This is a genomic window from Stutzerimonas stutzeri (assembly GCF_024448955.1).
Lineage (GTDB): Bacteria > Pseudomonadota > Gammaproteobacteria > Pseudomonadales > Pseudomonadaceae > Stutzerimonas > Stutzerimonas stutzeri_AQ.
The window spans coordinates 115,343-172,438 of sequence record NZ_JAMOIH010000006.1; the positions used below are offsets into that span (position 1 = coordinate 115,343).

56 protein-coding genes, 2 tRNA genes and 2 riboswitches (2 of these 60 only partly in view) are annotated in these 57,096 nt (G+C 62.9%); of the genes, 29 read left to right on the forward strand and 29 right to left on the reverse strand.

Features of this window, described 5'->3' with window-relative positions:
• Both rlmB and rnr read right to left on the reverse strand, forming a co-directional pair.
• A protein-coding gene (rlmB, locus tag NA645_RS08445; protein WP_256048428.1) for a 23S rRNA (guanosine(2251)-2'-O)-methyltransferase RlmB crosses the window boundary here: on the reverse strand, positions 1–729 show its 5' portion. The gene continues 18 nt to the left of window position 1, outside the view; only the first 729 of its 747 coding nucleotides appear in the window; the start codon lies at positions 727–729; its stop codon lies beyond the left edge, outside the window.
• Positions 726–3,260, reverse strand: a complete 2,535-nt coding sequence (gene rnr, locus NA645_RS08450) for a ribonuclease R (RefSeq protein ID WP_256048429.1) — start codon at positions 3,258–3,260, stop codon at positions 726–728. Before rnr ends, rlmB begins: the two co-directional genes overlap by 4 nt.
• 203 nt (positions 3,261–3,463) lie before the next feature.
• Between rnr and NA645_RS08455 the strand changes: the two genes are divergently transcribed.
• Positions 3,464–3,550 (forward strand) — tRNA-Leu (locus NA645_RS08455).
• A 102-nt stretch (positions 3,551–3,652) separates the two neighbouring features.
• Positions 3,653–3,739: transfer RNA gene (locus NA645_RS08460), tRNA-Leu, on the forward strand.
• Between the two features lie 169 nt (positions 3,740–3,908).
• Here NA645_RS08460 and NA645_RS08465 read toward each other — a convergent pair.
• From NA645_RS08465 to NA645_RS08515, 11 genes are all read right to left on the reverse strand, one after another.
• Positions 3,909–5,204: an adenylosuccinate synthase gene (locus tag NA645_RS08465; RefSeq protein WP_256048430.1), complete on the reverse strand. Its 1,296-nt coding sequence runs from the start codon at positions 5,202–5,204 to the stop codon at positions 3,909–3,911.
• Between the two features lie 84 nt (positions 5,205–5,288).
• Positions 5,289–6,476 carry an ATP phosphoribosyltransferase regulatory subunit gene (locus tag NA645_RS08470; RefSeq protein WP_256048431.1) on the reverse strand — a complete coding sequence of 396 codons (1,188 nt, stop codon included), beginning with the start codon at positions 6,474–6,476 and terminating at the stop codon, positions 5,289–5,291.
• A gap of 281 nt (positions 6,477–6,757) precedes the next feature.
• Positions 6,758–7,630, reverse strand: coding sequence for a protease modulator HflC (hflC, locus tag NA645_RS08475; protein WP_256048432.1), 873 nt, complete (start codon positions 7,628–7,630; stop codon positions 6,758–6,760).
• Positions 7,630–8,814, reverse strand: a complete 1,185-nt coding sequence (gene hflK / locus NA645_RS08480; RefSeq protein ID WP_256048433.1) for an FtsH protease activity modulator HflK — start codon at positions 8,812–8,814, stop codon at positions 7,630–7,632. The genes hflC and hflK overlap by 1 nt, the downstream gene beginning before the upstream one ends.
• Positions 8,815–8,911: 97 nt before the next feature.
• Complete coding sequence (hflX, locus tag NA645_RS08485) at positions 8,912–10,213, reverse strand: ribosome rescue GTPase HflX (RefSeq protein WP_256048434.1); 1,302 nt, start codon at positions 10,211–10,213, stop codon at positions 8,912–8,914.
• A 12-nt stretch (positions 10,214–10,225) separates the two neighbouring features.
• Positions 10,226–10,480 carry an RNA chaperone Hfq gene (gene hfq / locus NA645_RS08490; RefSeq protein ID WP_021206763.1) on the reverse strand — a complete coding sequence of 85 codons (255 nt, stop codon included), beginning with the start codon at positions 10,478–10,480 and terminating at the stop codon, positions 10,226–10,228.
• 91 nt (positions 10,481–10,571) lie between these two features.
• Positions 10,572–11,543 carry a tRNA (adenosine(37)-N6)-dimethylallyltransferase MiaA gene (miaA, locus tag NA645_RS08495; RefSeq protein ID WP_256048435.1) on the reverse strand — a complete coding sequence of 324 codons (972 nt, stop codon included), beginning with the start codon at positions 11,541–11,543 and terminating at the stop codon, positions 10,572–10,574.
• A gap of 116 nt (positions 11,544–11,659) precedes the next feature.
• A complete protein-coding gene (gene mutL, locus NA645_RS08500) occupies positions 11,660–13,537 on the reverse strand; it encodes a DNA mismatch repair endonuclease MutL (RefSeq protein WP_256048436.1) in 1,878 nt (625 codons plus the stop codon).
• Positions 13,534–14,946 carry an N-acetylmuramoyl-L-alanine amidase gene (locus tag NA645_RS08505; protein ID WP_272892014.1) on the reverse strand — a complete coding sequence of 471 codons (1,413 nt, stop codon included), beginning with the start codon at positions 14,944–14,946 and terminating at the stop codon, positions 13,534–13,536. The genes mutL and NA645_RS08505 overlap by 4 nt, the downstream gene beginning before the upstream one ends.
• Before the next feature lie 17 nt (positions 14,947–14,963).
• Positions 14,964–15,434 (reverse strand): tRNA (adenosine(37)-N6)-threonylcarbamoyltransferase complex ATPase subunit type 1 TsaE, encoded by a 471-nt coding sequence (gene tsaE / locus NA645_RS08510; protein ID WP_256048438.1) that lies wholly within the window; start codon positions 15,432–15,434, stop codon positions 14,964–14,966.
• Complete coding sequence (locus NA645_RS08515) at positions 15,422–16,921, reverse strand: NAD(P)H-hydrate dehydratase (RefSeq protein ID WP_256048439.1); 1,500 nt, start codon at positions 16,919–16,921, stop codon at positions 15,422–15,424. Before NA645_RS08515 ends, tsaE begins: the two co-directional genes overlap by 13 nt.
• Before the next feature lie 185 nt (positions 16,922–17,106).
• Between NA645_RS08515 and queG the strand changes: the two genes are divergently transcribed.
• Entirely contained in the window at positions 17,107–18,177 is a 1,071-nt protein-coding gene (gene queG, locus NA645_RS08520) for a tRNA epoxyqueuosine(34) reductase QueG (RefSeq protein ID WP_256048440.1), read from the forward strand.
• 155 nt (positions 18,178–18,332) lie between these two features.
• Here queG and ubiX read toward each other — a convergent pair whose 3' ends face one another.
• Both ubiX and mpl read right to left on the reverse strand, forming a co-directional pair.
• Positions 18,333–18,962, reverse strand: coding sequence for a flavin prenyltransferase UbiX (gene ubiX, locus NA645_RS08525; RefSeq protein ID WP_256048441.1), 630 nt, complete (start codon positions 18,960–18,962; stop codon positions 18,333–18,335).
• A gap of 185 nt (positions 18,963–19,147) precedes the next feature.
• Positions 19,148–20,497: a UDP-N-acetylmuramate:L-alanyl-gamma-D-glutamyl-meso-diaminopimelate ligase gene (gene mpl, locus NA645_RS08530; protein ID WP_256048442.1), complete on the reverse strand. Its 1,350-nt coding sequence runs from the start codon at positions 20,495–20,497 to the stop codon at positions 19,148–19,150.
• Positions 20,498–20,709: 212 nt separating this feature from the next.
• On the opposite strand from mpl, the gene exaC reads away from it, so the two are divergent.
• The 4 genes from exaC (at position 20,710) to eutC (ending at position 26,172) form a co-directional block, all read left to right on the forward strand.
• Entirely contained in the window at positions 20,710–22,230 is a 1,521-nt protein-coding gene (gene exaC, locus NA645_RS08535) for an acetaldehyde dehydrogenase ExaC (protein WP_256048443.1), read from the forward strand.
• Positions 22,231–22,421: 191 nt separating this feature from the next.
• Complete coding sequence (gene eat / locus NA645_RS08540; RefSeq protein ID WP_256048444.1) at positions 22,422–23,870, forward strand: ethanolamine permease; 1,449 nt, start codon at positions 22,422–22,424, stop codon at positions 23,868–23,870.
• 10 nt (positions 23,871–23,880) lie between these two features.
• A complete protein-coding gene (locus NA645_RS08545; protein ID WP_256048445.1) occupies positions 23,881–25,272 on the forward strand; it encodes an ethanolamine ammonia-lyase subunit EutB in 1,392 nt (463 codons plus the stop codon).
• Between the two features lie 105 nt (positions 25,273–25,377).
• Positions 25,378–26,172: an ethanolamine ammonia-lyase subunit EutC gene (gene eutC, locus NA645_RS08550; RefSeq protein ID WP_256048446.1), complete on the forward strand. Its 795-nt coding sequence runs from the start codon at positions 25,378–25,380 to the stop codon at positions 26,170–26,172.
• A 107-nt stretch (positions 26,173–26,279) separates the two neighbouring features.
• Here the strand turns inward: eutC and NA645_RS08555 are convergent, their stop codons facing one another.
• Together NA645_RS08555 and NA645_RS08560 are read right to left on the reverse strand one after the other, a co-directional pair.
• Complete coding sequence (locus tag NA645_RS08555; protein WP_256048447.1) at positions 26,280–26,708, reverse strand: RidA family protein; 429 nt, start codon at positions 26,706–26,708, stop codon at positions 26,280–26,282.
• Positions 26,708–27,229 carry a carboxymuconolactone decarboxylase family protein gene (locus NA645_RS08560; protein WP_256048448.1) on the reverse strand — a complete coding sequence of 174 codons (522 nt, stop codon included), beginning with the start codon at positions 27,227–27,229 and terminating at the stop codon, positions 26,708–26,710. The genes NA645_RS08555 and NA645_RS08560 overlap by 1 nt, the downstream gene beginning before the upstream one ends.
• Positions 27,230–27,363: 134 nt before the next feature.
• Between NA645_RS08560 and sigJ the strand changes: the two genes are divergently transcribed.
• The 6 genes from sigJ (at position 27,364) to NA645_RS08590 (ending at position 34,231) form a co-directional block, all read left to right on the forward strand.
• Positions 27,364–28,272, forward strand: coding sequence for an RNA polymerase sigma factor SigJ (gene sigJ, locus NA645_RS08565; protein ID WP_256048449.1), 909 nt, complete (start codon positions 27,364–27,366; stop codon positions 28,270–28,272).
• Positions 28,273–28,304: 32 nt separating this feature from the next.
• Complete coding sequence (locus tag NA645_RS08570; protein WP_256048450.1) at positions 28,305–29,117, forward strand: zinc-dependent peptidase; 813 nt, start codon at positions 28,305–28,307, stop codon at positions 29,115–29,117.
• Positions 29,118–29,255: 138 nt separating this feature from the next.
• The gene (gene ppa / locus NA645_RS08575; RefSeq protein ID WP_256048451.1) at positions 29,256–29,783 is read left to right on the forward strand and encodes an inorganic diphosphatase; all 528 of its coding nucleotides are present in this window, start codon (positions 29,256–29,258) and stop codon (positions 29,781–29,783) included.
• A gap of 261 nt (positions 29,784–30,044) precedes the next feature.
• Positions 30,045–32,318: an MHYT domain-containing protein gene (locus tag NA645_RS08580; RefSeq protein WP_256048452.1), complete on the forward strand. Its 2,274-nt coding sequence runs from the start codon at positions 30,045–30,047 to the stop codon at positions 32,316–32,318.
• 137 nt (positions 32,319–32,455) lie between these two features.
• A complete protein-coding gene (locus tag NA645_RS08585; protein ID WP_423836571.1) occupies positions 32,456–32,974 on the forward strand; it encodes an ATP-dependent zinc protease in 519 nt (172 codons plus the stop codon).
• A 243-nt stretch (positions 32,975–33,217) separates the two neighbouring features.
• Positions 33,218–34,231 (forward strand): SDR family oxidoreductase, encoded by a 1,014-nt coding sequence (locus NA645_RS08590; RefSeq protein ID WP_256048454.1) that lies wholly within the window; start codon positions 33,218–33,220, stop codon positions 34,229–34,231.
• Here the strand turns inward: NA645_RS08590 and NA645_RS08595 are convergent.
• On the reverse strand, positions 34,228–34,845 hold the full coding sequence (locus tag NA645_RS08595) for a cation transporter (protein WP_256048455.1): 618 nt from the start codon (positions 34,843–34,845) through the stop codon (positions 34,228–34,230). The two genes, NA645_RS08590 and NA645_RS08595, sit on opposite strands and share 4 nt — an antisense overlap.
• 104 nt (positions 34,846–34,949) lie before the next feature.
• On the opposite strand from NA645_RS08595, the gene cadR reads away from it, so the two are divergent.
• From cadR to NA645_RS08665, 14 genes are all read left to right on the forward strand, one after another.
• Positions 34,950–35,369 (forward strand): Cd(II)/Pb(II)-responsive transcriptional regulator, encoded by a 420-nt coding sequence (gene cadR, locus NA645_RS08600; RefSeq protein ID WP_256048456.1) that lies wholly within the window; start codon positions 34,950–34,952, stop codon positions 35,367–35,369.
• 94 nt (positions 35,370–35,463) lie between these two features.
• A complete protein-coding gene (locus NA645_RS08605) occupies positions 35,464–36,234 on the forward strand; it encodes a sulfite exporter TauE/SafE family protein (RefSeq protein WP_256048457.1) in 771 nt (256 codons plus the stop codon).
• Positions 36,235–36,414: 180 nt separating this feature from the next.
• A complete protein-coding gene (locus NA645_RS08610; protein ID WP_102837024.1) occupies positions 36,415–36,657 on the forward strand; it encodes an exodeoxyribonuclease VII small subunit in 243 nt (80 codons plus the stop codon).
• Positions 36,654–37,541, forward strand: a complete 888-nt coding sequence (locus tag NA645_RS08615; protein WP_256048458.1) for a polyprenyl synthetase family protein — start codon at positions 36,654–36,656, stop codon at positions 37,539–37,541. Before NA645_RS08610 ends, NA645_RS08615 begins: the two co-directional genes overlap by 4 nt.
• 121 nt (positions 37,542–37,662) lie before the next feature.
• Complete coding sequence (gene dxs, locus NA645_RS08620) at positions 37,663–39,561, forward strand: 1-deoxy-D-xylulose-5-phosphate synthase (protein ID WP_256048459.1); 1,899 nt, start codon at positions 37,663–37,665, stop codon at positions 39,559–39,561.
• A gap of 190 nt (positions 39,562–39,751) precedes the next feature.
• Positions 39,752–40,807: a nicotinate-nucleotide--dimethylbenzimidazole phosphoribosyltransferase gene (cobT, locus tag NA645_RS08625; protein WP_256048460.1), complete on the forward strand. Its 1,056-nt coding sequence runs from the start codon at positions 39,752–39,754 to the stop codon at positions 40,805–40,807.
• The gene (locus NA645_RS08630) at positions 40,804–41,580 is read left to right on the forward strand and encodes an adenosylcobinamide-GDP ribazoletransferase (RefSeq protein ID WP_256048461.1); all 777 of its coding nucleotides are present in this window, start codon (positions 40,804–40,806) and stop codon (positions 41,578–41,580) included. The genes cobT and NA645_RS08630 overlap by 4 nt, the downstream gene beginning before the upstream one ends.
• Entirely contained in the window at positions 41,565–42,089 is a 525-nt protein-coding gene (locus NA645_RS08635) for a histidine phosphatase family protein (RefSeq protein ID WP_256048462.1), read from the forward strand. Before NA645_RS08630 ends, NA645_RS08635 begins: the two co-directional genes overlap by 16 nt.
• Positions 42,090–42,126: 37 nt before the next feature.
• Positions 42,127–42,339, forward strand: a riboswitch (cobalamin riboswitch).
• A 105-nt stretch (positions 42,340–42,444) separates the two neighbouring features.
• On the forward strand, positions 42,445–44,367 hold the full coding sequence (locus NA645_RS08640; RefSeq protein ID WP_256048463.1) for a TonB-dependent receptor plug domain-containing protein: 1,923 nt from the start codon (positions 42,445–42,447) through the stop codon (positions 44,365–44,367).
• 113 nt (positions 44,368–44,480) lie between these two features.
• Entirely contained in the window at positions 44,481–45,254 is a 774-nt protein-coding gene (locus tag NA645_RS08645; protein ID WP_256048464.1) for an ABC transporter substrate-binding protein, read from the forward strand.
• Positions 45,242–46,228, forward strand: coding sequence for a FecCD family ABC transporter permease (locus NA645_RS08650; RefSeq protein WP_256048465.1), 987 nt, complete (start codon positions 45,242–45,244; stop codon positions 46,226–46,228). Before NA645_RS08645 ends, NA645_RS08650 begins: the two co-directional genes overlap by 13 nt.
• Positions 46,219–46,947 (forward strand): ABC transporter ATP-binding protein, encoded by a 729-nt coding sequence (locus NA645_RS08655; RefSeq protein WP_256048466.1) that lies wholly within the window; start codon positions 46,219–46,221, stop codon positions 46,945–46,947. Before NA645_RS08650 ends, NA645_RS08655 begins: the two co-directional genes overlap by 10 nt.
• Before the next feature lie 4 nt (positions 46,948–46,951).
• Complete coding sequence (locus NA645_RS08660) at positions 46,952–47,128, forward strand: hypothetical protein (protein WP_256048467.1); 177 nt, start codon at positions 46,952–46,954, stop codon at positions 47,126–47,128.
• Between the two features lie 58 nt (positions 47,129–47,186).
• Positions 47,187–47,489 (forward strand): hypothetical protein, encoded by a 303-nt coding sequence (locus tag NA645_RS08665; RefSeq protein WP_256048518.1) that lies wholly within the window; start codon positions 47,187–47,189, stop codon positions 47,487–47,489.
• Positions 47,490–47,493: 4 nt separating this feature from the next.
• Here NA645_RS08665 and NA645_RS08670 read toward each other — a convergent pair whose 3' ends face one another.
• The 9 genes from NA645_RS08670 to NA645_RS08710 form a co-directional block, all read right to left on the reverse strand.
• Positions 47,494–47,898 (reverse strand): hypothetical protein, encoded by a 405-nt coding sequence (locus tag NA645_RS08670; protein ID WP_256048468.1) that lies wholly within the window; start codon positions 47,896–47,898, stop codon positions 47,494–47,496.
• On the reverse strand, positions 47,895–48,512 hold the full coding sequence (gene ribA, locus NA645_RS08675; RefSeq protein ID WP_181099868.1) for a GTP cyclohydrolase II: 618 nt from the start codon (positions 48,510–48,512) through the stop codon (positions 47,895–47,897). The genes NA645_RS08670 and ribA overlap by 4 nt, the downstream gene beginning before the upstream one ends.
• Before the next feature lie 132 nt (positions 48,513–48,644).
• Positions 48,645–49,292, reverse strand: coding sequence for a retropepsin-like aspartic protease family protein (locus NA645_RS08680; protein WP_256048469.1), 648 nt, complete (start codon positions 49,290–49,292; stop codon positions 48,645–48,647).
• A gap of 85 nt (positions 49,293–49,377) precedes the next feature.
• Positions 49,378–49,878 (reverse strand): phosphatidylglycerophosphatase A family protein, encoded by a 501-nt coding sequence (locus NA645_RS08685; RefSeq protein WP_423836568.1) that lies wholly within the window; start codon positions 49,876–49,878, stop codon positions 49,378–49,380.
• A gap of 34 nt (positions 49,879–49,912) precedes the next feature.
• Entirely contained in the window at positions 49,913–50,872 is a 960-nt protein-coding gene (gene thiL, locus NA645_RS08690; RefSeq protein ID WP_256048470.1) for a thiamine-phosphate kinase, read from the reverse strand.
• A 13-nt stretch (positions 50,873–50,885) separates the two neighbouring features.
• On the reverse strand, positions 50,886–51,368 hold the full coding sequence (gene nusB, locus NA645_RS08695) for a transcription antitermination factor NusB (RefSeq protein WP_256048471.1): 483 nt from the start codon (positions 51,366–51,368) through the stop codon (positions 50,886–50,888).
• The gene (ribE, locus tag NA645_RS08700) at positions 51,365–51,841 is read right to left on the reverse strand and encodes a 6,7-dimethyl-8-ribityllumazine synthase (protein ID WP_256048472.1); all 477 of its coding nucleotides are present in this window, start codon (positions 51,839–51,841) and stop codon (positions 51,365–51,367) included. Before ribE ends, nusB begins: the two co-directional genes overlap by 4 nt.
• Positions 51,842–51,900: 59 nt before the next feature.
• On the reverse strand, positions 51,901–52,980 hold the full coding sequence (gene ribBA / locus NA645_RS08705; RefSeq protein ID WP_256048473.1) for a bifunctional 3,4-dihydroxy-2-butanone-4-phosphate synthase/GTP cyclohydrolase II: 1,080 nt from the start codon (positions 52,978–52,980) through the stop codon (positions 51,901–51,903).
• Positions 52,981–52,993: 13 nt separating this feature from the next.
• Positions 52,994–53,656, reverse strand: a complete 663-nt coding sequence (locus NA645_RS08710; protein ID WP_256048474.1) for a riboflavin synthase — start codon at positions 53,654–53,656, stop codon at positions 52,994–52,996.
• Between the two features lie 119 nt (positions 53,657–53,775).
• Positions 53,776–53,921, reverse strand: a riboswitch (FMN riboswitch).
• A 358-nt stretch (positions 53,922–54,279) separates the two neighbouring features.
• Between NA645_RS08710 and NA645_RS08715 the strand changes: the two genes are divergently transcribed.
• Positions 54,280–55,029 (forward strand): hypothetical protein, encoded by a 750-nt coding sequence (locus tag NA645_RS08715; protein ID WP_256048475.1) that lies wholly within the window; start codon positions 54,280–54,282, stop codon positions 55,027–55,029.
• A gap of 29 nt (positions 55,030–55,058) precedes the next feature.
• Here NA645_RS08715 and ribD read toward each other — a convergent pair whose 3' ends face one another.
• On the reverse strand, positions 55,059–56,168 hold the full coding sequence (gene ribD, locus NA645_RS08720) for a bifunctional diaminohydroxyphosphoribosylaminopyrimidine deaminase/5-amino-6-(5-phosphoribosylamino)uracil reductase RibD (protein WP_256048476.1): 1,110 nt from the start codon (positions 56,166–56,168) through the stop codon (positions 55,059–55,061).
• On the reverse strand, positions 56,165–56,632 hold the full coding sequence (gene nrdR / locus NA645_RS08725; RefSeq protein ID WP_131649746.1) for a transcriptional regulator NrdR: 468 nt from the start codon (positions 56,630–56,632) through the stop codon (positions 56,165–56,167). The genes ribD and nrdR overlap by 4 nt, the downstream gene beginning before the upstream one ends.
• Before the next feature lie 113 nt (positions 56,633–56,745).
• Between nrdR and NA645_RS08730 the strand changes: the two genes are divergently transcribed.
• Positions 56,746–57,096, forward strand: partial view of a YbaY family lipoprotein gene (locus NA645_RS08730; protein ID WP_423836469.1) — the 5' portion only. It continues 78 nt past the right edge of the window; 351 of the gene's 429 nt are visible here — the first part of the coding sequence; the start codon lies at positions 56,746–56,748; the stop codon falls past the right edge of the window.

The window sequence follows — 57,096 nt, forward strand, 5'->3', positions numbered from 1 at the left end:
CTGGCGCAGTGCCTCGAACAGACAGACGCCCGTGGCGACCGACACGTTGAGACTGCTGACGCTTCCAGCCATCGGCAGCCGGACCAGGAAATCACAGTGTTCGCGTGTCAGACGGCGCATGCCCTTGCCTTCCGCGCCCATCACCAGAACGATAGGACCACGGAGATTCTGATCGTAGATCTCCTGCTCGGCTTCCCCGGCCGTACCGACCACCCACAAGCCACGTTGCTGCAATTTTTCCAGCGTTCGCGCCAGATTGGTCACAGCCACCAGCGGAATGACTTCCGCCGCACCGCAAGCCACCTTGCGCACCGTGGCGTTAAGGGTTGCGGACTTGTCCTTGGGAATGATCACCGCCAGCACGCCGGCTGCGTCGGCGGTGCGCAGGCAGGCACCGAGGTTGTGAGGGTCGGTTACACCGTCGAGCACGAGCAGCAACGGCGCGCCCTCAGCCCGGTCCAGCAACTCTTCGAGCATGGCATCGCCCCAGACCTGACTGGGGCTGACATCAGCCACCACACCCTGATGCACGCCCTCGACCCAGGCATCCATTTCACGACGCTCGCACTGACCGACGCGGACTTTCGATTGCGTAGCCAATTGAACCAGCGCCTGCACTCGAGGATCGTCACGCCCCTCGGCCAGCCAGACCTGCTTGACCCGCTTCGGATGGTGACGAAGCAAAGCCTCCACGGCGTGCAGGCCGTAAATCTTCTCAAGATCACTCATGACTTGGCCTTACGCTTTCGCGGGGCACCGCCGTCAGCTTTGGCCGACGGCTTGCTGTTAGCCTTGGACTTCGATGAGCTGCGTTTGGGCTTGCTGGCGGTCGACTTGCTTCCTTTCGCATCCGCGAGCAGCGCCTTTTTGATTTCCCGACTCTTGCGCACCTCTGCGCTGACCGACCCCCCACCTTTGGCGGAGCTTTCGGTGCCTTTTCGGCCGCGCCCTGCCTTACGGCTATCACCTTTATCACCAGCCGAGTCACGTTCGCCCGTGCCAGCTTTGCTGCCGCCGCTGATCAGTTCGAAGTCGATCTTGCGCTCATCGAGATCGACACGCATCACCCGCACTTCGACGCTATCACCCAGGCGGAAACTCCGCCCACTGCGCTCACCGGACAGCCGATGGTGCAATGGATCGAAGTGGTAGTAGTCACCCGGCATTGCGGTGACGTGAACCAGTCCTTCCACGTAAATATCAGTCAGCTCGACGAACAAGCCGAATCCGGTCACTGCGGTAATCACGCCGGGGAACGTTTCGCCGACGCGATCCTTCATGAATTCGCACTTGAGCCAATTCACCACATCCCGCGTCGCCTCGTCGGCGCGCCGTTCGGCCATCGAGCATTGCTCGCCGAGCTGCTCCAACGCTGCCTCATCATAGGGATAGATGCGCGCCTTGGGCATGCTGGTCGCGCCCTCGCGACGCACATGCCCCGTATCGCGACGCGAGCGGATCACGCTGCGGATCGCACGGTGAATCAACAGATCCGGATAGCGGCGGATAGGCGAGGTGAAGTGCGCATAGGCCTCGTAATTCAAGCCGAAGTGACCATTGTTGTCCGGGCTGTAGACCGCCTGGCTCAACGACCGCAGCATCACCGTCTGAATCACGTTGAAATCGGGCCGCCCCTGAATCCGCTCCAGCAGCGCCTGATAATCCTTGGGCGTGGGCCCTTCCTTGCCCTTGTGCAGCGTCAGCCCCAGCTCGCCGAGAAAGGCCCGCAGCTTTTCCTGACGCTCCAAGGGCGGCCCGTCGTGGACACGATACAGACCAGGAATGTCATGATCCTGGAGGAAGCGCGCCGTGGCCACGTTGGCGCATAGCATGCATTCCTCGATCAGCTTGTGCGCATCGTTGCGCTCGGTAGGGGTAATGGCCGCGATCTTGCGCTCCGCCCCGAAGACAATGCGCGTTTCCTGAGTTTCGAAATCGATCGCACCACGCGTGTGGCGCGCCTTGAGCAACACCTTGTACAGCGCGTGGAGCTGCTTGAGATGCGGCAATACTTGCGCGTATTCGCCAATCAATCGCTTGCCTTCGGCCGAGGAAGGCTGCTCAAGCATGCTGCTGACCTTGTTATATGTCAGCCGCGCATGGGAGTGGATAACCGCTTCGTAGAACTGGTAATCGGTCATTTTCCCTGATTTATTCAGGGTGATTTCGCAGACCATTGCCAGCCGATCGACGTGCGGATTCAGCGAGCAGAGACCGTTGGACAGCTCCTCCGGGAGCATCGGCACGACCCGCTCGGGAAAGTACACCGACGTACCCCGCAGCTCGGCTTCCTTGTCCAGCTCCGACCCGACTTTCACATAATGCGATACGTCTGCAATCGCGACGTACAGCCGGAAACCGCCAGAAAACAGCTTCCAGCCACTCAGCTTCTCGCAATAGACCGCATCGTCGAAGTCACGAGCGTCTTCGCCATCGATGGTGACGAAAGGCAGATGTCGCAGATCGACACGTTTCTGCTTGTCCTTTTCCTCGACTTCAGACTTGAGCTTGGCCGCTTCACGCTTCACCGCATCAGGCCAGACGTAGGGGATATCGAAACTGCGCAGCGCAACGTCGATTTCCATCCCCGGCGCCATGTAATTGCCGATTACCTCGATCACGTCGCCCTGGGGCTGGAAGCGCTGAGTCGGCCAGTGGGTGATCTTGATCTCGACGAACTGGCCCGGCTTGGCATCCATCGAGCGGCCCGGCGTTACTAGTACTTCCTGCTGGATCTTCGGGTTGTCGGCCATGACGAAACCGATGCCGCTTTCTTCTTGATAACGCCCGACGATGGTTTCATGCGCGCGACTGATCACCTCAACGATCGCGCCTTCGCGCCGCCCGCGGCGATCGAGTCCGGCAACCCGAGCCAGACAGCGGTCGCCATCGAATACCAGGCGCATTTGTGCAGGACTCAGAAACAAGTCGTCGCTTTTATCGTCGGGAATCAGAAAACCGAAACCGTCGCGATGACCACTGATGCGCCCGCAAACCAGGTCAAGCTTGTCCACCGGGGCATAAGTGCCACGCCGGGTATAGATCAACTGACCGTCACGCTCCATCGCACGCAAACGGCGGCGCAGAGCTTCGATATCGTCTTCGGAGGATAATCCGAACTCTTCCACCAGCTGCTCACGTGCCGCTGGTGAGCCGCGCTCGCTCAGGTGCTGAAGAATCAGCTCGCGGCTGGGAATGGGGTTTTCGTACTTTTCCGCTTCACGTGCGGCCTCGGGATCGAGGGATTGCCAATCGGCCATTAAGAGATGTCACCTTTCATTCATTTATAGAGGCAGAACGCCCCTATCTATTGAAGCGCGAAACGCATGCCGGCGGCAGCTTTCGAGCGAATTATTTTTCCTGGGCGGGGCTTTACAAGGCATAACCTCGCCCGTATAGTTCGCGCCCACAATGTCTGGTAGACGTTGTAACACGGAAACGATGAAGTATCATCGTTTGCAGTGCCCAGGTGGCGGAATTGGTAGACGCACTAGGTTCAGGTCCTAGCGGTGGCAACACCGTGGAAGTTCGAGTCTTCTCCTGGGCACCATTTATTCGATGAAGCTCTTGCCTTGGCGAGAATTTCATAAAAACGAGGTTTGTCGGCCTCGACCAGCAAGCGACAGAAGTCGATGAGCAATCATCGCAATGTGCCCAGGTGGCGGAATTGGTAGACGCACTAGGTTCAGGTCCTAGCGATGGCAACATCGTGGAAGTTCGAGTCTTCTCCTGGGCACCACTCTTCAGAAAAAACCGAGTCATTGGCTCGGTTTTTTCGTTTCTGCTACGGCGAATCCAATAGCGCTCCAACAACGCTGATCGCATCGCGCCAGCACCTCGAAGCCCAGCGCGGACTTAAGCAGGAATGAAAAGACCGCCCTGAGGCGGTCTTTTATCATCAGTCGCGGTCAGGCGTAAGGATGGCGCAGCACGATGGTCTCGTTGCGATCCGGCCCGGTTGAGATGATGTCGATTGGCGCCTCGACCAACTCCTCCAGACGCTTGATGTAAGCGCGGGCGTTAGCCGGCAGCGCATCGAGCGACTTGGCTCCGACAGTAGATTCGGCCCAGCCCGGCACCTCTTCATATACCGGCTGCAAGCCCTGGTAGCTATCGGCGTCGGTCGGCGCATCGACGAGCACTTCGCCGTTGCGATCCTTGTAGGCAACGCAGATACGGATGGTTTCCAGCCCGTCGAGCACATCCAGCTTGGTCAGGCAGATACCCGACACGCTGTTGATCTCGATGGCACGACGCAGCACCACGGCATCGAACCAGCCGCAGCGGCGGGCGCGCCCGGTAGTGGAACCGAACTCGTGACCACGCTCCGCCAGGCGCGCACCGGTTTCGTCGAACAGCTCCGTGGGGAACGGACCGGAACCGACACGCGTCGTGTAGGCCTTGGTGATACCCAAAATGTAGTCCAGATACAGCGGACCGAAACCGGAACCGGTGGCCGTACCACCAGCCGTAGTACTGGAGCTGGTGACGTACGGATAGGTGCCGTGGTCGATGTCCAGCAACGAGCCCTGAGCACCTTCGAACATGATGCGTGCACCCTGCTTGCGCAGCTCATGCAGGCGAGCCGACACGTCGGTCATCATCGGCTTGAGAATCTCGGCGTAACCCAGCGCCTCATCCAGCGTCTTCTGAAAGTCGACAGGCTCGACCTTGTAGAAATTCTGCAGAATGAAATTGTGGTACTCGAGCAGCTCGCGCAGCTTGACGGTAAAACGCTCAGGATTGAACAGATCGCCGATGCGCAAGCCGCGACGCGCGACTTTGTCCTCGTAGGCCGGCCCGATGCCACGACCCGTCGTACCGATCTTGCCTTCGGAACGCGCCGCCTCGCGCGCCTGATCCAGCGCCACGTGATACGGCAGGATCAGGGTACAGGCCGGACTGATGCGCAGGCGCTCACGCACCGGCACGCCCTTCTCTTCCAGCTTGGTGATCTCACGCATCAACGCGTCCGGCGCAACGACCACGCCGTTGCCGATCAGGCATTCCACGTTTTTACGCAAAATGCCGGACGGAATCAGGTGCAGCACGGTTTTTTCACCATCGATGACCAGCGTGTGACCGGCATTGTGGCCGCCCTGGAAGCGAACTACAGCCGCCGCCTGATCGGTCAGCAGATCGACGATCTTGCCCTTGCCCTCATCACCCCACTGGGTGCCCAGGACCACGACATTCTTACCCATAAACCTTTGTCCTCTTGGCGAAGCATTACCGGTCACGACCGGCGAATTCTGGAAACCAGCCTGGCGCTTACGATCCAGCCCACATCAGCGGGTCAGCGGCGTTACGGTCCAGGACCCCTCTTGCAACAGTAGCTGCCGGTCGCAGCCAACACTTAGCGCCGCATCGCCCTGCTGTCCATCCAGAGCCTGCACCACACGCTCGCCCTGTGCGCGCAGCTGACAGATCGACTTCCATAACGCCGGATCGGTGTCATAGGGCGCCCAGATACCGACGGTGGGGGACGCTAATTCGGCATTACCAAGGCTGACCAAGGTCTTCAAATCCGTCGAGAAACCAGTTGCCGGACGCGCCCGACCAAAATCCGCACCGATGTCGTCATAACGACCACCCTGTGCGATCGACTGCCCAACGCCGGGGACGAATACCGCGAACACGACGCCGGTGTGATAGTGATAGCCGCGCAGTTCGCCCAGATCGAAATACAACGGCAGATCCGGATACCGCACCGCCAGCTGTTCAGCGATCTGAATCAACCCATCGAGCGCTTCTCGCACTGCCAACGGAGCGTCAGCCAGGACAGCTTTCGCCGCATCCAGCGTCTCGCGCCCGCCACAGAGCCGTGCCAGTGCGCGCAGCATGCTCGCCAGCGACGGCTCGGCGTTGGCGGTCAAGGCCGCAATTTCGTCCATCGCCTTACGCTGCAATGCGTCGAACAAGCGTTGCTCGGCATCTCCCGACAAACCTGCCGCGCGCGCCAAGCCGCGATAAATGCCTACATGGCCGAGATCCATATGTAGGCCAGGCACGCTGGCGAGACCCAGCGTCTCCAGCATGAGGCTGATCACTTCGAGATCGCTTGAGGTGCTGCTGTCGCCATATAGCTCGGCACCCAGCTGGATCGGACTACGGGACGTCGCGAGCGCCTGAGGCTTGGCGTGCAGCACGCTACCGGCATAGCACAGGCGACTAGGGCCCTCCCGCCGCAACGTATGCGCGTCCACCCGCGCTACCTGCGGGGTGATATCCGCACGCAGGCCCATCTGTCTGCCGGACAACGGATCGATGACTTTGAATGTCTTCAGATCCAGATCCTGCCCCGCTCCGGTCAGTAGCGACTCGAGAAACTCCACGTGAGGAGTGATGACCAACTCGTAACCCCAGCACTGGAACAGATCCAGCACACGACGCCTTGCGGTTTCGATACGCGCCGCATCGGGCGGCAGCACCTCTTCGATGCCATCTGGCAGTAGCCAGCGGTCTACCGTTGCCATTTCGCCAATCACCTCTCGATACGGCAAGCCTAGTCAAGCAGACGAACACCGGGGCTCCGGCCTGAGCCACCCATCGGTCGCGTGCGATTGTGTTCGAACCATGGCGACAGCGCCACGCCTCACAAAGGAGGATCAGCATGGCTGACCATGCTTGGATCAGTCTGCTGCCACTGGAGCGCAGACGCAAAAAAGCCGGGTTTTCCCCGGCTCGCGGATCATAACAATGTTTCGCCAACGGGTCACCCGGTGGACGGCATCGTCCAGCCGGATGGCCCTTGCGGTCATTGTGCCGTAGCGGACTCCAAGTAGCGGAAGAAGTCACTTTTGGGATCAAGCACCAGCACATCTTCCTTGCTGGCGAAGCTGTCCCGGTAGGCCTGCAGACTGCGGTGGAAGGAATAGAATTCCCGGTCCTGCCCATACGCCGCCGCATAAATAGCAGCCGCCTGCGCATCACCGTCACCGCGTAGCTCCTCGGCTTCACGGAAGGCTTCAGCCAGGAGGACGCGTCGCTGACGATCGGCATCCGCGCGGATACCCTCGGCTAGCTCTTTACCTTTTGCCCTGTGCTCACGCGCTTCACGCTCCCGCTCGGAACTCATACGCTCGAACACGCTGCGATTCACTTCGCGCGGGAGGTCGATGCCCTTGACACGAACATCGACGACTTCGATTCCGAGTTCCTGCTGCGCGGCTCGGTTCAGACTATTGGTCACTACGGCCATCAGTTCGTCACGCTGACCCGAAACCGACTCGTGCAGGGTCCGCTTACCGAACTGATCTCGTAGCGAGGCCTCCAGGCGACGCGCGAGGCGCTCGTCCGCGATCTGCTTCATACCCGACGTCGCGGTATAGAAGCGCTCAGCATCATCCACACGCCACTTGGCGTAGGAATCAACCATCAGCGCCTTCTTTTCCAGCGTGAGGAAACGCGAGGTGGAACTATCGAGCGTCATCAACCGCCCGTCGAATTTGCGAACACTGTTCACGTAAGGAATCTTGAGATGCAGACCCGGCTTCACGTCGGGCTCGACGATACGACCGAAGCGCAGCATCACCGCACGCTCTGTCTGCGAGACGATGTAGAAGCTGTTCCAAAGGACGATCGCCAGCACCACGCCCACAATCAGGGCGGTCAGGGATTTATTGCTCATTAGCGGACCTCCCTTGTACGCACTTCACGCGGATCCAGTTCCGGAGGCATTCGCGTAGTCTGAGTCGAAGCGCCCGATACGGATGCCGCAGCAGAGCGCTCGGCAGAAGCGCCACGACCGTTGATCATCTTGTCCAGCGGCAGGTAAAGCAGATTGTTCTGCCCATCCTCACCCGTCACGAGAACCTTGCTGGTATTACTCAAGACTTCCTGCATGGTTTCCAGATACAGGCGCTCACGCGTCACGTCAGGTGCCTTGCGGTATTCAGCAACCAGCTTGGAGAAGCGATCCGCCTCACCCTGGGCCCGGGATATCACCGCATCGCGATAACCGCTCGCCTCTTCCAGCATGCGCTGGGCCTGACCACGCGCCTCGGGAATGACACCGTTGGCATAGGACTCGGCCTGATTCTTCTCGCGCTGCTCGTCTTCACGCGCACGAATCACGTCATCGAAGGCTTCCTGCACTTCACGCGGCGCTGCCGCACTCTGAAGGTTGACCTGGGTGACGATGATGCCGGTGCCATAGTTGTCGAGGAAGCGCTGCAGTCGCTCTTCGACCTCATTCGCCATGGCCTCACGACCCTCGGTCAATACCTGATCCATCGCTGTGGAACCTACGACATGGCGAACCGCACTATCGGTCGCATGCTGCAGCGAGGCTTCTGGATCTTCGACGTTGAGCACGAAGGCCTGAAGGTCGCTGATCTTGTATTGCACCGTTAGCGGCACTTCGATGATGTTCTCGTCCTCGGTCAACATCTGCCCTTGCTTGCTATACGAGCGCTCGCGAGTGACGTTAGCCTGGAACTTGCGATCGAACGGCGGGAAATAGATGTTCAGGCCGGGACCGACAGTTTCGTGATATTTGCCGAAGCGCAGCACCACGGCCTGCTCCTGCTCATCGACGATGTAGATCGCATTGGACAACCAGACGGCCAGCAGCACGACCAAGCCGATCCAGAGCAGCGCGAAACCGCCACGCCGACCACTGCCACCACCCGACGAGCCGCCGCTGCCGCGCTTCTTTTTGCCGAACATGCCGTTGAGGCTGTCCTGTAATTTGCGGAAAGCCTCATCCAGATCCGGCGGACCTTTCTGATCGCCACCACCGCGACGACCACCGCCACCGCTACCCCAGGGATCCTGGTTGTTCGAGTTGCCACCCGGCTCATTCCAAGCCATAGCGCTCTCCATTCAAATAAAGCTAAAGGCGCGCCAACGGCGCGCCCGCCAATGCTACCGAAAGCCCGGAACGAACGGCTTAAAAGCCCCCCGAGCTTTATTGCAAAGTGTGTTGTTCGAAGAACAGTTCCGCCTCGAGACCCGCCCGACTGATGAGACGATGCAGCTCGACACGCTGCAATCTAACGTCGAGTAGACTGCCGCCCTCATCGTCGTGGGATTCGGACTGCACTGCGCCCAAGTCAAACAGCTGCGCCCGTAGCCGCCCAAGATTCTGCGGAAGCCGAAGCGTTCCCACGAACAGATCGTCGCTCAGCAATTCGGCTACGGCCTGCTTCAGCAGGTCGAGCCCAAGCCCCTGCTGCGCCGATACCCAGACGCGCTGCGGTACACCGTCTGCGTTGCACTGGATCTGCGGCTCGATGCCCTCCAGCAGATCCACCTTGTTGTAGACCTCCAGAATCGGCAGCTCGTGAGCACCGATCTCGGTCAGCACCGCCAACACCTGCTCGATCTGCTGATCGCGCTCGGGCTCATGCGCATCGATGACATGCAGCAGCAGATCAGCATTGCTGGACTCTTCGAGCGTGGCGCGAAAGGATTCGACCAGTTTGTGCGGCAAGTGACGAATGAAACCCACCGTATCGGCGAGTACCACCGGCCCCAGATCACCCAACTCCAGACGACGCAAGGTCGGATCGAGCGTCGCGAACAACTGATTGGCTGCGTAGACGTCGGCTTCGGTCAACGCGTTGAATAACGTGGACTTGCCGGCGTTGGTGTAGCCCACCAGAGAAATCAGAGGAATGTCGGCACGGCGACGCCCCCGGCGAGCCTGCTCGCGCTGGCCCCGAACTTTCTCCAGCCGCTGCTTGATCTGACGAACCCGCACACGCAACAGCCGCCGGTCCGTTTCCAACTGGGTTTCGCCAGGGCCACGCAGGCCGATACCACCCTTCTGCCGCTCAAGGTGAGTCCAGCCACGTACCAGACGAGTACTCATGTATTCAAGCTGGGCCAGCTCGACCTGCAGCTTGCCTTCATGCGTACGCGCACGCTGAGCAAAGATATCCAGAATCAAGCCGGTTCGATCGAGCACGCGGCATTCCAGGGCACGCTCGAGATTGCGTTCCTGACTGGGCGTAAGTGTGTGATTGAAAATGACCAGCTCGACCTCGCCATCCTTGACGAGGTCACGCAGCTCTTCGACTTTGCCGCTGCCAATCAAAAACTTGGCGGAAGGCTGATGCCTTGCCACATTGACGAAGCCAACAGCTTCAGCGCCGGCTGACCGTGCCAGCTCCTGAAACTCCTGAGGGTCTTCACGCGCCGCTGGATCCTGACCATCCAGATGAACCAGGATAGCCCGCTCACCGCCACCGGGACGTTCGAAGAACAAAGAAGGCCCCCTTTAGTCGTTACCCGACTCGGACTGCTCCGCGTCGCCAGCGGCTGGCAAACGTACTGGACGCCCCGGAACGACGGTCGAAATGGCGTGCTTATAAACCATCTGGCTGACCGTATTTTTCAAGAGGATGACGAACTGGTCGAATGACTCGATCTGACCCTGGAGCTTGATGCCGTTGACCAGGTAGATAGAAACCGGAACGCGCTCCTTACGCAGTGTGTTGAGGTAAGGGTCTTGTAGCGAATGCCCTTTTGACATGTGCCGCACTCCTTAAAGGATCTTTTTCATTAGTTTTTAGAATCGAACACGGCTGGCCAGTGATGTGAGGATAGCCGGTCAAATTACAGTGTCAGCTCAATATGGTGAGCCTCTCCAAGTATTTCAATGCTCGCGGCAGATTATCGCAGGCCGAACTCTCCAGCCAATGAACGCCCTCCCAACCCCGCAACCAAGTCAACTGACGCTTGGCCAATTGCCGAGTAGCGATAACGCCGCGCTGAACCATCTCATCGCGCGAATACGAGCCGTCCAGATAATTCCAGACCTGGCGATAGCCTACGGCACGCATGGAGGGTAGCTCAGGATGCAGATCGTCACGCCTACGAAGCATTTCGACCTCTTCGACAAAGCCCTGTTCAACCATCGCGACGAAGCGTTGCTCGATACGCTGATGCAAGACCTGCCGCTGCGTAGGCGCGACGGACAACTGCGCGACAGTATAAGGCAAGACGCGGCCGTCTGGCGTGCCCGCTCCGGCTTTTTGCGACCTTTGTCGGGCACGGTGTTCGGACATGCTAATGCCGCTGACTCTGAAGACCTCCAGCGCCCTGACCAACCGCTGGGGATCGTTGGGGTGAATTCGCGCCGCGGACTCCGGGTCGACCTCGGCCAACTGCCGATGCAGCGCCGCCAGGCCCTCGAGCTGTACCTGCGCCTCCAACTCCGCACGCACAGCAGGATCGGCAGCAGGCATATCGGCGAGACCCTCGCTCAACGCCTTGAAATAGAGCATGGTCCCGCCAACCAGCAACGGAATACGCCCTGCGGCGGTACTTTCCGCCATCGCAGCCAGCGCATCACTTACGAAGTCAGCGGCCGAGTAGCTCTGCGCCGGGTCGCGGATATCGATCAGCCGATGCGGAAACTCCCGAAGCACATCGGCCGAGGGCTTCGCGGTGCCGATGTTCATCCCCCGATATACCAAGGCCGAATCGACGCTGATCAGATCGCAGGGCAGCACACGCGCAAGCTCCAGCGCCAGATCGGTCTTGCCGGCAGCTGTAGGGCCCATGAGAAAGATGGCGGGGGGTAACGGGGACATCAGTGGAATCCATTATAGAGGAAGCTGGAAGCGAATCAGTCCAGTCTGAAGGCGCGGCCAAACTATGCGGAGTTCTTACTTCAAGCTTCTGGCTTTCAGTTACAAGCTCGTATCCGCTAGCGCCCGCGCAAAAACAGCTTATCCAGCTCTCCCATGCCCAACTGCGTCCAGGTCGGCCGGCCATGATTGCATTGACCGCTGCGTTCGGTCTGCTCCATGTCACGCAGCAGGCCATTCATTTCCGGCAGCGTCAGGCGTCGATTCGCACGCACCGCACCATGACAGGCCATAGTGCCGAGGAGTTCGTTGAGATGGGCCTGGATGCGATCGCTGGTGCCATATTCGAGCAGGTCGGCGAGCACGTCCTGCACCAGCCGCGTGGCTTCGGCCTGCTTGAGCAGGGACGGGATCTGACGAATCGCCAGACTCTCGGGGCCAAGCCGCTGCAGTTCGAAACCGAGCATCTGGAACCAGTGTGCATGCTCTTCGGCGCAGTCCGCCTCACGCTGGCTGACGGCAATCGATTCAGGCACCAGCAGTGGCTGGCCTCGCAGCCCTTCGCTGGCCATCGCCGTCTTCAGCCGCTCGTACATGATCCGTTCATGGGCAGCATGCATATCCACAAGCACCAGCCCCTGAGCATTTTCCGCAAGAATGTAGATGCCCTTGAGCTGGGCCAGCGCATAGCCGAGCGGCGGGACGTCATCCTGGCTCTCCGGCAAGGGCGCCGGGCTCACATCGGCCAGTGGCGAAAAGAACTCACGATAGGCGCCCTGTGCTTCTGCGACATTGCCGATCGGCATTGGCCGAGGCGCCTGGTAGCCGGCACCCGCTCCGCGCCAGGGGGCTTGTTGAATTTGTGGCTGTTCGAGGACGCTGGCAGCGAGGCTCATCTCGTTCTGCCCGGCAAACTCACCCGCAGCGAGGCCAGTGATCTGAGTCATCGGCGTCACGCCGGCCGGCGCGGCCAGTTGATCCTCTGGTCGCACGTCCCCGAGCGCGCGGTGCAGCGTGCCGTACAGGAAGTCGTGCACCATGCGGTTATCGCGGAAGCGCACCTCGTGCTTGGTCGGGTGGACGTTGACGTCAACCACGGCCGGATCGACATCGAGGAACAGCACGAAGGTCGGATGGCGTCCATTGAACAGCACATCCCGATATGCCTGTCGCACCGCGTGGGCCACCAGCTTGTCGCGGACCATACGCCCGTTCACGTAGAAATACTGCAGATCCGCCTGGCTGCGGGAAAACGTCGGCAGACCGACCCAACCCCAGAGATGCAAGCCGTTGCGCTCGATTTCCACCGGCAGCGCCTGTTCGAGAAAAGCCGGCCCGCACACCGAGGCCACACGCCGCGCTCGCGCCGCGGCATCGCTGGCCTGATGCAGCGCGAGTACGGCCTTGCCGTTGTGCCGCAGATGAAACGCCACATCGAAGCGCGCCAGCGCCAGCCGCTTGATCACTTCCTGCAAGTGATCGAATTCGGTTTTCTCGGTGCGCAGAAACTTGCGTCGTGCCGGTGTGTTGAAGAACAAATCACGCACTTCGACCGAGGTACCGACCGGATGCGCAGCCGGCTGGACACGCGCCTCCATGTCCCGGCCTTCGGTTTCGACCTGCCAGGCTTCAGCGGCATCGGCGGTGCGCGAGGTGAGGGTCAGACGCGACACCGAACTGATCGACGCCAGCGCCTCGCCGCGAAAGCCCAGGCTCATCACGCGCTCGAGGTCTTCAAGATCGCGGATCTTGCTGGTGGCATGCCGAGCCAGGGCCAGGGGCAGATCATCGGCAGGGATACCGCAGCCATCGTCACGCACGCGCAGAAGTTTCACGCCGCCCTGCTCGACATCCACCTCGATGCGCGTGGCGCCGGAGTCGAGGCTGTTTTCCAGCAACTCCTTGATGACCGAAGCGGGGCGCTCGACCACTTCTCCAGCCGCGATCTGGTTCGCCAGCCGCGGACTGAGCAGCTGGATGCGCGCGGCCTCGGTCATGGCTGCGATGCCAGGGTTGTAGCAGGAATATTCAGGGTTTGACCGACCTTGATCAGGTCGTTTTTCAGGCTGTTGGCACTGCGCAGCGCGGGTAGCGTGACCTGATAGCGCTGCGCAAGCAGGGCCAGGCTTTCGCCGGAGCGCACCACGTGCTCGCGGGGCGCGCTGGCAATCTTGCCGGAATCACGCAGCCAGGCGACATAGGTGCCCGGCGGAGGGTTCTCGTGGAAGAACTGCCGCACACCGCTGTGAATCGAGCGAGCCAGAGACTGCTGATGGGAGGCGGTTTGCAGCTTGCGTGCTTCGGACGGGTTGGAGATGAAGCCGGTCTCTACCAGGATCGACGGGATATCCGGCGACTTCAGCACCATGAATCCGGCTTGCTCCACGCGACTCTTGTGCAGACGCGTGATCCGACCCATGTTGCTCAGCACCTTCTGCCCCACGTTCAGACTGGACGCCAGCGACGCCGTCATGGAGAGGTCCAGCAATACACCGGCAAGCATCTGGTCCTCGCCAAGGTTGACGCTGCCGGCACCGCCGATCAGGTCGGAGCGGTTCTCGCTATCGGCCAACCACCGTGCAGTTTCCGAGGTAGCGCCGCGGTCGGACAGAGCAAACACCGAGGCCCCATAAGCGGACGAGCGCGGCGCCGCGTCGGCGTGTATCGAAACGAACAGATCCGCGCCCTTCTTGCGGGCGATTTCGGTGCGTTTGCGCAATGGAATGAAGTAATCACCGGTTCGGACCAGCTCGGCGCGGAAGCCCTTTTCGGCATTGATCTGGCGCTGCAGCTCTTTTGAAATCTGCAGTACCACGTTCTTTTCGTACGCCTTGCCCGGGCCGATCGCGCCTGGGTCCTCGCCGCCATGGCCGGCATCGATGGCGATAATGATGTCACGCTTGCTACTGGGCAACGGTGGCAGTTTCAGCGCAGGCAAGGTCGGTGATACGGGCGCGGCAGGCGTGCTCGGCGTGGTCGTTGCTGGAACATCCGCCGTGGTGGACGGATCGGCACCCTCATCGTACAGATCGACCACGAGCCGATGACCGTATTGCTGATTCGGCGTCAGGGTGAAGCTCTTGGGCGTGACCTGGGCGGAGAGATCGATGACCACGCGCAACGTATCGGCATCGAACTTGGCTGCACGCAACCCGGAAATCGGCGTATTTTTCAGCGCCAGCTGCTCGAACGGCTTGGGTAGATTGCCGCCATCGACGTCGATAACGATGCGATTCGGCGCTGTCAGGGTAAACACGTTGTGCTTAACCGGACCGGACAGATCGAACACCAGACGCGTATTGTCCGGCGCGCGCCAGAGCCGCACGCTTTGTACATCAGACGCAGCCAGGGCCTGTACGGCCGCGAGCATCAATACCAAACCACTCACCAGCGCGCGCATGCGCATACCTAACCCCATGTTGTTCATTGTCCACCGATGGTCAGGATGGAACACCAGCTTTCACCACGCTCGCCTCGTGGCGTCAGGCGCAGCGACCGGCCGGCGCCCTGGGGCGTAATGGTAATGTCCAGGTCGGCCTTTGGCAAAATGCCGGCACCACGTTCTGGCCACTCTATCAGGCACAGCGCGTCCCCTTCGAAATAGTCACGAATGCCGAGAAACTCCAGCTCTTCCGGATCGACGAGCCGGTACAGATCGAAATGGAAGACCCGCGCAGCCGGTGTTTCGTAGGGCTCGACCAGGGTAAAGGTCGGACTCTTGACCTTACCTTGATGGCCAAAACCACGAATCAGCCCGCGCGATAGTGTCGTCTTGCCCGCGCCGAGGTCACCGTGCAGATAGATCACGCCCCGACCGCCGGTCATCTGGGCGATGCGTGCGCCGAGCGCCAGCATCGCCTCTTCGTCTGCAGCAAACAGCGTCACGTCCGGCATGGCGAGCATTCCTCGAGTAACTGGCGGATGGCGGGAATCAGATCGGCGGCAGCCAACCCGCGTCCTTGCTTGCCGAGACGCTCGCCGGCTACGGCATGCAGCCACACGGCGAGGCAGGCCGCATCGAACGGCGCGAGCCCCTGCGCCAACAGAGCTCCAGCGACGCCCGCCAGAACATCGCCAAGCCCCGCGCTGGCCATGGCCGGATGGCCGCGATCACACAGCGCCAGTCGACCGTCAGAGTGCGCGATCAGCGTTCCCGCCCCCTTGAGCAACACGGTGCAACCGTAGCGGCTCGCCAGCATTCGGGCCGCCGCGGGACGATCAGCCTGAACTTCGCCAACCGTGATACCCAGTAACCGCGCAGCCTCACCCGGGTGCGGCGTCAGCAGGCAATCAGCAGGCAACTCGACCGCACCGGCGGCCAGCAGATTCAGCGCATCGGCATCCCATACCTGAGGCACCCGGCACTGCGGCGCAAGCGACAGCAGACTGCGCCCCCACGGTGCCTGCCCCAGGCCCGGGCCGATCACCAGGACATCGGCGCGTTGAGTAAGCGCCGTCAATGCATAGGTGGATTCCACGCCGCTGCACATGATCTCCGGGCGCCGCACCAGCGATGCCGTCACGTGCTCGGGCCGCGTCGCCAAGGTCACCATGCCGGCACCGCAACGCAGAGCCGCTTCGGCACTGAGTAAAGCCGCGCCGCCAGTACCCAGATCGCCTCCTATCACCAGCACCTGACCAAAGCTGCCCTTGTGCGCCGTTGGCTTACGAGGCGCCAAGGTCGGAAGGTTCGTCGCGCACAGGCGTTCAAGGCTGGGCTGGACCTGATCGAGGATGATCTGATCGGCCTGCAAGTCATCGAATACCAGCTCGCCGACCCGATCCGGCCCGTCACCGGTGAACAATCCGACCTTCAGGCCGATAAACGACACCGTGAGGGCAGCAGACACCGCGTGCCCGAGCACGCGCCCGGTATCGGCACAAAGGCCGGACGGCAGGTCCACAGCGAGAACCGGCTGAGGGCTATCGTTCATTGCGCGAATGGCACTGGCGTACGGCTCGCGGACCTCACCGGAAATCCCGGTGCCCAGCAGCGCATCGACCAGCACACCGTGCAGACTTGCATCCGCCGTCCATTGCAGCACGTTGACGCCAGCCTCACGGGCCACGGCGAAAGCCTGAGCGGCATCACCCTGAAGCTGCTGCGAATCACCTACTGCGAGTACCTGAACCTGACGGCCGGCACGCTGCGCCAAGGCAGCGATCAGGTAGCCGTCACCGGCATTGTTGCCACGTCCAGCCATCACGGTGATCCGCTGCTCGTCAGGCCAACGCCGACGCAGCGCGCGCCAGGCAGCATGCGCCGCGCGCTGCATCAGTTCGAAACCGGGTGTTCCCGCGGCGATCAGACATGCGTCGATTTCCCGCACCTGGGCGGCCGTATATAAAGAGGTGGGCAAGGTATCGGTGGTCTGAGACATGAATCACCCGAACAGATATCTGGCAGAATTATACGCATGCGCCACCCGGCCCGCCCGTGGATGCATCGGGTTTCACCGCAGCCGCTCAAGCGCAACGGCACCCGCCGATGCGTTCACCGCCCTTATATACCGCGCCGAACCAAACGACCCCACCATGCGCGACGAAGTCTCGAAGACCTTATCCAATGCCCAGTCAAACCCTCGACCCCACCACTCTCGCCCAATCCATCAAGGAATGGGGACGCGAATTGGGCTTTCAGCAGGTCGGCATCACCGGTGTCGACCTGGCCGAGCATGAGGCGCATCTGCAGCGCTGGCTCGCCGAAGGCTACCAGGGAGAAATGGATTACATGGCCGCGCACGGCAACAAGCGTTCGCGACCCGAGGAACTGGTGCCCGGTACGCTGCGGGTCATCTCGTTGCGTATGGACTATCTGCCGGGCGATACGCGCATGAGTCAGCGCCTGGCCGAGCCGGAAAAAGCCTATGTCTCGCGCTACGCGCTGGGCCGCGACTACCACAAGCTGATCCGCAAACGCATTCAGCAACTGGCCGAACGTATCCAGCAGGTGGTCGGCCCGTTCGGCTTTCGCGCCTTCGTCGACAGCGCGCCGGTGCTGGAAAAAGCCGCGGCGCAGCAGGCCGGGCTCGGTTGGATCGGCAAGAACACCCTGCTGCTCAACCGCAAGGCCGGTAGCTGGTTCTTCCTCGGCGAGCTGTTCGTCGATATCGACCTGCCCGTCGACGAACCCGTTACCAGCCAGCATTGCGGCAGTTGCCAGGCCTGTCTGGACATCTGCCCCACCGAGGCTTTCGTCGGCGAGCGGATACTGGATGCGCGGCGCTGCATTTCCTACCTGACCATAGAGCTCAAGGGCTCGATTCCCGTTGAGCTGCGCAGCAAGATCGGCAACCGCGTGTTCGGCTGCGACGATTGCCAGATCGTCTGCCCCTGGAATCGCTTCGCCAAACCGACCGAACAGACCGACTTCCACCCACGCCACAGCCTGGACAATGCCGAGTTGGCGGAGCTGTTTCGCTGGAGCGAAGACGAATTTCTCAGCCGCACCGAGGGCTCGCCGTTACGCCGCGCAGGCTACGAGCGCTGGTTGCGCAATCTGGCGGTGGGCCTGGGCAACGCGCCGTCGAGCATTCCGGTATTGGAAGCCCTGGAGGCGCGCCGTGCCGATCCCTCGGAGCTGGTGCGTGAGCATGTTCAGTGGGCTTTGGAGCAACATGCTGGGCGGGCAGGCTAGCAGCCTGTCACACCGTAGGGCCGAACTTGTTCGGCCGTTGATCTGCCAATTTGAAACGCCGGCCGAATAAATTCGGCCCTACGGATGCATCCGCAGGCATTTGCCGCGGCTTCTCGTCCAGCCTCCAGCCTCTAGCGTTTTTATCGGCTTTTATCTCACTCGTCGCTGACGAAATGGTGTTCGCCCCAGCGCGGCAGCATGTCCTGAGGAATCTGCAGCAGATTGAGGATGCGCGCGACGACGAAATCCACCAGGTCATCGAGGGTCTGCGGCTGGTGGTAGAAGCCGGGCGAGGCCGGCAGGATCACCGCGCCCAGGTTCGACAGCTTGAGCATGTTCTCAAGATGAATGCTCGAATAGGGCGCCTCGCGCGGCACCAGAATGAGCTGGCGGCGCTCCTTGAGGGTGACGTCAGCCGCGCGTTCGATCAGGTTGTTGCAAGCGCCGGTGGCAATCGCCGAGAGCGTGCCGGTCGAGCACGGCACCACCACCATGGCCGTCGGCGCACCGGAACCCGAGGCCGGTGGGGCCATCCAGTCTTCCTTGGCGAACACACGGATCTGTCCGGGCGCGGCGCCGGTGTACTCAGAAAGAAACGCCTGCATGGCCTGCGGCTTGGCGGGCAGCACGACATCGGTCTCGGTCGCCATTACCAGCTGTGCCGCTTTGGAAATCAGGAAATGAACCTCGCGGTCTTCCTGGATCAGGCAGTCCAGCAAGCGCAGGCCGTACTGCGCGCCTGAAGCGCCGGTCATGGCCAAGGTGATGCGTTCCGGTCCGTTCATTGATGCTCTGATTCCTGGATTGCGTCAAGCACGCGATGGGCTGCGCCCATCCTACAAGATCCTGCCCCCGGCCCGTGGATCGGTCGGGCCGCGTAGGTGATACCGTAGGATGGGTGAAACCCATCACCTACGCCGTTCGCGAGTTTGGGGGTGAAAAACCGCGAGGCGTTTGCCACCTTAAGCGATCAGCGCAACGCCTCAGCCAGCTTGTTATGCAAGCCACCAAAACCACCGTTGCTCATCACCACCACCTGAGTGCCCGGCGTGGCGTCGGCCTTGACCTTGGTGATGATCGCCTCCAGCGAGTCGCATACGGTCGTCTCGACGGGCGAGCCGGCGACCGTCGCGGCCAGGTCCCAGCCGAGATTTGGCGGCGCATACCAGATCGCCTGATCGGCCAGCGCCACCGATTCGGCCAGGCCTTCACGGTGTGCGCCCAACTTCATGGAATTGGAGCGCGGCTCGACCACGGCAATGATCGGCGCATCGCCGACGCGCTTGCGCAGGCCATCGAGGGTAGTCGCGATGGCCGTCGGGTGATGGGCGAAGTCGTCGTAAATGGTCACGCCATTAACGTCTGCGACCTTTTCCATGCGTCGCTTGACGCTGCGGAACTCACTCAGCGCTTCGGCTCCCTGCTTGGGCAATACACCGACATGGCGCGCCGCCGCGAGCGTGGCCAGCGCGTTATTGACGTTGTGCTGACCAGTCAATTCCCAGTCCACCACACCCTGCACAGCGCCGTCGAAGATCACTTCGAAGCGCGAGCCGTCGGCGCTGAGCAGGTTGGCCTGCCATTGCCCGCCTTCGCCGGATGTCTGCACCGGTGTCCAGCAGCCCATGCCGATCACGCGCTTGAGCGCCTGTTCCGATTGCGGATGAATGATCAGCCCCTCGCTGGGCACGGTGCGTACCAAGTGGTGAAACTGCCTTTCGATCGCAGCGAGGTCCGGGAAGATATCGGCGTGGTCGAATTCAAGATTGTTCAGAATCGCCGTACGCGGGCGGTAATGGACGAACTTGCTGCGCTTATCGAAGAAGGCGCTGTCGTACTCGTCCGCCTCGACCACGAAAAACGGCGTGCCGCCCAACCGCGCGGAGATGCCGAAGTTCTGCGGCACGCCGCCAATGAGAAAGCCCGGGCTCATACCGGCGTGTTCCAGCACCCAGGCCAGCATGCTGCTGGTGGTGGTCTTGCCGTGTGTGCCCGCGGCGGCCAGCACCCAGCGGCCCTGCAGCACATGGTCGGCCAGCCATTGCGGGCCGGAAACGTAGGGCAGCCCCTTGTTCAGCACGTACTCCACCGCCGGATTACCGCGCGACAGCGCATTGCCGATCACCACCAAATCCGGCGCCGGATCGAGCTGGCTCGGCTCATAGCCCTGGGTCAACTGAATACCCTGGGCTTCCAGTTGAGTGCTCATGGGGGGATAGACATTGGCATCGGAACCGGTGACGCGATGGCCCAGTTCCTTGGCAAGCACCGCAAGCGAGCCCATGAAGGTGCCGCAGATGCCGAGAATATGGATATGCATGAATGACCTCTGGATTGGCCACGCCGGGATCCGGAATCACGGAACGTCGGGCGAAAACTGCGCCGCAGATTAGCACAGGCGGCCCGGCACAGCCCGCCGCGCGCATCGAGACACGGGCACGCCCATACGTCGTCTCGCTCGCGGACCGTCAGGCCTTGATCTACGCTGATCACAGCAGTCCACACGGCAATTACAAGATCCGGAGACGCATCATGCGCTACGCCCATCCCGGCACCGAAGGGGCCCTCGTTTCCTTCCAATCCCGCTACGGCAACTTCATTAACGGCCAGTTCGTCGAACCGGTTGGCGGGCAGTATTTCACCAACACTTCGCCGGTCAACGGCCAGCCCATCGCTGAGTTCCCGCGCTCAGACGCGGCCGATATCGAGAAGGCGCTGAACGCCGCTCATGCCGCTGCCGACGCGTGGGGCAAGACCAGCGTGCAGGCCCGCTCGTTGATCCTGCTGAAGATCGCCGATCGCATCGAAGAAAATCTGGAAAAGCTCGCCATCACCGAAACCTGGGACAACGGCAAGGCGGTACGCGAGACGCTGAACGCCGACATCCCGCTAGCCGCCGACCACTTCCGCTACTTCGCCGGTTGCATCCGCGCCCAGGAAGGCACCAGCGCCGAGATCGACGAGCACACCGCCGCCTACCACTTCCACGAGCCGCTGGGCGTGGTCGGGCAGATCATTCCGTGGAACTTCCCGATCCTGATGGCCTGCTGGAAACTCGCTCCGGCTTTGGCCGCTGGTAACTGCGTGATCCTGAAACCCGCCGAGCAGACGCCGCTGGGCATCACCGTGCTGGCGGAAATCATCGGCGACCTGCTACCGCCGGGCGTGCTCAACATCGTCCAGGGCTTCGGCAAGGAAGCCGGCGAAGCACTGGCCAGCAGCAAACGCATCGCCAAGATCGCCTTTACCGGCTCCACCCCGGTGGGTTCGCACATCATGAAGATGGCGGCCGAGAACATCATCCCCAGCACCGTGGAGCTGGGCGGCAAGAGCCCGAACATCTACTTCGAAGACATCATGCAGGCCGAGCCGACCTTCATCGAGAAAGCCGCCGAAGGGCTGGTGCTGGGTTTCTTCAACCAGGGCGAAGTCTGTACCTGCCCCTCGCGGGCGTTGGTGCAGGAGTCCATCTACGCACCGTTCATGGAAGCGGTGATGAAGAAGGTCACGCAGATCAAACGCGGTGATCCGCTGGATACCGAGACCATGGTCGGCGCCCAGGCCAGCCAGCAACAGTTCGACAAGATCGTCGGCTACCTGGACATCGCCCGGCAGGAAGGTGCCGAAGTACTCACCGGCGGCGGTGTCGAGAAGCTCGAAGGCTCGCTCGCCACCGGCTATTACATCCAACCGACCCTGCTCAAGGGCCACAACAAGATGCGCGTGTTCCAGGAGGAAATCTTCGGCCCGGTGATCGGTGTGACCACCTTCAAGGATGAAGCCGAAGCGCTGGCCATCGCCAACGACACCGAGTTCGGCCTGGGCGCCGGCGTCTGGACCCGCGACATCAACCGCGCCTATCGCATGGGCCGGGGGATCAAGGCCGGCCGCGTATGGACCAACTGCTACCACCTGTATCCGGCACATGCCGCGTTCGGTGGCTACAAGAAGTCCGGCGTCGGACGCGAGACCCACAAGATGATCCTCGACCACTACCAGCAGACTAAAAACCTGTTGGTCAGCTACGACATCAATCCGCTGGGCTTCTTCTGATGGCTGGCGTGGGTAGCTGATGCCGCCCACGCTCGAACAAGACACCTGCCGGGCTCCGCCGTGGTGCTGCGGAGCCCGCAAAAGGTGCGTTCCTGCCGGACTTCGCTGACAAAACACCGCGAATGCAAGGTTCGCGGCGCAGGGCATGACGCTTGCTAGGGAGACGCCAATCCAACAACGAGGGATTCCCCATGGCTTTCGAACACAGCAGTGCGACCCCACCGCAACATGCCGTAGATTTCGAAGCAGTCGGCAGTAGCTATTTCCAGGAACGCGAACTGAAGAAAGGCGCCGCCGGCTGGGTGCTGCTGGTCGGCCTCGGCGTCGCCTACGTGATTTCCGGCGACTACGCCGGCTGGAACTTCGGCCTGGCACAGGGCGGCTGGGGCGGGCTGTTCATCGCCACGCTGCTGATGGCAACCATGTACCTATGCATGTGCTTCTCGCTTGCCGAGTTGTCGTCGATGGTGCCCACCGCCGGCGGCGGTTATGGCTTCGCCCGCACCGCGTTCGGCCCGCTGGGTGGCTTTCTCACCGGCACGGCGATCCTCATCGAATACGCCATCGCGCCAGCGGCCATCGCGGTGTTCATCGGCGCCTACTGCGAGTCGCTGTTCGGCATCGGCGGCTGGATGATCTACCTCGCCTTCTATATCGCCTTCATCGGCATTCATATCTTCGGCGTCGGTGAGGCGCTCAAGCTGATGTTCATCATCACCGCCGTCGCGGCGCTGGCGCTGGGCGTGTTCATCGTGGCGATGGTGCCGCACTTCTCGGTGGCCAACCTGCTGGACATCGCGCCCACCACCGCGGCTGGCGCCAGCGCTTTCCTGCCGTTCGGCTACGTGGGTATCTGGGCGGCGATTCCCTATGCCATCTGGTTCTTCCTCGCGGTCGAAGGCGTGCCGCTGGCCGCCGAGGAAACCAAGAACCCGCAGCGCGACATGCCGCGCGGGCTGATCGGCGCCATGCTGGTCCTGCTGGCCTTTGCCGGACTGATCCTGCTGGTCGGACCGGGCGGCGCCGGTTCCAGCACGCTGATCGAATCCGGCAACCCTCTCGTGGAGGCGCTGACCACCGCTTATGGGTCCTCAACCTGGATGAGCGGCTTCGTCAACCTGGTGGGCCTGGCCGGGCTGATCGCCAGTTTCTTCTCGATCATCTTCGCCTACTCGCGGCAGATCTTCGCGCTGTCGCGGGCCGGCTACCTGCCGCGCAAGCTGTCGCTGACCAACCGCAACAAGGTGCCGGTGCTGGCGCTGATCGTGCCGGGCGTGATCGGCTTCGTCCTGTCGCTGACTGGCCAGGGCGACCTGCTGATTCTGGTGGCGGTGTTCGGTGCCACCATCTCCTACGTGCTGATGATGGCCTCGCACATCACCCTGCGCCTGCGCCGCCCGGACATGCATCGCCCGTACAAGACACCCGGCGGCATCTTCACTTCCGGCGTCGCGCTGGTGCTGGCGTGCATCGCCGTGGTGGCGGGCTTTCTGGTGGACCCGCGGGTGGTGATCGGTGCGGCGATCATCTACGGCGTCTTCATCGCCTATTTCGCGCTGTACAGCCGACATCACCTGGTCGCCGGCACGCCGGAAGAGGAGTTCGCGGCGATCGAGAACGCCGAGGCAACGCTGAAGTAAGGAGGCAGTCATGACGTACTCGCACAGCGTGGGCGGCACCACCTGGCGTTTCGACGACCTGCGCGAGCTGATGGCCAAGGCCAGCCCGGCGCGCTCCGGCGACCTGCTCGCCGGGGTCGCCGCCAGCAGCGATGCCGAACGCGTGGCGGCACAAATGTGTCTAGCCGAAGTGCCGCTCAAGCGCTTTCTCGAAGAGGCGTTGATCCCGTACGAGCGCGACGAGGTCACCAGGCTGATCATCGACAGCCACGACGCGACGGCCTTCGCCCCGGTCAGCCACCTGACCGTGGGCGACTTTCGCAACTGGCTGCTCGGCGATGAAGCCGACGGCGCCGCGCTGGCGGCTCTGGCACCGGGGCTGACGCCGGAGATGGTCGCAGCCGTATCGAAGATCATGCGCGTGCAGGACCTGATCCTGGTGGCGCAGAAGCCGCGCGTGGTGACGCGATTCCGCAACACCATCGGCCTGCAGGGGCGTATGTCTACCCGCCTGCAACCCAACCACCCCACCGATGACGGTGCCGGCATCGCCGCGAGCATCCTTGACGGCCTGCTCTACGGCAACGGCGATGCGGTGATCGGCATCAACCCGGCTACCGACAGCACCAGCGGCATCTGCGAGCTGCTGAAGATGCTCGACGCCATCATCCAGCGCTACGAGATCCCAACCCAGGCCTGCATCCTCACCCACGTCACCACCTCCATCGCGGCGATCGAGCGCGGCGCGCCGTTGGATCTGGTATTCCAGTCCATCGCCGGCACCGAGGCGGCCAATGCCAGCTTCGGCATCAGCCTGGCGACCTTGCAGGAAGGTTACGAGGCCGGCCTGTCGCAGAAGCGCGGCACCGTCGGAGACAATCTGATGTACTTCGAAACGGGCCAAGGCAGCGCGTTGTCGGCCAACGCACACCACGGCGTCGACCAGCAGACCTGCGAGGCTCGCGCCTATGCGGTGGCGCGCCGTTTCAAGCCGCTGCTCGTGAACACCGTGGTCGGCTTCATCGGCCCGGAATACCTCTACAACGGCAAGCAGATCATCCGCGCCGGGCTGGAGGACCATTTCTGCGGCAAACTGCTGGGCGTGCCCATGGGTTGCGACATCTGCTACACCAACCACGCCGAAGCCGACCAGGACGACATGGACATGCTGCTGACCCTGCTGGGCGCGGCCGGCATCAACTTCATCATGGGCATCCCTGGCTCGGACGACGTGATGCTCAACTACCAGACCACCTCCTTCCACGACGCGCTCTACGTGCGTCAGGTGCTGGGCCTGCGCGCGGCGCCGGAATTCGCGGAATGGCTGGCGAAGATGCAGATTCTTCGGCAGGACGGCAATCGGCTGCACCTCGGGCGCGAACTGCCCGAGCCGTTCCGCCGCGCGCTGGAGCGACTGACCTGAAACCAGCACGCGCTCCCCTGTAGGAGCGAGCTTGCTCGCGAAAAAAGCATCGGCATCGCCCGTTTCGCCAGCAAGCTGGCTCCTACACCACGAACACGAGGCCCTATGAACGAACGGACACCAACCATCGCCAACCCCTGGCAGCACCTGCGCCAGCTCACCCCGGCGCGCATCGCTCTCGGCCGGGCTGGCACCAGCCTGCCCACCAAAGCACAGCTCGATTTCCAGTTCGCCCATGCCCAGGCGCGCGATGCCGTGCATTTGCCGTTGGACAGCGAGGCGCTAAAGAACGAACTGCAGCAGCACGGCATCGATTGCCTGCACCTGCACAGCGCAGCCGCGGATCGGCAGGTTTACCTGCAGCGACCGGATCTGGGCCGGCGACTCGACGAAGCCAGCGCCACGATGCTTGATGATTATGCGAGCACGGGCTGCGACCTCGCCCTGGTGATCGCCGACGGCCTGTCAGCCCTCGCCGTGCAGCGCCACGCCACGCCGATGGCGCTGAAGATCGCCGAGCACTGCCGCACCGAAGGCTGGTCGCTGGGGCCAGTCGCCGTCGTCGAACAGGGCCGCGTGGCCATTGCCGACGAAATCGGCGAACGCCTCAAGGCCCGAATGGTGGTGATCCTGCTGGGCGAACGTCCCGGCCTCAGCTCGCCGGACAGCCTGGGCCTGTATTTCACCTGGGCGCCGCAAGTCGGCCGCCACGACGCTCAGCGCAACTGCATCTCCAACATCCGCCCCGAAGGTCTCGCCTACAACCTGGCCGCGCATCGTCTGCTGTATCTCATGCGCGAAGCCTGTCGCCGCCAGCTCTCCGGTGTGCAATTGAAGGACGAAGCCGAGGTGCCGACGCTGGACGGCGAACCCCGCGCCGGCAATTTCCTGCTGGGCTGAAACTCCAGCGCGTATTCATTGAAGCGCCACTACGCGCTCCGACGAGCCAGACCGTTTCGTCCGCAAACCACCACAGACCGGAGGCGAGCCGCACGATGCAGCGGCAGTCACACCTCGGGCAGCAACACCACCGCCTCGATCTCGAAGAGCATGCCATCCAGCGCCAGGCGTGGCACCGGGATCAGCGTGCAAGCCGGCTTCGGTCCCGATCCCAGCGCGCCGACCAACTCCTCGCCGAACACCTGCAAACGTGCCTCGCTGTGGTCGACGATAAGCACGGTGAGTTTGGCGATCTGCTGCGCAGTGCCACCCACCGCCTCGATGGCGAGGCGGAGATTGGCCAGGGCCTGGCGGACCTGTTCGCGAAAATCCTCGGACAAGCGCCCGTCGACAGTCTCGCCACCCTGCCCGGCGATGAATGCGAGCCGGGCTCCGGGCGGCAGCAACGCCACATGGGAATAGCCATGGGGCGCCGGGTCGTACAGACCCGGCGGATTGAGCAGCGACAGGCCGTTGCGGCCCGAATGGTCAGTCATTACTTACTCCTCTCGGTAACGCCACGCAGATCGGCAAAGCGCTCCAGCGCGCGCTTCATCGCCCCATCCAGATCACCAGGTCGGTACTGCCCCGGTTCGCGCCCGAAGGCGACGCTCAGGCGGTTCCAGCTGTTGATCACGACGAGGGCGAAGGTCAGCCGGGTGATCACCCGCGGCGAGAAATGCTCGGTCAACTCACCGTAGCAGCGGTCGAGCGTTTCGCCATCCGGCAGCTCGGTGACGGCCTCGGCCCATGCCAGCGCGGCACGTTCGGCCGGACTGTAGACATTGGCCTCACGCCAGGCCGACAGCAGCAGGATGCGCGGCAGCGGCGTATCCAGCGCCAGCAGATCCTTGCTGTGCATGTCGATGCAATAGGCGCAACCGTTGAGTTGCGAGGCGCGCAGCTCCATCAGCTGCAGCAGTTGCGGATCCAGATCGGATTCGTGCAGGTAGCCGCTGATAGCCGTCAGTGCTTGCAGTGGCAGCGGGTCGGCGTGCTTGAGGTAGTCGAGTCGCATGGGAATTCTCCGGCTTAGTCATGAGTGACATTGCCAGGACGTACCCAGCGGGATCGTTGTGACAGCTCGTCTCGACTGTCACAACGGCGCGCGTCGGACCGTCCATACTGGATCAACCGTCACGAGGAGCCGCCGTGCAGAATCGCGCCCATTACTACGAAGGATTGCGTCCGCGCCTGTTCGGTCTGGCTTACCGCCTGCTGGGCAGCCGCGCCGATGCCGAAGATCTGTTGCAGGATGCCTGGTTCAAATGGAGCGCGGCCGACCCTGCGGCGATCCGCGATGCAGAGGCCTGGCTGGTCACCGTGGTAACCCGGCTGGGCATCGATCAGCTGCGCCAACGCCGCGCTCGCCGCGAGGAATATCTTGGCCCCTGGTTGCCGGAGCCGCTGCTGGGCAGCATCGACCACGAAGGCGAACGCTTGATCGAACTCGGCGCGGACATTTCCATGGCCTTCTTGGTGGCGCTGGAGCGACTGGGCGCCGAGGAACGCGCAGCCCTGCTGCTGCGCGACGTGCTGGAACATTCCTACGAGCAGATCGCCGAAACGCTGGGCAAAACCCCTGCGGCCTGCCGCCAGATCATCAGCCGCGCCCGCCGTCGGGTGCGCGACGAGCGGCCACGCTTTGTCGTCGACGCCGCTGCACATCGTCGCTTGGTCGAGCGCTTTGCCACGACCCTGCTGGACCCCAACGGCACGGCCTTCGCCGAACTGCTCGCCGAGGACGTCAGCTGGATCGCCGACGGCGGCGGCCAAGTTACTGCCGCCTCGAAGGTGTTGCACGGCGTGCGCGCCTCGGTGCGGCTGGCTGTCGGCATCGCCCGCCGCGCGGATGGCCAATGGCAAACCCGGGTCGCCTGGATCAACGGCGAACCCGGCGTGCTGGTGCTGCATGGCGAGCGCATTCATGCCGCGATGACCTTGGTCAGCGACGGCCAGCACATCCGGCACATCTACTCGGTGGTCAACCCGCACAAGCTCGCCGGGGCAGGCCTGGAGCAGCACGCTGATGCCCTTGCCGCGTCCACCCGCGGCGCTTAATGTGAGCGCCCCGCCCCGCTGGAACTTCGTGCATGTGGTCCTTCCGCGCCTGGCAGCGCAAACGCATCCTCGCCCGCAACCCGATCAGCGCTGAGCTGTGGCGCCGCGTGGTCGACAGCCTGCCGATCCTCGATGGCTTGAGCGACGAGGAACTAACGCGCCTGCGCGAGCGCGCCGTGCTGTTTCTGCACGAAAAGCGCCTCACCGCGCTGCCGGGCGTCGAATTGCAAGCCGAAGATCGCCTGCGGCTGGCGCTGCAGGCCGAGTTGCCGCTGCTGCACCTGGCCGAGCTCGGCTGGTATCGCGGCTTTCATGAGATCGTGCTTTATCCCGATGACTTCCTCAGCCCGCAGAAATATCGCGACCCGGCTGGCGTCGAGCACGAATGGGACGGCGAGCACAGCGGCGAAGCCTGGCCGCAGGGGCCGGTCATCCTCGCCTGGCCCGGCGTGCAGGAAAGCGGCGGCTGGGACTGCTACAACCTGGTGATCCACGAACTGGCGCACAAGCTCGACATGCTCAACGGCGATGCCAACGGCCTGCCGCCGCTGCACCGCAACATGCACATCGAAGCCTGGGCAAGCGCGATGCAGAGCGCCTACGACCAACTCGACGCCGTGCTGGATGCCGATCCGGATGCCGACACGCCGATCGATCCCTACGCCGCTGAAAACCCGGCGGAGTTCTTTGCCGTCACCAGCGAATACTTCTTCAGCGCGCCGGATGTGCTGCACCAGGCCTTTCCCGAGGTCTACGCGCAGCTGGCGGCCTTCTATCGACAGGATCCGCGGACACGCCTGCAGCAGCTGCAGCACAGTCATCCGCAGTACGCGGAACCTCATTGAGTTCGGGTCGTCGAATGCGCGCCTTTTTGCCGGCAAGGGTTCACACGACCGGCATGGCAAAACGCCCGACAGTGCGCCTATAATCGCGCCCACTTTTTTTCGCCCCAGGCCGCGTTGGCCGACCACGGAGCAATGTTCATGAGCTACAGCAAAGTCCCGGCCGGCAAAGACCTGCCCAACGACATCTACGTCGCCATCGAGATCCCGGCCAACCACGCGCCGATCAAATACGAAATCGATCACGACACCGACTGCCTGTTCGTCGACCGTTTCATGGCCACCCCGATGTTCTACCCGGCCAACTACGGCTTCATCCCGCATACCCTGGCCGACGACGGTGACCCGCTGGACGTGCTGGTCGTGACGCCTTACCCGGTCGCACCGGGCTCGGTCATCCGCTGCCGCCCGGTCGGCGTGCTGAACATGACCGACGAAGCCGGCGGCGACGCCAAGCTGATCGCCGTCCCCCACGACAAGCTGACCCAGCTGTACGTGGACATCAAGGAATACACCGACCTGCCTCCGCTGCTGATCGAACAGATCAAGCACTTCTTCGAGAACTACAAGGATCTGGAGAAGGGCAAGTGGGTCAAGGTCGAGGGCTGGGGCAACGCCGACGAAGCCCGCGCAGCAATTACCAAGGCGGTTGCGGCTTACCAAAAATAAGCCAATACCGTTAACGGAAAGCCGGCCCACGAGGCCGGCTTTTTTATGTTTTCAGGTTTTTGTTTTCGGCTGGACCAAAAACCTGAAAGGGCACCGCCTCGCCTGCCCAATCAGTAGCCACACCTTTCCCGTTCGTGAAACACCCGCAAGCTCACCTCCATGTGGCTGGCGATCGCATCTCCGGACCAACGACCTGGCGCTCTTGGACGTCCCGTGCAATATATACAGGGCGATCGCCTCGAAGTCTGAATGGATCCCTCGATGCTAACCACGTACAACACTGCATTGGTGAGCCTGTCCATCCTGATTGCCATTGCCGGCTCCTTCACGGCGCTCGACCTGGCCAGCCGCGCCCGCGCTTCGGCCGATTGGATGCGGCATGCGTGGTTATGCGCAGCGGCCGTCTGCATGGGCGGCAGCATCTGGTCGATGCACTTCGTCGGCATGCTTGCCTTCGGCATGCCCGGTATGGAAATCCAGTACGACCTGGCGCTCACCCTCTGGTCGTTGGTCGTGCCGATTGCGGTGACGGCGATCAGTTTTTTTGCCGTCGGCATTCGCGGGCTGGGCCGCAAGACGCTCGGGATCGGCGGTCTGTTCATGGGGCTGGGGATTGGCGCCATGCACTACATGGGCATGGCCGCGATGACCATGCATGCCGAGCTATCCTACGACCCGTTTTGGGTGGTTATCTCTCTGATCATCGCAATCGGTGCGGCCACCGTAGCGCTCTGGCTATCGGCTCGCGGCCGACGCCTGATACTGCAGGCCGTCTCGGCCGTGGCGATGGGCTTTGCCGTGGCTGGCATGCACTACACGGCCATGGCCGGCGCGCGTTTCACCCCGCTGCACGATGCGATGCCCGCGCCGCACGACAGCGGTCTGGATCTGTTGACGCTGGCGTTATCGGTCGCTGGCTCGACCTTCATCGTGCTGTTCTTCGGCCTTGCCGCCTCGATGCATGACCGACGCATGGCGATCATCAGCGAGCGCGAAGCAGCGGCCTTGCGCCAAAGCGAGGAGCGGTTCCGCGAGCTGTACAGCAAGACACCGTTGCCGCTGCATTCGCTGGATGACGAAGGCCGGATCGAGTCGGTCAGCGAGGCCTGGCTCGTACTGATGGGCTATCGCCGAGGCGACGTGATCGGGCGGCCGCTGATCAATTTCATGACCGAAAGCTCGGCGCGCCAGATGCTCAGCCAGGACTGGCCGGCATTGCTCGAAACCGGCGAATGCCTCAACGCCGAGTATCGCCTGGTGGCTAGGGCCGGCGTGTTCATCGATGTGCTCGCCTCCACGCGCCTCGAGCAGACTTCTCGCGGCGCGCTCATCATCGGCGGCCTGGTGAACATTACCGAACGCCGGCACGCCGAGGCCGCGCTCCGGCAGGCGCAGAAGCTGGAAGCGATTGGCAAGCTGACCGGTGGCATCGCTCATGACTTCAACAATCTACTCGCCGTGGTCAGTGGAAATCTCGAACTGCTGCGCAAGCGGCTGCCGAACGACACGGCCCGAACCAGCACGCTGATCGAAAACGCCTTATTGGCCACACAGCGTGGCGCCAGCCTGGTCCAGCGCATGCTGGCGTTCGCCCGCAAGCAGGACTTGAACCCCAGTTCCGTCGTGCTACCGGACGTGGTGATGAGCATGCGGGAGCTGCTGCAGCGCTCGGTGGGGACCAATATCGCCATCGAAACGCGATTCTCTCTGAGTCTGCCGCCTGCCTACGTCGATGCGAATCAGCTCGAAATGGTGTTGATCAATCTGGTGGTCAATGCACGGGACGCCATGCCGACAGGCGGCACGATCTGCATCGAAGGCCAGCCGCGTTCCTTCAGGGCACCAACGGAACAATCGATGCAGGAGTTCATCGCCCTGATCGTGCGCGACGACGGCATCGGCATGAGTCCGGAGACGCTGGCCCGGGCAACCGAGCCCTTCTTCACGACCAAGGGGCCGGGCAAGGGCACCGGACTCGGCCTCTCGATGGCTCATGGCCTGGCCGAGCAATCGGGCGGGCGATTGGAAATGGCGAGCCAGCCGGGCAAGGGAACGACCGTCGAACTGTGGCTACCCTTGGGCGTCCCGGCGCTGATGGCTACCCCGGCATCCGAACATCCAGACGAACCCATCGCGGCGCCGGTCCCCGCCTTGTCGATTCTCGTGGTAGACGATGACCCACTGGTACTCGCCAATACCACCGAGCTACTCGAGGACCTGGGACATCGAGTCACCGCGGTCGGCGATGGCGAGGCGGCCCTGGCTATCCTTCGCCAGCATGAGGCCTTCGATATTTTGGTCTCAGATCAAATGATGCCCGGCATGACCGGCACCCAACTGGCCAAGATCGTCAAAATCGAAAGGCCCAAGCTGCCGGTCCTGTTGGTCAGCGGCTATGCGGAACTGTCCGAGGACGGTCGCCCGCTGCACACGCTGGCCAAGCCGTTTACGCAGCACACGCTCAGCGCAGCGATCGGCGACACGCTGGGGCGCCCGAATTCGCGTGTCGTGGTACCGCTGCATAACCGCCGTTGAAGCGTGCGGGCGCGTGTCCCGACCCGGCTCGCTGATCGTTCATCGATAAAACCTGAACGGATTCGGGCGCGCCGACTCTATCGAAACCACGGCTTTCGCTGATTTCGAGGTGATAGATGCGCCATCCGACACGCTTCATCCGTACCCGACTCGTCCCGATAACGCTGGCGGCCCTGCTGCTGTCACCAGGCATGGCGACAGCAGCCGCCGACTCGCCACAGGTACTCGGCTGGGTCGAGGAAGGGCTGATTCTTCCGGAAAAAGTAGCGGTGAAGTTCAAGCTCGATACCGGCGCGTTGACCTCTTCTATGCATGCGGAAAATATCGACCGTTTCGAGAAAGACGGTGAGGACTGGATACGTTTCACCGTCGAACTGGAAGACATCAACACCGAAAAGCAGGTGAGGACGCGTCTGGAGCGGAAGATGGTCCGGGACCTCACGGTACGGGGCGCGGGCGGTGCCGAGGATCGCCCAGTCGTAATGATGAAAGTCTGCCTAGGCAATCAAGTCTATGAAGAGCAGTTTTCGCTGAACGACCGGGACAAGATGAACTACCCCGTGCTGATTGGCCGTCGCACGCTGGAGAAGATCGGCCCGGTGGATTCATCCAAGACATTCACCGTCGAGCCGAGCTGCGCTGACGCCGGCAGCTGATCCGTACCGCACGCTCGAATGACCGCACCGATCCACAGCTCATCGCCTGGCTGCAACTCCCTTATTGCCCCTCCGGTCAACTGAAAGCGCCACCGCTGCACGTGATGGGCCTTTTCATCGCCCGAACGTCACATCGATCAGATCACCGGGCCTAGCCCGCGCCCGACACGGCATGGGTTACAAGAAGAAACCAGGCAGCGCTGGCTCGCGACTTCACCCATTCCCCGGAAACAGGAGCTTGAGATGACCAACCGCGACCAGACTGCCGTGATCTGCGGCGGAACTGCCGGCGTGGGCCGCGCGACCGCTCATGCCCTGGCACAGGCAGGTTTTCACGTGGCCGTGATCGCACGCGGCGAACAGGGCCTGGCCGACACGCGCCAGGCGCTCGAAGCGGCCGGCGCCACGGTGCTGACGATTGCCGCCGACGTCGCCGATGCCGAGGCGATCGACCGCGCCGCCGAGCGGATCGAGGCAGAGCTGGGACCGATCGAAGTCTGGGTCAACGCGGCCATGGCCACGGTCTTCGCCCCGGTCGAGAAGATCACCCCGGCGGAATACAAGCGGGTCACCGAGGTGACTTATCTGGGCTCCGTCCATGGCACGCTGGCCGCGCTGCGGCACATGCAGACGCGCAATCGCGGCACCATCGTGCAGGTGGGCTCGGCCCTCTCCTATCGCGCCATTCCGTTGCAATCGGCTTATTGCGCCGCGAAGTTCGCCATTCGCGGCTTTACCGACTCGTTGCGCTGCGAGCTGATCCACTCCAACAGCCGAGTCCGCCTGACCATGGTCCAGCTGCCGGCACACAACACGCCGCAGTTCGACTGGTCACGCAACAAGATGCGCAACCGTGCCCAGCCGGTACCACCGATTCACACGCCCGAGGTCGCGGCACGCGCCATCCTCCGCGCCGCCAACGAAGCGCCGCGTGAACTCTGGCTGGGGCGTGCCTCGCTTCAGGCGATCATCGGCAATATGTTCATGTCGGGCCTGCTCGATCGTATGATGGCCAAGCAGGCCTGGAGCGGGCAGATGACCGACGAGCCGGTCGATGCCGGGCAGCCGGACAACCTCTTCGAACCGGTCGAAGGCCTGCATCGCACCGATGGCCGCTTCGGGGACCGGGCTCAGGACCACGCCGTAGCGCTGAGCAGCGAAACCGTCGGCAAGCTGGCGGTGGCAGGACTGGCGGCAGTGACCGTGGGCGCGGTGGCGTTGGTCGCCTCTATCGCCTCGGGTCGCGGCCGACGTTAAGGCACAGTGCGCAGTTCCTGCCGCGCCTGGCGCACCACCGACCAACCGGCGGAAAGCGCCAGCCCCGCCATGAACAGCGCCACGATGAAGTCCGGCCAGCCGGAACCCGTCCCGAAAACGCTCGCTGCGGCAATCATCACCGCGATGTTGCCCAGCGCGTCGTTGCGGCTGCATAGCCAGACCGAGCGCATGTTCGAGTCGCCCTCGCGAAACGCATAGAGCATCAGCGCCACGACGACGTTGGCAACCAGCGCCAGCGCGCCGATCACGCCCATGGTCAGAGGCTCCGGCACCACGCCGACATAGATCGCCCAGCCGGCGCGAACCAGCACGAACAGACCGAAGGCCAGCATCGACAGGCCTTTCACCATCGCTGCACGTGAACGCCAGACCAGGCCCATGGACAGCACCACCAGCGTGATGCCGTAGTTGGCGGCATCACCGGCGAAGTCGATGGCGTCGGCCAGTAGCGAGACCGAGCCGGACCGCAACCCGCCGCTGACCTCCACGACGAACATGATCAGGTTGATCGCCAGCGCGAACCACAGCGCCTTGCGAAAACCCGGGCTGACCGCCGGAGTTGAGCAGCCTGAATCACAGCATCTCGACGACATGGGAATGTCTCCTGAACTATATTCGGAGCCATTGCACACCCTGGAGCCGCTCCAGGGTCAAGCCCTATCCTGAGCACGATCGCAGCGAGACGAAGGAGACCATCATGCGCATAGGCGAGCTGAGCAAGGCGGCCGACGTGGACGTCGAGACCATTCGCTATTACGAGAAGGTCGGGTTGATGCCCGCCCCGGAGCGCGGCGCCAATGGCTACCGGTCTTATTCTTCCAAGCAACTGGCGCACCTGGTGTTCATTCGCCACTGCCGAGCGCTGGATATCGGGCTGGCCGACATCCGTCGGCTGCTGGAGTTTTCCGACCAGCCGGACGCCAGCTGCGGCGACATCAATCTGCTGATCGACCAACAGCTTGAGCGTGTCCGTATGCGGCTGGAAAGCCTCCACGCTCTGGAGCATCAGTTGCAGGCGCTGCGCGGTTGCTGCACTGGCAGCCGTCCGATGCAAGGCTGCGGCATTCTCAACGAGCTGACCAGCACGCGACAGGACGAGGCTCGGCACAAGCCTTGAGGCTCCGGTTCGCAATACAGCGTCGCGCTGACAACACTTGGCGGGCCGCGCGCCCCTTGGCTAATCTGCGTCTCTTTTGCCATGAGCCGTTCCGATGCCGCTGTTCGACATGTTGCTATTGATCGCTGCCGGCTTTGCCGCGGGAGGCATGAATGCGCTCGCCGGAGGCGGCACCTTCTTTTCGTTTCCAGCATTGCTGGCCACCGGCCTGCCGCCGGTTACCGCCAATGCGACCAACGCCGTGGCGCTCTGGCCCGCCAGCCTTGCCGGCGCCTGGGCTGCGCGCTCGGCCCTTCAGCCGCTGGGACGCTACCTGATCCCGCTGCTACTGGCCGGTCTGATCGGCGGTTTGCTCGGCGGCCTTCTGCTACTGGCAAGCGGTGACGACTCCTTCAGTCTGCTCATTCCCTGGCTGTTGCTGCTAGCCACCGCGCTGTTCGCCGCCAGTCCCTGGCTGAGTCGCTGGCTCGCGGCACGCCGCAAAGATGAAAGCGCTGTACCACCGCATGCGCCGTCATCGCTCGCGGCGCATGGGCTGGTGTCCATCTACGGCGGTTATTTCGGCGCGGGCATGGGCATCCTGCAACTGGCGGCGTTTTCCATCGAAGGCCACCAGCTGGTTCGCGCCAACGCGCTGAAGAATCTGATTTCCGCCGTCATCTACAGCGTTGCCACAGCCACATTCGTCATTGCCGGGCGCGTGAGCTGGTATGAGCTGACGATCCTGCTGATCGGCACCACACTCGGCGGCTATGCAGGCGGCGCGCTGAGCAAAAAACTGCCGGCCAACTGGCTGCGCGCCTTCGTCATAGGCGTCGGCAGCACCATGACCGTCTATTACTTTTGGACGATTTACGGGCAATAGCCTGAATGTCGGGTTACGCCTTAGTGACGCAGATTGCGCCTTCGGAGCCCCGGATTACGCCTTCGGCTAATCCAGGCTACGGTCTGAGCGGCGGATCGTCCGGTCGACTTATGGCGTATGCCGTCCAGCTCTGCTAGTGTCGCGCCCGTTTCAGAGCAGCCGCAGAGAACAGGTTCCGCCATGGCCCGCAAGAAAGTCGCCCTCGATTTCGAACAATCCCTCGCCGAGCTGCAGCAGTTGGTCGAGCGCCTGGAAAGCGGCGAGCTGTCGCTCGAAGACTCGCTGACCTGTTTCGAACAGGGGATCGGTCTGACCCGCGACTGCCAGGCCGCCCTGAGCCAGGCCGAACAAAAGGTGCAGATCCTGCTGGAGCGTGACGGCAAGCTGCAGGAAGCCCCCTTCGAGGTGGACCCGGAAGCATGATCGACGAGTACCAGCAACGCTGCCAAAAACGCGTCGATAGCTGTCTCGAGGCGCTCTTCTTCCCCCCCCGCCCGCAACTCGAACGCCTCTATCAAGCCATGCGCTACAGCGTGATGAATGGCGGCAAGCGCGTGCGCCCACTGCTGGTTTACGCCGCCTGCGAGGCGCTCGAAGGCGACAGCGCGCAAGCCGACGGCGCCGCCTGCGCCGTCGAACTGATCCACGCCTATTCGCTGGTACATGACGACTTGCCAGCCATGGACGACGACGACCTGCGCCGCGGCCAACCGACCACCCACAAAGCCTTCGACGAAGCCTGCGCGATCCTCGCCGGTGATGGCCTGCAAAGCCTCGCCTTCGAAGCGCTCGCCGCCGAGGCGCACAACCCCAGCGATCCAGCCCTGCGTCTGGAGATGTTCAGCAGCCTCGCACGGGCAGCAGGTCCGGCTGGAATGGTTGGCGGGCAAGCGATCGATCTCGGATCGGTCGGCCTGAAACTTGATCGCACGGCACTGGAACTGATGCATCGCCACAAGACCGGCGCGCTGATCGAGGCCAGCGTGCGTCTCGGCGCCCTCGCCAGCGGACATGCCGATGCCGACAAGCTGGCCGCTCTGCAGCGGTACGCACAAGCCATCGGCCTTGCCTTCCAGGTGCAGGACGACATCCTCGACGTGGAAAGCGACACCGTCACGCTCGGCAAGCATCAGGGCGCCGATATCGCCCGCGATAAGCCCACTTATCCGGCTTTGCTGGGCATGGACGCGGCAAAAGCCTACGCACTGGAGCTGCGCGATCTGGCTCTCGATGCCGTCGCGCCCTTCGGTGCGGCCGCCGAGCCGTTGCGCCAACTGGCCCGTTTCATCGTCGAGCGCCGCAGCTGAGCCCGCCTGTCCCTGGCCGTATCGCCGGCGTCTATGGGGCGACCGTTGATGCCTGGGTCATTCTTCTCACTGTAACCATCGGGTAAACTGCGGCTCTTTTTCAGCCAAAACGATCCGCCCGATGCCCAAGACGTTCCATGAGATTCCTCGGGTCCGCCCTGCGACGCCCGTTCTAGACCGCGCGGCCATTCCCGAGCAACTGCGCCGACTGAGCGAAGCGGAACTTGAAGAACTCGCCAACGAACTGCGGCAGGATCTGCTCTATAGCGTCGGCCGGACGGGTGGGCACTTCGGAGCCGGGCTCGGCGTGATCGAGCTGACCATCGCCCTGCACTATGTCTACGACACACCGGACGACCGCCTGGTGTGGGATGTTGGCCATCAGGCCTATCCGCACAAGATCCTCACCGGCCGCCGCGAGCAGATGGCCAGCCTGCGTCAGAAAGACGGCCTCGCCGCCTTCCCGCGCCGCAGCGAAAGCGAGTACGACACCTTTGGCGTCGGCCACTCCAGCACCTCGATAAGCGCCGCCCTCGGCATGGCCATCGCCGCGCGCATGCAGGGCAAGAAGCGCAAATCCATCGCTGTGATCGGTGACGGCGCGCTCACTGCCGGCATGGCTTTCGAGGCCTTGAACCACGCCCCGGAAGTTGGCGCCGACATGCTGGTGGTGCTCAACGACAACGACATGTCGATCTCGCGCAACGTCGGCGGGATGTCCAACTACCTGGCGAAAATCCTTTCCAGCCGCACCTACACCAGCATGCGCGAAGGCAGCAAGAAGGTCCTATCGCGCCTGCCCGGCGCCTGGGAAATCGCCCGTCGCACCGAGGAATACGCCAAGGGTATGCTGGTTCCGGGCACGCTGTTCGAGGAGCTGGGCTGGAACTACATCGGCCCCATCGACGGCCATGACCTGCCGACGCTGATCGCCACGCTGCGCAACATGCGCGACCTATCCGGCCCGCAGTTCCTGCACGTGGTGACCAAGAAGGGCAAGGGCTTCGCCCCGGCAGAAGTCGACCCCATCACCTGGCACGCCATCAGCAAGCTGGAGCCCGTCGGCGGTCCGGTTGCGCCGAAGAAGCCCAGCGGCCCGAAGTATTCCAACGTGTTCGGCCAGTGGCTATGCGACATGGCCGCCGCCGACCCGCGCCTGACCGGCATCACGCCGGCCATGAAGGAAGGCTCCGACCTGGTCGATTTCAGCGAACGCTATCCAGATCGCTATTTCGACGTTGCCATCGCCGAGCAACATGCGGTGACGCTAGCGGCCGGCATGGCCTGTGAGGGCGCCAAGCCGGTGGTCGCGATCTACTCGACCTTCCTGCAACGGGCTTACGACCAGCTGATCCATGATGTCGCGGTGCAGAACCTCGACGTGCTGTTCGCCATCGACCGCGCCGGCCTGGTCGGCGAAGACGGTCCGACCCACGCCGGCAGCTTCGATCTATCGTATCTGCGCTGCATCCCCGGCATGCTGGTCATGACGCCGAGCGACGAGAACGAGATGCGCCGTATGCTGACCACCGGTTATCACTTCGAAGGCCCGGCGGCGGTGCGCTATCCGCGCGGCACCGGCCCGAACGCGACCATCGAACCAGGCCTCGAGCCGCTGGATATCGGCAAGGGCGTGATACGGCGCCAAGGCTCGAAGGTGGCGCTGCTGGTATTCGGCGTACAACTGGCAGAGGCGCTGCAGGTGGGCGAGGCACTCGACGCCACCGTGGTCGACATGCGCTTCGTCAAACCGCTGGATGAAGCACTGGTACGGCAATTGGCCGATTCCCATGAACTATTGGTGACCGTCGAGGAAAATAGCGTCATGGGCGGCGCCGGCAGTGCAGTGAATGAGTTCCTGACGCGCGAAGGCCTGCTCCAAGCCATCCTCAATCTCGGCCTGCCCGATTACTACGTGGAGCACGCCAAGCCCGCCGAGATGCTTACCGAATGTGGCCTGGACGCAGCGGGAATCGAGGCTGCAATACGTACGCGGCTGACGAGCCTGCAGCAACCGTAGAATGGGAAACGCCGAAGATTTTTCCTCACGGCCCGCCAACCTGTAGGGCCGAAATCATTCGGCCGCCGCTTCACAAAGGCCGAACAAGTTCGGCCCTATGTGCACAAACTGCAGCAGCTAAAGTGCCCGCGCGCTCTCCCTTCTGTTTTCCTTACGGCCCGGCCAGCCAGGCCGCCACCGGTACGCAGCCATGCCATCCCTCCCCCTCTTCACCATCCACACCCCCGATCCCGCGCTGATCCCCGACCTGCGCCACAAGATCGACCGCAAGACCAAACCGCTGGGCGCGCTGGGGCAGCTGGAAAACCTGGCCCTGCAGATCGGTCTGGTCCAGCAGAGTCTGACGCCCAGCCTGCGCCGCCCCAGCCTGACCATCTTCGCCGCCGACCATGGTCTGGCTCGCGCGGGTGTTAGCCTCTATCCGACGGAAGTCACGCCGCAGATGGTCCACAATTTCCTCGCTGGCGGCGCGGCCACCAACATTTTCGCCCGCCAGCATGGCTTCGCCCTGCAGGTGGTGGATGCCGGCGTGAACGCCGATTTCCCCAGCGATCTGCCACTTCGCCACGAGAAGCTCGGCTACGGTACCGCCAATGCACTGGAAGCCCCGGCCATGACCCGCGCCCAGGCCGTACAGGGCCTGGAAGCCGGCCGGCGCATCGCCCGTGAGGAAGTTGAGAAAGGCAGTAACGTGCTGGCCTTCGGCGAGATGGGCATCGGCAACACCTCCAGCGCCACGCTGCTCGCGCACTTTCTCGCCGGCCTGCCGATCGGCGCCACCACCGGGCGCGGCACCGGGCTGGACGATGCCGGCCTGGCGCGCAAGATCGCCACGCTCGAAGCGGTTGCCGCGCGTGTCGGCCCCGGCCCCCATGAGGTACTTGAAGTGCTGGCCCAGGTCGGCGGCTTCGAAGTGGTGATGATGACCGGCGCCATGCTGGGCGCGGCGGAGCAAGGCGCGCTGATTGTCATCGACGGCTTCATTGCCAGCGCGGCGCTGCTGGTGGCCATGCAGCTCGCGCCCGCGGTGCGCGACTACGCCGTGTTCGGCCATCGCTCCCACGAAGGCGGTCATCCACTGTTGCTGAATCATTTGCTCGCCACCCCGCTGTTGCAGCTGGACCTGCGCCTCGGCGAAGGCAGCGGCGCGGTTCTGGCCTGGCCGCTGCTGCAGGCCGCTTGCGGCTTTCTCAACGAGATGGCCTCGTTCGAGGAAGCGGGCGTATCCGGCGAGGCCGCCCAATGAGCGGACGTTCCTTGCTGCGCCGGGAAAGCGATCGTTTCCTGCTCTCGCTGCAGTTCTTTACTCGCCTCCCCATTCCGGCCCGGGTGCCCTATTCCGAAGACGAGCTCAACCAGGCGGCGATCTACTTCCCGCTGATCGGCACCCTGATCGGCGTGCTCTGTGCGCTGGTCTACTGGGGCGCGACCTTTCTCTGGCCGGTCCCGGTGGCGGTGCTGCTGAGCATGGTGGCCGGCCTGCTGCTGACCGGCTGCTTTCACGAGGACGGCCTGGCCGACTGCATGGACGGCATGGGAGGTGGCTGGGATCGCGAGCGTATTCTCACCATCATGCAGGACTCGCGCCTGGGCACCTTTGGTGCCGCCGCGCTCGTTGGTGCGCTGGGCGGCAAGTTCCTGCTGCTGAGTTCGCTGCCACCGGCCGTCATCATCCCGGTCATGATCCTGGCGCACACCCTCAGCCGCCTCAATGCCGCCAGCATGATGCTCACCGAGCCCTACGCGCGCCCCGAAGGCAAGGCCAAGCCGCTGGCGGTGCGCATGTCGGCCAGCGGCTTGCTGATCGCGGCAGCCCTGGCGCTGTTGCCATTACTCTGGATCGAGGTACCGCATCCGTTCTGGCTGGCGCTGCTGCCGCTGATCGCACTACGCCTGTGGTTCGCCCGCTGGCTGCGCAAGTGGATCGGTGGCTTCACCGGCGACTGCCTGGGTGCACTGCAACAGCTGAGCGAGCTGACCTTCCTGCTGGGAGTCCTGGCCCTGTGCCGCTTTGTCTGATTCGCCATACCCGCGTGGCGGTCTCCGGCCTGTGCTATGGCCGGTTGGACGTGCCGCTGGCAGCGAGCTTTGCCGAAGAGACTCGGGCAGTCCGCAAAGCCGTGGCGCTACAGTTTCCAGACGGCTTGCCGCCAATCTGGAGCAGCCCAAGCCTGCGCTGCCGTCAGCTGGCCGAAGCACTGGGCACACCCTTTCGCATCGACCCGCGCTTGCAGGAACTGAATTTCGGCACCTGGGAAGGACGCACCTGGGCGGAACTGGACTCCCCCGCCGCGCGCCATTGGGGTGACAACTGGCAGACCGCGGCACCACCACAGGGCGAAACCCTACCCGAGTTGCTCGATCGTCTGCGTGCATTCCTAGCTGAACGAGCCGCCACGGATGCCATTCTTCTGACCCACGCCGGACCGATTCGCGCCCTGCATCATCTGGTCGCAGGCCAATCGCTGGAGGCGGCATTCAGGCTGCCGGTGGGCCATGGCGATGTCATTTTGCTGCCGCAGGGCTGAGGTTTTCATTGCAGCCCTGCGTGCTGCCGGCTATGGTGCGCGCGTTTTCCACTCAGGTGTGCCGCCGCAGAGCGTGCATTAAACGGGAAGCCGGTGCGTTCAATCGAACAATCCCGGCGCTGCCCCCGCAACGGTAATCGACCGCGATCAACAGATCGCCGTTCGCTCATACGCCACTGTGTTTCGACATGGGAAGGCGAGCGCGATGCGAGTCGAGAGCCCGGAGACCGGCCTGAGCGGATTCGACTGGTGTTGCGGAGGGCAGCACCGTCAAGCGCGGACGCCTGCATTCCAGCCCCCACGCTTGTTCCTGCCCTCCTCAAAAGTGCTTCGATCTTTTGAGGATTCTTTACCGATGAAACTGTCCCGTTTGGCCCTGGCAATTGCCCTGACGCCCGGCCTGGCGCTCGCTGCCGATGACACCTCGTCTAGCGCTCAATTGCCGCCAATGGTGATTACCCGCGCGACCAACCTGAAAGCTCCGACCCCCGCCAGCGTAGCGGTCATCGACCGCGAGCAGATTGAAGCCAGTGCCAGCAGCGATCTGCTCGATGTACTTCGCAGCCAGGCCGGCCTGCAAATTCGCGACACCATGGGTGACGGTAACCGCGCCGCCATCAGCCTGCGCGGTTTTGGCGAGAATGCCGCCAATAACACCCTGGTTCTGGTCGATGGACGCCGCTTGAATCAGCCAACCCTGTCCAGCGCTGACCTCAATAGCGTCCCGCTGGCGAATATCGAGCGGATCGAGATCATTCGTGGCGCCGGAACCGTTCTCTATGGCGATCAGGCGGTGGGCGGTGTCATCAATATCATCACGCGCACCCCATCCAGCAACGAGGCCTATGTCGAAGCCAGCCGAGGCAGCCACGATCATGAGGCCTTTCGCGGACACCTTCACCAGCAGCTCGGCGGTGGTTTCTCACTGTATGCAAGCGGCGAAACACGCAGCAACGACAATTACCGCGACCATAACAACGCCAACTACAGCAATGCCTTCGCCCGCGTGCGTTATGAGCACGACTACGGACATGTGCTGTATGAATACCAGACGGTGGATGACGAACTGCTTTATCCCGATTCGATCTCGCTGGCTTTACGGCGTCAAGACCGCAAGCAGAGCAGTTCGCAGTCCTGGAACGACAGCAAAAGCCAGGTTCATCGCATGGCACTGGAACAGCGCCTGAATGATATCTGGAGCGCGCATCTCGATTACAGCCACAGCGACCAAGACGGGATCGGCAGTTTCGGTCCCGGCTCTGAATTTGCGCAAGGCACCCGTATCGAAACCATCAGCCCTCGTCTGACCGCTCGATTCGATTCGCCTCTCGGGCAAGCCGAGTGGCTCCTGGGCCATGACCACATCACCAGCGACTACGAGTACCTGGCTGCCTGGGGCGACACGCTCGCGCAACAAACCCTGCGCGACTGGTACACACAGTTCAGCCAGGATCTCGGGAATGGATTGAATCTGGTGATCGGTTACCGCGCCAGCGAAGCGGATGACGAAAGCACCGCTGCCAGCCGAGCGCATCGTGATAGAGAAGGCAGCAGTAGTATCGGCCTGAGCTGGCAAGCCAACGAGCAGACCCGCGTATTCATCAGGCGCGAGGACGTTCTGCGCTGGGCCAATGTCGACGAGAACGGCTTCGTTTCACCAGGTGTCACTTTCCTGAAACCACAGACCGGTGAATCCTGGGAAAGCGGCGTGGAATGGAGCGACGCCATTCAGCAATACCGGTTCACGGTGTATCGCCTGGAGCTGGAAGACGAGCTGATGTATGACCCGACCGCGATTGGCCCAAACAGCGCATGGGGCTTCGATGGCGCCAACATCAACCTGGACAAGACCCTGCGCAAGGGCGTTCTGCTCGAAGCCGAACGCCAACTCAGCGCAGATCTGAGTATCGGCGGTCAGTACAGCTTCACCGACTCCGAGTATCGCGACGGCAGCTTCAAAGGAAATGATGTGCCATGGGTGTCGCGCCACAGCGCCAGTGCACACGTAAGCTATGAAATCCTGCCGGGCCTGCGGAGTTACGTAGAAGCGGTATACACCGGCAAGCGCTATTACTCGGGTGACGATGCCAACGTTCAGCAGAAGGCCGGCAGCTACACCTTGGTCAATGCAGCACTGGCCTATGAATACAGGCAGTTCAACACCAAACTACGGATCAACAACCTGACCGGCAAACGCTACGATGCCTTCGCCACAGCCGCCAGTCGCTATCCTGCTCCCGAGGAGGAGGTACAACTGAGCGTCGGTTACCGCTTCTGAATGTTCTTGCCGAGGCGCCTCGGACTACCGTGGCGCCCAAGCGGAGGAAGCAGGCTCGGGCATCCCAATGATCAACTCTCTGCCTGCTGACACTCACCGAAGTACGTGCCCTGATGCGCCACCACCCCGTTCGCCTTCTGCTAGCCCTGTTTCTGCTGCTGCCGTGGATGGCCTCAGCCGCCCCGCAACGCATCCTCTCCCTCGGCCTGTGCGCGGACTGGCTGATCGCCCATCATGCGGACCGAAACAACGTCGTGGCCCTGTCGCAGCTGCAACGCCGTTACCCCATCGACTGGATAGGCCCCGAGTGGCCCGTGCACGATGGCAGCCTGGAGCAGATCGTCGCCTTGCGTCCCGACCTGGTGTTGTCCGGCCAGTATTCGGCGACACAGATTCGCCAGCGCATGGATACCCTGGGCATACACGTCGAGGTGCTGCCGTTGCCGCGCTCCCTGGAGCAGGTGGTGGACTACGAAAAACAGTTCCTGCGCGCCCTGCAACTACCGGAAACGCTCGCCAGTGCGGTGCCCGACCCGATGTCCCGCCCTGCCAAACCGCAGCGCCTGCTACTTCTAGGCGCCAATGCCATCGGCACCGGACAGGGCACGCTGGAGCATGAGATTCTCGAACACGCCGGCTGGACCAACTACCTGACCGAGCCGGGTTACCAGCGCCTGGATCTGGAGCGAATCGTCAGCGATCCGCCAGATGCGATTCTGTGGGCCGCGCCTAAGCATCGCGCGCGGGCCAATCAATTCGCCGAACACCCGGCGCTGGCCAGGGCCGTACCGGCCGAGCGCTGGCTGACTAGCGAATTCTGGCGCTGGCAATGTCCGGGGCCATGGACCTGGGAACTGATAGGACAATTGCATCAATGGCTCGACTGATCACGCCGTTACTCAGCGGATTGTTGCTGATCGCCGCCCTGCTCTCGCTGAACCTGGGTTCGACATCGGTCAACATGGCCGGCGGGCTGCTCGACTGGCTGCGCGGGGCGGACACGCTGGAGGCCATCGTGGTCGGCGATATCCGCCTGCCGCGCACCCTGCTGGCCATCTGCGTAGGCGCGGCGCTGGGCCTCTCCGGCGCCGCGTTGCAGGGGCTGCTGCGCAATCCGTTGGCCGACCCCGGACTGATCGGCGCCAGCCAGGGCGCGGCACTCGGCGCAGCGGCGGTGTTCTACTTCGGCCTGCTGTCCTTTGCCGGCGAGATGGCACCGGCACTGGCCGGGTTGCTCGGGGCGGGCATCGCGCTGATTCTGATGCTGGCCTTGGCCGGCTCCTCCCGCCCGTCGATGGTGATCATGGCCGGGCTGGCGATATCCACTGTCAGCGGCGCCGCGCTGGCGATGGTGCTCAACTTCGCTCCCAATCCCTTCGCCATGCAGGAACTGGTGTTCTGGTTGCTAGGCTCGGTGTCCGAACGCGGGCTGGATCACCTGCGCATCCTGTTGCCGGCCCTGCTGATCGGCGGCGCCCTGATTCTGCGTCAACGTCCGCTGCTGTACGGCCTGAGCCTCGGCGAACACACTGCGCAAAGCCTTGGACTAAGCGTCAAACGCGGCAGCCAGCTGATCGTCCTCGGCGCGGCGGTGCTGGTCGGTTCGGCGGTCGCGGTGGCGGGTGCGATCGGTTTTGTCGGATTGATCGTGCCGCACCTGATTCGTCCGCTGGTAAATCATCGTCCGGATCGGCTGCTGTTCCCTTCGGCGTTGGCCGGTGCGACGCTGGTGCTCTTTGCCGATCTGGTGGTCCGGCTGCTGCCGCCGGGTCGAGAGCTCAAGCTTGGGGTGCTCACGTCGCTGATCGGGGCGCCGCTGTTCATCTGGCTGGTCTGGCGGGAGCGGCAGAAATGGAGTTGATTCGCGCGTGCCAACTGAGCGTGGCCGAGCGCCTGCAGGGGGCCGATCTGGCCCTGACTGCTGGCGAAGTATTGGGCATCATCGGCCCCAACGGCTCGGGCAAGTCCACCTTGCTCAACTGCCTGGCCGGCGTGCAAACCTACCGCGGCCAGGTGGACATCGGCGGCCAACCCAGCCAGCGCCTAAGCAGCAACGAACGCGCGCGCCAGGTGGCGCTGTTGCCGCAAGCCAGCCAGAGCGCATGGGCCTTGAACGTGGAGAACATCGTCACCCTTGGCCGCTTGCCCTGGGGCGACGAGGATGCCGACAGGATTCACCACGCCATGCATCAGGCCGGTGTGTGGCAGTGGCGCGATCGGCGCATCGATCAGCTCTCAGGCGGCGAACAGACTCGCGTCTGGCTGGCTCGCGTGCTGGCCGGCGAGCCCCGGATATTGATCGCCGACGAGCCGGTCGCCAGTCTCGACCTCTATTACCAGCGGCACATCCTCGACCTGCTCAGAACCTATGCTGGCGAAGGCCGCGGCGTACTGGTGTCGATCCACGACCTGGCCTTGGCCGCCCGCTATTGCGATCGTCTATGCCTGATGCACCAGGGCCGCCTCTATCGCACGGGCACGCCGCAACAGGTGCTGACACCGGAACATCTAGCCGAGGTATTCAACGTCGAGGTTCACGTGGACTTCAGCGTATGGCCGCCCATCATCCAACCAAGATGAAAGCATGGCGCTGAAACTCAGCAAGAACCGCGACGAAATCTGCTACCCATTCATTCAGGACGCTTCGGTACTGTGCGACTTCGAGGTGGTCACCGATGAGCTGTGCGGACATATCGGCGAGATCATCGATCTGTCCCCTTTGACGATCTACGCGTCGACCTGGAACGGCTGCAGCCGCTAGCCTTCCATGTCAACGGCTCGATACGCGGGCGTCTGGCCATAGAGGACTCCGATTTGGCCTGGCGGCAAGGCCCGCTGGCCACTATCAGAGTGAGGTGAGCGAGCGTCTGCGGGGTTTCGTCTTGCCGCGCGGCGGTGCGCAGGTAGCGCAGCTTCATCACGCCCGCTCCTGCGCGAAAAAAGCCATCCGCGCGATGGTGCGGGTTGATCAGGAAGGCATCGAGGTACCGCTGATCCTGCCGCGCCTGTGCAATATGATGGTGAATTTCTTTTTCGTGCTGACGCTAGTGATCAACCAGCGTCGCGGCATTGATGAGGTGCCCTTCGTCAGCAAGAGCTACGGCAAGGCCCTGCTTGAATGAAGGCCTACACCACCTGGCGCGGGATGCGGTAGAGGAAGAAGGTCATCAGACTGCCCAGGACCAGCAACAGACAGGCCACACCGCCCAACCCCGACAGTGAGCCCAGCGCCGCCAGCCAGGCCGGCAGGGCAGCCCAGTACAGGCCTAGCACCTGAGCCTTCTGCAAGGCGGCCCAGCGATCACGCTCGCCGGCCTGGTCACGCTCCTGCAGCGCGAAGAGCGCGCGCTTGAACGATGAAAAGGCCTTGAGGCTAGGGAACAGGGCGACGAGGCCCGTGATGAAGATCGCCATGGGCGGCATGCCGAGGTTGAAGTCGATGGGGCCCAGCAGCAGCCAGGGTAGCAGGCACAGCGCCAGCCAGAACCACCACAACCGATTCAGTCGAGTCCTTTCTTCGGCACGCTTCATGACTGCTCGGCTTCGCCCTGGTGAATCTCGCCCAGCATATGGCCCAGCTTGCCGGCCTTGGTGGCGAGGTACTTGCGGTTGTGCGGGTTGTGCGCGATCTGCAGCGGCTTGCGCTCGGCGATACGAATACCAAAGCCCTGCAGCGCCTTGACTTTGCGCGGGTTGTTGGTCATCAGCTTGATTTCGGAGATACCCAGGTGTTCTAGCATCGGCAGGCAGATCGCGTAATCGCGCATGTCCGGCGCGAAGCCCAGGCGCTCATTGGCCTCGACGGTATCGGCACCCTGATCCTGCAGTTCGTAGGCGCGGATCTTGTTCAGCAAGCCGATACCGCGGCCTTCCTGGCGCAAATACAACAACGCACCACGCCCCTCATCGGCGATGGCCTTCAGCGCAGCCTCCAGCTGAAAACCACAGTCGCAGCGCAGGCTGAACAGGGCATCGCCGGTAAGACACTCCGAATGCAGACGGCCCAATACCGGCTTACCATCGGCAACATCGCCCATCGTCAGTACGACATGCTCCTTGCCGGTGTCCTGGTCGAGAAAACCATGCATGGTGAACACACCGAACGGCGTCGGCAATTGGGAAGCGGCGACGAAGACGACAGACACCGGAGAGACTCCAGAAGGCGGAAAAGCGGGCATTGTAACAGCAGAAGCAAGCTGGAAGCCCGTGTGCAGGCTGACGCCACACGCTTATGTTTTTGCTTCAAGCTTTCAGCTTCGGGCTTCCAGCTGCTTCTCTTAAATCTTCGACTCAAGCCTCAACACGCCCTGATCCTCGCGCCAGCTGACCCGGCCGAGAAAACTCATGCCCAGTAGCGCCTCGGTGGGCGATGAGCCTTCCACCACCACCGCCTCCACGCCCATCACGTCGATGGCGCCGACCTTGACGCTGTTGAGATGCACCCGCCAGGCCTTTGCCGTGCCGCTGGCAGTGCCGACCACGATCTGCTTGCCGTCGACGCGATAGTCGATGCCCAGACGGCGCGCCTGGTTTTCGTTGAACGCCACAGAGGTAGCGCCGGTATCGACGAGAAACTGCACCGGTTGGCCGTTGATCGAACCAGCGATCCAGTAATGGCCACCCTGCCCCTTGGCGATGCTCAATTGCTTGCGCTCGGGTTCGGCAAAGCCCGAGCTCAGCTCACGGCTAAGACTGTAGGTCCGCTCGACACCCTCGACGCGCAGCACGGCCCCTTTGGCGTCGGCACTGACCACCTCGACACCGCCCGGCCCCATCTGCCCGACCCGGACCAACTTGCGCTGGCCATCGACGTTCAGAACTGCAGCGCCGGGAAACAGGCCCACCACCTGTACGCGCGGCGCCGCGGTAACAGTGAAGGCAATCAGCGACAGCGTGGCAGCGAGCAGCAGGGCGACGGAACGCATCGGGGGAATCTTCCTTGAGGCACGGGCGGAACGGCATTCTTCCATGGCCATGTGCTAGTTACAGCGACCAGACGCACAGCCCGGCTCAGCCAAACAGCATGACGACCAGATGCACCAGCGCACAGGCGGCGAAGCCGGCGAGAATGTCGTCGAGCATGATCCCGAGGCCACCAGTCACATTTCGATCGATCCAGCTGAGCGGCCAGGGCTTAACGATGTCCAGTACGCGAAACACGACGAAGCCGAGCAACAACCAATGCCAGCCTGCCGGCACCAGCCAGAAGGTGATCCAGATGCCGGCAAACTCGTCCCAGACGATGCCTTCATGGTCATGCACGCCCAGATCCTGCGCGACCTTGCCGCACAGCCAAATGCCGAACAGCATGCTGGCGACGATCACCAGGCCGTAGCCCCAGCCGGGCATGGCCTGCCATAGCGGCACGAACGCTAGTGCCGCCAGCGACCCCCATGTGCCCGGCGCCTTCGGCAGCGTGCCGGAGCCGAAACCGAAGGCAAGGTTGTGCCAGGGATTGCTCCATACCGACACGGGCATTGATGCGGCGGCAGGCTGCAGGGAATCGGTCAATGGATGGTCCTCTCGTTCAGGCCTGGAAGGCCGATCAGCTCTCGAAATGGTTGTAGCCACGAGGGCCGACGCCGATGGTATTGCCGTCAGCGTCGAGTAGCTGCACACCCTCGCCCGACGTTACGTGGCCGATCACATGGATTGGCCAACCCTCATCCAGCAGCGCCGGTAACGCCTCGGCTGGCAGGGTGAACGCCAGCAGATAATCATCACCGCCGCTCAAGCCGCACTGCAGGGCCTGTTCCGCACCGGCGAAGCCCAGTAATGCCTTCGAAAGCGGCACGCTGGACTGCTCGATGCACAGCGAGACTCCGGACGCGGCGGCAATATGTGCACAATCGGCCAGCAGACCGTCGGAGATGTCCAGCGCCGCAGTGGCCTTGCCACGCAACGCTTGCCCCAGCGCGAGTTGCGGCTGCGGCGTCCAGTAGCGTCGCAATAACGCAGCCGCCTCGGCCGTATCACCTTCACGCTCACCCAGCACAATCGGCAATGCACCTGCGGCATCGCCCAGCGCACCACCGACACAGAGCAGATCGCCCGGCTGTGCGCCGCTGCGGAGTAGTGCTTGGCCTGCCGGCACACGTCCGAACACCGTCAGCGTCATGCTCAGCGGACCGCGTGTGGTATCGCCACCGATCAGACGCATGTCGCAGCCCGCCGCCATCGCGTCGAGCCCGCGAGCGAATTCGCACAGCCACCTTGAATCGGCCGTCGGAAGCGTCAGCGCAAGGGTAAAACCGATAGGCGTCGCGCCCATGCCAGCAAGATCGCTGGTCGATACCGCAAGCGCGCGCTGGCCGAGCAGATACGGATCGCAGAGATCGGGGAAATGCACGCCGGCAACCAGCGTGTCGGTGGAAACCGCCAGCTGCTCACCTGCCGGCAGCGCCAGCAAGGCGCAATCATCACCGATGCCCAACGCGACTTCGCCGCCGGCCCTGGCACAAGCGGCGGCGGCGAAGTAGCGGCGGATCAGCTCGAACTCACCCATCGGACGTGCAGTCTCAGCGCTTGCGAGCGTTGACTTCAGCGCTTCGCAGGCTAGGCGCCAGCTTGTCCAGCACACCGTTGACGAACTTGTGTCCATCGGTAGCGCCGAACACCTTGGCGAGCTCAATACCCTCGTTGATCACCACACGGTAGGGCACGTCGATGCGCTGCATCAGCTCGTAGGTGGACAGGCGCAGAACGGCCAGTTCCACCGGATCGAGTTCGTCCAGCGGGCGGTCGAGGTGCGGCACGATGGCGCCGTCGACTTCGGTCTTGGCGCGCGCCACACCGGTCAGCAGCTCGTGGAAGTAGGTGCCATCGACCCCGGAGAAATCGTTGTCGACGCGAAATTGCGCCTCGATTTCGTTCAGGCTCTGGCCGGCCATGTGCCACTGATACAGCGCCTGCATCGCCAGGCTACGCGCCACACGGCGCGTCGCGATCTTGCCCTTGGCCTTCGGCTGGGGCTCCTGGCTTTCGTCGTGATTCAGGCTCACTTGGCCTCCAGCTGCGCCAGCAGGCTCACCATTTCAAGGGCTGAGAGTGCGGCTTCGGCACCTTTGTTGCCGGCCTTGGTGCCGGAACGCTCGATGGCCTGCTCGATGGAATCGACGGTCAGCACCCCAAAGGCAACCGGCACGCCGAACTCCATGGAAACCTGCGACAGGCCCTTGGTGCATTCGCCAGCGACGTATTCGAAGTGCGGGGTGCCGCCACGAATGACCGCGCCCAGGGCAATGATGGCGTCGTATTCACCCTGCTGAGCGACTTTCTGTGCCACCAACGGAATCTCGAAGGCGCCCGGCGCACGGATGATGGTAATGGCGTCTTCCGGGATACCGTGGCGCACCAGCGCATCGACGGCGCCGCTCACCAGGCTTTCGACGACGAAGCTATTGAAACGGCCTACTACGAGGGCGAACTTGCCCTGCGGGGCGATGAAGGTACCTTCGATGGTCTTCAGGGACATGGGTGATTTCTCATCTCTTTTAAAGAACGAAGGCGCCGCGACTCGCGCGGCGCCTCTGATTATTCGGCAGGCAGGTATTCTACAACTTCCAGGTCAAAGCCGGATATCGCATTGAACTTCATCGGCGAACTCATCAGGCGCATCTTACGCACGCCGAGGTCGCGGAGAATCTGCGAGCCGGCACCAACGGTGCTGTAGGTCGCTGGCGTCGGCGGCTGCTGGCGGTTGAGCTGCGCCAGCAACTGCGGACCGGTCAGCGGATTACCCAGCAGCAAGACCACGCCGCTACCCGCCTTCGCCACTTCGCTCATCGCCGCGCGCAGGCTCCAGCGTCCTGGAACCGTCACCATCAACAAATCACGCAGCGGTTCCATGTTGTGCACACGCACCAGAGTCGGCTCTTCCGGCGATATGTCGCCACGGGTCAGCGCCATATGGACGGTGTCTTCCACGCCGTCGCGGTAGGTAACCAGCTTGAACTGACCCAGCTCGGTGTCCAGCGGCTGCTCGGAAACCCGCTCGACGGTGCGCTCATGGATCATGCGGTAGTGGATCAGGTCCGCGATGGTACCGATCTTCAGGCCATGCTGTTCAGCGAAGACTTCCAGCTCGGGCCGGCGGGCCATGGTGCCGTCATCGTTCATGATTTCGCATATCACACCGGACGGCTCGAAACCGGCCATCCGCGCCAGATCGCAGGCCGCCTCGGTGTGACCCGCACGCGCCAGGACGCCGCCTGGCTGAGCCATCAGCGGAAAGATGTGACCAGGGCTGACTATGTCCTCGGCCTTGGCCTCTTTCGCCACTGCCGCCTGAACGGTACGGGCGCGGTCCGCGGCAGAGATGCCGGTGGTCACGCCAACCGCGGCCTCGATGGAAACAGTGAATTTGGTGCCAAAACCGGAGCCATTGCGCGGCGCCATCAGTGGCAGCTGCAGCGTTTCGCAGCGCTCGCGGGTCATCGGCATGCAGATCAGGCCGCGCGCGAAACGGGCCATGAAATTGATGTGCTCAGCGGTCACGCATTCGGAGGCAACGATGATGTCGCCCTCGTTCTCGCGGTCCTCGTCATCCATGAGGATGACCATCTTGCCGGCGCGGATGTCTTCAATCAGTTCTTCAGCAGTGTTCAGAGCCATGGTGGCCGAGTCCTTATTTATTCAGGTAGCCGTGTTCGGCGAGGAAGCTTTCCGTCAGGCCCGAGGCATTCGGCTCGGCCGCCTTGTCACCCATCAGCAGACGCTCTAAATAACGCGCTAACAGATCCACTTCAAGATTCACCTGCCGCCCGGGGCGGTAGTCGACCATGATGGTTTCAGCCAGAGTGTGCGGGACGATGGTGAGTTCGAACTCCGCACCGTTCACGGTATTGACCGTCAGGCTGGTGCCATCGACCGTGATCGAGCCCTTGAGCGCGATGTACTTCGCCAGCTCACGCGGCGCGCGGATGCGGAACTGCACTGCGCGGGCATTCTCCTCGCGCATCACCACCTCACCCACGCCATCGACGTGACCACTGACCAGATGCCCGCCGAGACGGCTAGACGGCGTCAGGGCCTTTTCCAGATTCACCCGGCTGCCAGCCTTGAGATCGACGAAGGCGGTACGGGCCAGGGTTTCGCGACTGACGTCAGCCCAGAAGCCATTGCCCGGTAACTCCACGGCCGTCAGGCAGACGCCGTTGACCGCGATGCTGTCGCCAAGCTTGACGTCTGACAGGTCCAGTTTGCCGGTCTCGACCAGCACACGGACGTCGCCGCCCTTTGGCGTCATCGCACGAATGGTCCCGATGGACTCGATTATTCCTGTGAACATGCGGCCTCCCGTGGAAGGCTGTTGAAACGATGCATATGACCAACTCCTGTTTTGGATAAAACAGGGCGCTGCAGATCGATAGGGAGTAGACGCGCGCACGAACGGCGCCCGTCGAGGCATCCCGCTCTCTCTCATCCGGACTATACCGTCGGCCCCGGAATCACACCGGGTCTGCTGACCTTGTCCAAGACAAGCGCTCGCGGGCTAGGCACTTGACAGCGCCATTACCGCCGGTGGGGAATCTCACCCCGCCCTGAGAACGTGGGTCGGTTAGGACCCGGCGCAGTTTTTACCACAAACGAGCCGATTCTGCAGCGGCAAACGACCGTTTGACTGACGAGGCAGCCGCTCAAAAAAATTCCTCATCTCAAGCAACTAGCGCTGCGCTTGTTTGTCCATACGCATCAGAATCGGCCTGACAACGCGATTGCCGCGAACTCGTGCCGACACAAAGCAAGACGATCAGGATGGAACGTCACTCCGCATCAAGTCGTACCGACACGCCGAGCCAGGATCGCTCGTACTTTTGGCGATCCCCCCCGCGCAAACCAGGACACGATCAGGAAGAACGCTCCGAACCTTCACATGTGCCGCGAGGGATGGGTATGTCAGAGGTTACGGCTATGGACACGTCGGCTGCCGCTCAGGCTGCCGATATCGACCGCAATGGGTTTGCGGTCATCGAGCAATACATTTCAGCCGAGGTGCTCGAGCAGGGCCGCGCGTTTATCGAGCAGCAAGCAGCCAATCACGAGGGCGAGTACTTCGCGATTCATGGCATCGAGGCGCTGGGTGGCAGCATCGTAGCGGCACTGGCGCTTTCCGCGCCCTTGAAGGAGACGTTGGCAGAGCTGTACCGACTCCAGACAGGACGGGAACCGGCCGCAACGGAGCAGATTTTTCCGGTGATCCGCTGTTTGCAGGGCCGAAGCGGACTCAAGCAGTCGCATTTTTACCACTTCGATGCCACGGCGGTCACCGCACTGCTCCCGCTGTTCATTCCGACCGAAGGCAAGCATTGCGGCGACCTGTTCATTTTCCCCAACCTGCGGCGCGTTCGCTTCAATGCATTGCGCAACGTGATCGAGAAGGCCGTGCTGCATAACACCATCAGTCAGAAGCTGGTCGCCTTTGCGGTGCGCCGCGGCTGGCTGCGGCCGATCCGCCTGAAACTGGAGCCCGGCAACCTCTATCTGTTTTCGGGCTACCGCAGCCTGCATGCCAACGACCAGTGCGACCCGGCCATGCTGCGCGCCACCGCGCTGTTCCACTTTGGCAACCCTCACCACGACAGCCTGCTGGCGCGGCTCCTGCTGGGAGCCAACAAGCGCCGGGCGAAACTTGACCACAATGGACTCAAGCCAGTGAACTGAGCGAGCTGATCCGTCTCGTCGAGAACGGATCAGCAGACCGGACGGGCGACGATGCGCCAGTCGTCGCCAATCGCCCGGATATCCTCGATCTTCATTTCGGGCGCTTCGCTCATGCGCGCCAGCGGAAGATCGAGCAACGGGCGAGCCGAGGAGCCGAGGAATTTCGCGGCGACGAATATCTGGTATTCATCGATCAGCCCCAGCGCGGCAAAAGCACCGGCGAGACGTGGGCCGGCTTCGAGCAGCACCTCGTTGGCGCCACGATTGGCGAGTTCGACCAGCAGACGGCGCAGATCGACACGCCCAAGATCGCTGGCCAACGCCAATAACTCATGACCTGCCGCCTGATAGCTTGCCGCCTGTTCATCGCCAGTGCCGGCCACCAATGCCGAGCCAGCCTGAAAAAACGGCGCATCCAGCGGCACGCGCAAGCGACCATCGACCAATACGCGTAACGGTGGACGCTGCATGGCCAGCGCAGTCAGTTCGTCATCCAGCCCCAGCTCGGCAGCGCGTACCGTCAGCCGCGCGTTGTCCATCAGCACCGTGTTGGCACCAGTCAGCACCACACTGGATTGCGCGCGCAGCCGCTGCACCTCGGCGCGCGCCGCAGGGCCGGTAATCCACTGGCTTTCGCCGCTGGCCATGGCGGTGCGGCCGTCGAGGCTCATCGCAAGTTTCGCGCGTAACAATGGCAGGCCGGTTTCCATGCGCTTGACGAAGCCGGCGTTCAGCGCCCGCGCTTCGTTTTCCACTACGCCGCTGGCGACCTCGATGCCAACGCTGCGCAAGCGTGCCAGACCGCGGCCTGCGACCTGCGGATTGGGGTCCTGCATGGCCGCGACCACGCGCCCGACACCCGCCTCGACCAGCGCTTCGGCACAGGGCGGCGTCCGCCCATGATGGCTGCAAGGTTCTAGCGTGACGTAGGCGGTCGCACCGCGCGCGCGTTCACCAGCCTGGCGCAGCGCATGGACTTCGGCATGCGGCTCGCCGGCACGCACGTGCCAGCCTTCGCCGAGCAGCTGGCCATCCTTGACGATGACGCAGCCGACACGTGGATTGGGATGCGTCGAATACAACCCTTTGCGCGCCAGCTGTAGCGCGCGGGCCATCCAGGCGTGATCGTTACTGTTCATTCGGTTTTGGCGGGTTCGCGCGACAGGCGTTCGATTTCCTCGCGAAACTCGTTGAGATCCTGAAAGCGCCGATAGACCGAAGCAAAGCGGATATAGGCCACCTCATCGAGCTTTTGCAGTTCGGCCATCACCAACTCGCCGAGCACCCGTGATTTGATTTCACGCTCGCCGGTGGCCCTCAGCCTGTGCTTGATGTGGGCGATGGCTTCTTCCAGCCGCTCGACGCTGACCGGTCGTTTCTCCAACGCGCGCTGCATGCCGGCGCGCAATTTTTCTTCGTCGAACGGCTGGCGACTGCCGTCCTGCTTGATCAACCGGGGCATGACCAGCTCGGCGGTTTCGAAGGTGGTGAAGCGTTCGCCGCAGGCGAGGCATTCGCGGCGACGACGGACCTGATCGCCTTCAGCGACCAGCCGCGAGTCGATGACCTTGGTGTCATGTGCAACGCAGAAGGGACAATGCATGGTTTAGAGCTGTCAGACGTCGGAGAGCCATGGTAGCGCATCGCGTCGGCAAGACAAGTCGAGCGGATTGTTGCTATACAGGCGCGCATCAACGTCACGTTCTGGAGCCGTCCGTGCAGTTACGCCCCTTCATGTTGCCCGTCTTGCTCCTGGCCCTGGTCGGCTGTTCGAGCCAGGAGGCCCAGCGTCCCGCCGCACCCGTCACCTTCGAGGATCCACCTCAGGCGACCAATCCATTGCACGAGTTGCATGGCAGCCTGATCGGCGTCCCGGCCGACAGCGAGGTCGACCTGGCCCTGCTGGAAGTCAACCGCCGAGACCAGCCCGATCGCTTGTTGAGCAATGTCAGCTTGAAGGGGCGCGGCGGTGAGCTGCCGTTCATTCTCAAGTTCAACGCCGAAAATTTCCCCAAGGACCAACAGGTCGAACTGCGCGGCCGCGTCACCCGCTCGGGACAGTTGATC

Coding starts and splice junctions, on each gene's coding strand:
- ppa (WP_256048451.1), top strand. CDS start 29,256: ATGAGCTACAGCAAAGTCCCGGCCGGCAAAGACCTGCCCAACGACATC.
- NA645_RS08660 (WP_256048467.1), top strand. CDS start 46,952: ATGGCGCTGAAACTCAGCAAGAACCGCGACGAAATCTGCTACCCATTC.
- queG (WP_256048440.1), top strand. CDS start 17,107: ATGCCCAGTCAAACCCTCGACCCCACCACTCTCGCCCAATCCATCAAG.
- exaC (WP_256048443.1), top strand. CDS start 20,710: ATGCGCTACGCCCATCCCGGCACCGAAGGGGCCCTCGTTTCCTTCCAA.
- eutC (WP_256048446.1), top strand. CDS start 25,378: ATGAACGAACGGACACCAACCATCGCCAACCCCTGGCAGCACCTGCGC.
- NA645_RS08615 (WP_256048458.1), top strand. CDS start 36,654: ATGATCGACGAGTACCAGCAACGCTGCCAAAAACGCGTCGATAGCTGT.
- cadR (WP_256048456.1), top strand. CDS start 34,950: ATGCGCATAGGCGAGCTGAGCAAGGCGGCCGACGTGGACGTCGAGACC.
- NA645_RS08630 (WP_256048461.1), top strand. CDS start 40,804: ATGAGCGGACGTTCCTTGCTGCGCCGGGAAAGCGATCGTTTCCTGCTC.
- rnr (WP_256048429.1), bottom strand. CDS start 3,260: ATGGCCGATTGGCAATCCCTCGATCCCGAGGCCGCACGTGAAGCGGAA.
- hflC (WP_256048432.1), bottom strand. CDS start 7,630: ATGAGCAATAAATCCCTGACCGCCCTGATTGTGGGCGTGGTGCTGGCG.
- mutL (WP_256048436.1), bottom strand. CDS start 13,537: ATGACCGAGGCCGCGCGCATCCAGCTGCTCAGTCCGCGGCTGGCGAAC.
- NA645_RS08650 (WP_256048465.1), top strand. CDS start 45,242: ATGGCTCGACTGATCACGCCGTTACTCAGCGGATTGTTGCTGATCGCC.
- ribD (WP_256048476.1), bottom strand. CDS start 56,168: ATGAACAGTAACGATCACGCCTGGATGGCCCGCGCGCTACAGCTGGCG.
- NA645_RS08595 (WP_256048455.1), bottom strand. CDS start 34,845: ATGTCGTCGAGATGCTGTGATTCAGGCTGCTCAACTCCGGCGGTCAGC.
- hfq (WP_021206763.1), bottom strand. CDS start 10,480: ATGTCAAAAGGGCATTCGCTACAAGACCCTTACCTCAACACACTGCGT.
- hflK (WP_256048433.1), bottom strand. CDS start 8,814: ATGGCTTGGAATGAGCCGGGTGGCAACTCGAACAACCAGGATCCCTGG.
- NA645_RS08670 (WP_256048468.1), bottom strand. CDS start 47,898: ATGAAGCGTGCCGAAGAAAGGACTCGACTGAATCGGTTGTGGTGGTTC.
- NA645_RS08610 (WP_102837024.1), top strand. CDS start 36,415: ATGGCCCGCAAGAAAGTCGCCCTCGATTTCGAACAATCCCTCGCCGAG.
- ribE (WP_256048472.1), bottom strand. CDS start 51,841: ATGTCCCTGAAGACCATCGAAGGTACCTTCATCGCCCCGCAGGGCAAG.
- NA645_RS08515 (WP_256048439.1), bottom strand. CDS start 16,921: ATGTCTCAGACCACCGATACCTTGCCCACCTCTTTATATACGGCCGCC.
- NA645_RS08505 (WP_272892014.1), bottom strand. CDS start 14,946: ATGCGCATGCGCGCGCTGGTGAGTGGTTTGGTATTGATGCTCGCGGCC.
- NA645_RS08605 (WP_256048457.1), top strand. CDS start 35,464: ATGCCGCTGTTCGACATGTTGCTATTGATCGCTGCCGGCTTTGCCGCG.
- NA645_RS08560 (WP_256048448.1), bottom strand. CDS start 27,229: ATGCGACTCGACTACCTCAAGCACGCCGACCCGCTGCCACTGCAAGCA.
- nrdR (WP_131649746.1), bottom strand. CDS start 56,632: ATGCATTGTCCCTTCTGCGTTGCACATGACACCAAGGTCATCGACTCG.
- cobT (WP_256048460.1), top strand. CDS start 39,752: ATGCCATCCCTCCCCCTCTTCACCATCCACACCCCCGATCCCGCGCTG.
- NA645_RS08640 (WP_256048463.1), top strand. CDS start 42,445: ATGAAACTGTCCCGTTTGGCCCTGGCAATTGCCCTGACGCCCGGCCTG.
- mpl (WP_256048442.1), bottom strand. CDS start 20,497: ATGCATATCCATATTCTCGGCATCTGCGGCACCTTCATGGGCTCGCTT.
- NA645_RS08580 (WP_256048452.1), top strand. CDS start 30,045: ATGCTAACCACGTACAACACTGCATTGGTGAGCCTGTCCATCCTGATT.
- NA645_RS08465 (WP_256048430.1), bottom strand. CDS start 5,204: ATGGGTAAGAATGTCGTGGTCCTGGGCACCCAGTGGGGTGATGAGGGC.
- NA645_RS08570 (WP_256048450.1), top strand. CDS start 28,305: ATGTGGTCCTTCCGCGCCTGGCAGCGCAAACGCATCCTCGCCCGCAAC.
- tsaE (WP_256048438.1), bottom strand. CDS start 15,434: ATGCCGGACGTGACGCTGTTTGCTGCAGACGAAGAGGCGATGCTGGCG.
- NA645_RS08590 (WP_256048454.1), top strand. CDS start 33,218: ATGACCAACCGCGACCAGACTGCCGTGATCTGCGGCGGAACTGCCGGC.
- thiL (WP_256048470.1), bottom strand. CDS start 50,872: ATGGGTGAGTTCGAGCTGATCCGCCGCTACTTCGCCGCCGCCGCTTGT.
- NA645_RS08715 (WP_256048475.1), top strand. CDS start 54,280: ATGGACACGTCGGCTGCCGCTCAGGCTGCCGATATCGACCGCAATGGG.
- NA645_RS08470 (WP_256048431.1), bottom strand. CDS start 6,476: ATGGCAACGGTAGACCGCTGGCTACTGCCAGATGGCATCGAAGAGGTG.
- ubiX (WP_256048441.1), bottom strand. CDS start 18,962: ATGAACGGACCGGAACGCATCACCTTGGCCATGACCGGCGCTTCAGGC.
- NA645_RS08555 (WP_256048447.1), bottom strand. CDS start 26,708: ATGACTGACCATTCGGGCCGCAACGGCCTGTCGCTGCTCAATCCGCCG.
- ribBA (WP_256048473.1), bottom strand. CDS start 52,980: ATGGCTCTGAACACTGCTGAAGAACTGATTGAAGACATCCGCGCCGGC.
- dxs (WP_256048459.1), top strand. CDS start 37,663: ATGCCCAAGACGTTCCATGAGATTCCTCGGGTCCGCCCTGCGACGCCC.
- NA645_RS08645 (WP_256048464.1), top strand. CDS start 44,481: ATGCGCCACCACCCCGTTCGCCTTCTGCTAGCCCTGTTTCTGCTGCTG.
- miaA (WP_256048435.1), bottom strand. CDS start 11,543: ATGTCCCCGTTACCCCCCGCCATCTTTCTCATGGGCCCTACAGCTGCC.
- NA645_RS08710 (WP_256048474.1), bottom strand. CDS start 53,656: ATGTTCACAGGAATAATCGAGTCCATCGGGACCATTCGTGCGATGACG.
- NA645_RS08680 (WP_256048469.1), bottom strand. CDS start 49,292: ATGCGTTCCGTCGCCCTGCTGCTCGCTGCCACGCTGTCGCTGATTGCC.
- eat (WP_256048444.1), top strand. CDS start 22,422: ATGGCTTTCGAACACAGCAGTGCGACCCCACCGCAACATGCCGTAGAT.
- NA645_RS08545 (WP_256048445.1), top strand. CDS start 23,881: ATGACGTACTCGCACAGCGTGGGCGGCACCACCTGGCGTTTCGACGAC.
- NA645_RS08655 (WP_256048466.1), top strand. CDS start 46,219: ATGGAGTTGATTCGCGCGTGCCAACTGAGCGTGGCCGAGCGCCTGCAG.